Below are 48,018 nucleotides of genomic sequence, written 5' to 3'. Positions count from 1 at the left end.
CTACCAACTGAGCTACGCCCACCATATCGCGTTACTTGTGCCAAAGCTGCCTAATGGCGCACCCGGCAGGACTCGAACCTGCGACCATCCGCTTAGAAGGCGGATGCTCTATCCAGCTGAGCTACGGGCGCCTTGTTAGCTGTACCCTTGGAGGACTACAAACTAAGTGCTTTCCAGTCTTGCAGAATCGTAATCCCGCTCAACCTTCCTAACCAGTGCTAGGCTGTGCCCGACAAGTGCGACGAATAGTATAGAGCCACCCGAAAGTCGTCAAATCCTTTTTAAAAAAAATTCATTTAATTAAAGGAGTTAGGGGAATTTGCAGACCAAGCGCCTTTGCCCTCACCGCATGACATGCGAGAATGCGTTCTCTTTTTTTCCCCTCTCGATGGTTAATCACGCGCAATGACTGCACAACTAATCGACGGCAAATCGATCGCCGCCAGCCTGCGCCAGCAGATCGCCCAACGTGTCACCGAGCGTCGCCAGCAAGGCCTGCGCACGCCCGGCCTCGCGGTGATCCTGGTCGGTAGCGATCCTGCCTCTCAGGTTTATGTCTCGCACAAGCGTAAAGACTGTGAAGAGGTCGGCTTTCTGTCCCAAGCTTATGACCTGCCTTCCGAAACCACTCAAGAAGCGCTGACCGAGCTGATCGATCGCCTGAACGACGATCCCGCGATCGACGGCGTTCTGCTCCAGCTTCCGCTTCCCGAACACCTGGACGCCTCCAGACTGCTGGAGCGTATTCGTCCGGACAAAGACGTCGACGGTTTCCATCCTTATAACGTCGGTCGCCTGGCCCAGCGCATCCCGCTGCTGCGCCCATGCACCCCCAAAGGCATCATGACCCTGCTGGAAAGCACCGGGGTCGATCTTTACGGGATGAATGCCGTGGTCGTCGGTGCGTCCAACATCGTTGGCCGCCCGATGGCGATGGAGTTGCTGCTGGCCGGTTGCACCGTGACGGTCACCCACCGCTTTACCAAGGACCTGGCCGGTCATGTCGGCCGTGCGGACCTGGTCGTCGTCGCCGCCGGCAAGCCGGGCCTGGTCAAGGGCGAATGGATCAAGGAAGGCGCAATCGTGATCGATGTCGGCATCAACCGTCAGGACGACGGCAAGCTGGTCGGTGACGTGATCTATGAAACCGCCCTGCCCCGCGCCGGCTGGATCACTCCGGTACCGGGTGGCGTTGGCCCGATGACCCGTGCCTGCCTGCTGGAAAACACCCTGTACGCCGCCGAAACGCTGCACAGCTGAGTTTCACCGCAGACGCTGACAGCGAATCGAAGAACCCCGCCCTTGGCGGGGTTTTTTCTGCCTGCGAAACACACTCGACCACCCGACGGAAAATGACATTTTTTTCATGTTTCTCAGGACTTTCGCCTGTTGTTTGAACAACCATCGACAGTTATTCAGCCATACTCCAGAATGTCGCGCTTTTTACGAAATAGCCCGTTACAGAACGGCTTATCAACACTTTGCGAGTCTGCCAGCGTGAAAATCCGTCTTTCCATCCTGAGCCTATTTTTTGCAGTTACAGGGACTTTCCTCACGCCAATCGCCAGTGCTGACGAGACCACCGCAGCGCCGCGAGATACGAAGACACTCAAGCTCGCTTCCGGCAGCTCCCTGCTGCTGGACATGCAGACCAACAAAGTCATCTATGCCAGCAATCCTGACGTCGTCGTCCCCATCGCGTCCGTCAGCAAACTGATGACCGGCCTGGTCGTGGTCGAAGCCCGCCAGAACATGGATGAATACATCAACATCAACATCAGCGACACACCGGAAATGAAAGGCGTGTACTCCCGGGTCAAGCTCAAGAGCGAACTGCCGCGCCGGGAAATGCTGCTGATTGCCCTGATGTCATCCGAAAACCGAGCCGCTGCAAGCCTGGCCCACCACTATCCGGGCGGCTATGCCGCGTTCATCGCAGCCATGAACGCCAAGGCCCGGGCCTTGGGCATGACCAGCACGCATTTCGTCGAGCCGACCGGTCTCTCCCCGCGTAACGTGTCGACCGCTCGCGATTTGAGCAAACTGCTGATCGCCGCGCACAAGTACCCGTTGCTGACCGAGCTGAGCACGACCAAGGAAAAAACCGTCTCGTTCCGCAAACCCAACTACAGCCTGGGTTTCCGCAACACCGACCATTTGGTCCGCAAGCCGGACTGGGACATCCAGCTGACAAAAACCGGTTTCACCAACGAAGCAGGCCACTGCCTGGTGTTGGTGACCCGAATGAGTAACCGCCCGGTGGCCCTGGTGATCCTTGACGCCTATGGCAAGTACACCCATTTTGCCGATGCCACGCGCATGCGTAATTGGGTTGAGAGCGGAAAGAGCGCGGACGTGCCTTCCGTAGCCCTGCAGTACAAGGCAGACAAGAACCTCAAGCAGCGGCAGAGCGGCGTGGTTGAAGCGTCGCAGTAACCTTGCTGCAAACACATGAAAAAGCCCCGATCACTCGGGGCTTTTTTTTGGTACTTCGGAGCACAGATTACGAAATACCTGTAGGAGCTGCCGAAGGCTGCGATCTTTTGATCTTTTAAAAGCAAGATCAAAAGATCGCAGCCTTCGGCAGCTCCTACAGGTGAACCCGGTTGTTCAGTCGTTGGGCAGCGGCATCTGGTCGTCGTCCGGGATGCCGTCGCCGGTACTTGGATCCCTCCAACCCTTGGGCTTTTCAGTGGGTACCACCGTTGGCCGCGCCAGGGGATCCCTCAATGGGCTGTCTGGATCCATCACCGGGTCGGTGCTTTGCTCGAGGGTCGTGGGGACGGTTTCGGGACGTTTGTCGTCGAAACTGGAATCGGTAGACATACACACCTCCATTGGACCTAGGGTTTCAGGTCACCCAGTGGATCGTAGGGCTTGGCCGGAGCCTTGGGGTTGTCACCCGGCTTCACGTCCCTCGGTGCCTTGGCGGGCCCGATCGGGTCGACCTGAGGATCGGCAAGGTCCGGGGAATCGGGATCGAAACCCAGCTCATCACCAGAGGAATGTTCAGACGAGTGCGGACCGACGGGCGTTGTGGAATGAGCCATGGGTGCCTCCTGATCTCGGCCCGGAACAATGATCCGGACCCTTGAAGATCAGAGGCTGGCGGCGAGCGATGGTGCCCGCCGGGTGACCAACGGACTCAGTGTGCGGCCAAGGCCTTTTTCGCCTTGGCGGCAGCCTGCTCCTGACCGGCCTGAGCCAGATCGTTGGCAGCCTTGAGCCAGCGCTGCTGATCGACCTGCGACGGGATCTGCGTCGGATTCTGGATCAGCACGGCCCAGCCACCGGCGTCCTTGAATGCCGACTCGAAGGAACTGAAGCTCATCAATTCGCGGCGATCCATCCCCGCGCGCAACAGGACCGTCTGCTTCTGGCGGTTGTAGCCGGCCAGAATGGCGTAACGCGGTTCGGCCCACATCGCCGAGCCCTCGGTGAAGCGCACCATCACCGGATAACCGGCGGCGACCTGCGTCAACAAGGCCGCAAGATTGCTGTCGAGGGGATAAACCACCATCCCGTACTCGCGGGCCAGGTTCTGCATGTTCTGTTGCAACTGCGCTTCGCCCCCCGGCAAATGCAAGGGCTTTTCGAGCAAGCCTGGAGTAATCACGATGCCCTGCTGGGACAGCATGCTGGCCAGCACCTGCGGCCCGCTTTGATACGCATCGCCCCGGTAGAATCGGCCGCTGAGTTCGACTCGCTCCGGCAAACGCTTGATCTCGGGCGCAACACTCCCGGCGCATCCCGCCAGACTTGCCACGCAACCGGCCATCAGCATGGCCGACAAAATTCGAGAAAATACCCGCACCATCAGCTCTCTCTTGTTCAGGTTCAGACGCCAGGCAACCCCATTCCCGGCTCGGTCGTCGATCATAGGTCGCCGCGCTGCCAGGGTATAGCTTTAAACGGCAGACGAGTGCATTCGATAGAGCGAACTGGTTGGTGACTGCCGACTTTCGGTCAATAGTCTGAAATGCAGTAACGGCTAGACTGTGTTCTAAAGAGACGACAGCGAAGCGTGTGTGCCCGCAGCAGGGCAAAGAGGAGGCACAGATGAGCCTGACCATGATCATTGCGATGTTGATTTGCAGCTGGCTGGCGGTAGCGGCCGCCATGCTGTGGGGCGTGCTGCGCATCACTCGCCGCCACCATCACCCTCCCGTTCAACCTGAAAAACCCGCCAAGGCAACCCGCCATCACGCCAGCGCCCACTGACCTGCATTACAAACAAAAACGCCTGAACACATCACTGTAGGAGCTGCCGCAGGCTGCGATCTTTTGACTTTCATTTCCAGAAGATCAAAAGATCGCAGCCTGCGGCAGCTCCTACGGGGTGTTCAGGCGTTTCTTTTTAGCGGCGGTCAGGCTTCAGTGGCTACCCGCTTCTGCCGGGCCCGGCGGGACATCATGTTCAACACCTCGATCGAAGCCGAGAATGCCATGGCCGCATAGACGTAGCCTTTCGGTACATGGGCGCCAAAGCCTTCGGCAATCAGCGTCATGCCGATCATGATCAGGAAGCCCAGGGCCAGCATCACCACCGTCGGGTTGTCGTTGATGAACTTGGCCAACGGATCAGCGGCAAACAACATCACCAGCACCGACACCACCACCGCGATGATCATGATCGGCAAATGCTCGGTCATGCCGACAGCGGTAATGATGCTGTCGATGGAAAACACCATGTCCAGCATCAGGATCTGGCCGATCGCCGCGGCAAAGCCCAGGGTTACGGTGGATGTCTTCGACGTCGGATCATCCGGGGCAGGGTCCATGCTGTGATGGATCTCGGTGGTCGCCTTCCACAACAGGAACAGGCCACCGGCAATCAGGATCATGTCTTTCCAGGAAAACGCGTGGCCGAGAATCTCGATCACTGGAGCGGTCAACTGGACGATGAACGCGATGGTGCTCAGCAGGCCCAAACGCAGGATCAGCGCCATGCCGATACCGATGCGCCGCGCCTTCTGTCGGTGTTGCTCGGGCAGCTTGTTGGTCAGGATCGAAATGAAGATCAGGTTATCGATGCCGAGCACGATTTCCATCACCACCAGGGTGGCCAGGGCAACCCAGGCAGTGGGGCTGGCGGCAAGTTGTAAAAGATAGTCCATGGGTCAGTCCTGACTCGTTGTAATACGGTTTAGATTTCCTGGGAGGAAGATTCGGTTTTTTCCGATTCTTTTTCCGATGATTCTTTTTTGCTGATCAACCCGCCGGTGGCATCGCTGAGCGCCTGTTCGGCGGCCTTGTGGGTATCGTCAATTGCCTGTTTGGCGCTTTCGGCGGCCTTGCCCATCAACTGTTGCGCGCTTTTCTCGGCCTGGTCGCAACCGGCCAATACCAGTAAAGATGTGATCAACAGCGCCGTGGCTTTAATTTTCATGATGCTCCCTCGATAGAACGAACGGGACCGAAACGATGGCCCGTTGATAGCGATGCATTCTAGGGAAGCAAACACTTCAGGAAAATTCGTATTTTTGCGGTATATACTTCGATTTTTACGAATCCAGACTTCCTTGCCTTTATGTAGGAGCTGCCGAAGGCTGCGATCTTTTAAATCAAAAGATCGCAGCCTTCGGCAGCTCCTACAGGGACCGTACCTATGTTGAATTATCGACAACTGCATTATTTCTGGGTGGTGGCCAAGACCGGCAGCATCGTGCGCGCCTGCGAGCAGCTGAACCTCACGCCGCAAACCATCAGCGGGCAGATTTCATTGCTGGAACAGACTTTTGGCATCGAGTTGTTTCGGCGCGTCGGACGACAACTCGAACTGACCGAGGCCGGACGCCAGGCACTGCCCTACGCCGAACAAATGTTCCAGCTGGGTGGCGAACTGGAACTGATGCTGCGGGCACAACCCAATGAGCAGCAGATTCTGTTTCGTGTCGGCGTGGCCGACGTGGTGCCCAAGTCCATCGTCTATCGCCTGATCGCACCGACCATGGAGCTGAGCGAACCGCTGCGCATCACCTGCCGCGAAGACAAGCTTGAACGTTTGTTGGCCGACCTGGCGATCCAGCGCCTGGACCTGGTGATTTCCGACAGCCCGATGCCGTCGCACCTGGACATCAAAGGCTACAGCCAGAAACTCGGTGAGTGCGGGATCAGCTTCTTCGCCACCCCTGAGTTGGCGGCACGTTTCGGTCAGGACTTCCCGCGCAACCTGCACGGTGCGCCGCTGCTGATTCCTGGCCCGGAAACCGTGGTGCGCAGCCGTTTGCAGCGCTGGTTCGCCGAGCAGCAGATCCAGCCGCAGATTGTCGGCGAGTTCGACGACAGTGCCCTGATGCAGGCCTTCGGCCAATCTGGCAGCGGGATCTTCATCGGCCCGAGCGTGATTGCCGATGAAGTGCAACGCCAGTGTGGCGTGCAAGTGATCGGCCAGACCGACGCGGTGAGCGAGTCGTTCTATGCCATCTCGGTGGAGCGCAAGGTCAAGCACCCCGGCATTGTCGCCATTACCGAAGGTGCCCGACGCGAGCTGTTTACTGCGCTGTAACCGCCTCGCGCGGCTTGAACGTCATCAGGGCGATGGCCAGCAGGATCGAAGCCAGAATGAAAGCGGCGGCGGCAAAGCCAAGGCCTTGCAGGCCGACGCTGTCGATCACCCGGCCACCGATCATTGCGCCCAGGCCGATACCGAGGTTGGCCCCGGCGATGTTCAGCGACGCGGCAAATGCCGGCGCTTCGGGCGCGGCTTTCATCAGGCGCACATGGCTGACCAGGAACAACGCCGCCTGAGTCACGCCCCAGATGCCCATCGCCGCCGCCAGACCGAGCGGCGAATGGATGTTAGGTACCAGCGCCACCAGGCCGGCAATCATGAACGCGCAGAACATCATCGACGCCATCAGCGGATGTCGATCCACTGCCCGGCCGCCCAGGGAGTTGCCGATCAACCCGACCGCGCCGAAGCCCATCAGGCACCAGCCGACCACGGTGCCGTTGAAGCCGGCGAGACGCTCGAGGATGTCGGCCAGATAGGTATAGGCCGTGAACATGCCGCTGAACACGATCACCGACAACAACACATGACCGAGCATCAGCGGGCTGCGCAGGATCTTGAACTGCGACCGAAAGCTCACCTGATGCTGGTGCAGGTTGGTCCTGGGCAGATAGATAAACAGCAGCAACGCCTTGGCAAAGGCGATGACCGCCAGAATCGCAAAGGCACTGCGCCAGCCGAACGCATCGGAAATCAGCGTGCCCACCGGAATGCCGAACACCGTGGCGCAGACGATGCCGAAGCCGATCTTGGCAATGGCGCGACCGGCGTAATCCGGCCCGACGATGTCCACCGCCGTCTCGCTGGCCAGCGCCCAGAACACCGGCAGCCCCAGCGCCGGGATCAACCGGGCAAACGCCATCACCCAGATGTTCGGCGCCAGTGCCGCCAGGGTATTGGCCAGGCCAAACAGGATCAGTACCGAGATGAACAGCTTGCGCCGCTCGAAGCGAGCGAACCAGGCCGTCAGGAACGGACCGAACGCGGCCACGGTGAACGCGAACAAGGTCACCAGCAAACCGGCCTGCGGGATGCTGACCTCCAGGTCCCTGGCGATCGCCGGCAACAGGCCAACGATGATGAATTCCGTGGTCAGCACCGTGAAACCGGCGGCAGACAACAGAAGAATGGGCAACAACCGCATGCACAACTCCAGAAAACGACGACACCAGCGATAGCCCGAAGGCCCACTGGCAGACATGAAAATGAGGATGGCGAATCTTAACAGAGTGTTTTCAATCAGGGTTGCACGAACCTGCCGATCTCGTTGATTACCCGAGTGGCGGATCGTCACAGGTCTGAAGGATCGTACCTGCGCTGTGATAAAGTCCGCGCCCTGAAAAAGTACACCCTGTGGTCAATGCCGATTATTTAAGGGCAAAACCTGTGGGAGCGAGCTTGCTCGCGATAGCGATGGGTCAGTCAACATCAATGTTGAAGGTTATACCGTCATCGCGAGCAAGCTCGCTCCCACAAGAAAAGCGACGTTCAACACCTTAAAAGACATTGATCCCTGTGTTTCCTTCTCGGTTTCCTGCCTGCGGCCTGCCCTGTTTGTTGCCGCAAACCTGCGAAACCATGCATTAATAAAAAATCAGAGATGCTGTTTTATGACTGCTTCATCCCCTTCTCTATTGCACCGCCTTAAACGCTTGAGCCTGGTCACGCAGATCGTGATCGGCCTGATCGCCGGTATTGCCCTGGCCCTGTTTGCCCCCGACGTGGCGAAATCCACGGCGTTCATCGGCAAAGTGTTTGTCTCGGCGCTGAAAGCCGTCGCGCCGATTCTGGTGTTCGTGCTGGTCATGGCGTCGATTGCCAACCACAAGCACGGCCAGGAAACCCATATCCGGCCGATTCTGTTCCTGTATCTGCTGGGCACTTTCGCCGCCGCCGTGGTCGCGGTGGTTGCCAGCATGACGTTCCCGTCGAGCCTGGTGCTGTCGACCCAGGACGTCGCGGTCACAGCGCCTGGCGGGATTGGCGAAGTGCTGCAAAGCCTGTTGCTGAGCGTGGTCGACAATCCGGTCAGCGCGCTGATGAACGCCAATTTCATCGGCATTCTGGCGTGGGCCATCGGCATGGGCATCGCCATTCGTCATGCCGGCGACACCACCCGCGAAGTGCTGGGCGACCTGTCCAACGGCGTGACCGTGATCGTGCGCCTGGTGATCAGCTTCGCCCCGCTGGGGATCTTTGGCCTGGTGGCCTCGACCCTGGCCACCTCCGGTTTCGGCGCCTTGATCGGCTATGCGCACCTGCTGGCCGTGCTGCTGGGCTGCATGCTGTTCGTGGCCCTGGTGATGAACCCGATCATTGTCTTCTGGAAACTGCGCCGCAATCCGTACCCACTGGTGCTGACCTGCCTGCGTGAAAGCGGCATCACCGCATTCTTCACCCGCAGTTCGGCGGCGAACATTCCGGTCAACCTGGAACTGAGCAAGCGCCTGGGCCTGCACGAAGACACCTACTCGGTATCGATCCCGCTGGGCGCGACCATCAACATGGCGGGTGCCGCGATCACCATCACCGTGCTGACCCTGGCGGCGGTGCACACCCTCGGTATCACCGTGGACATTCCGACCGCGATCCTGCTGAGCGTGGTCGCGGCGATCTGCGCCTGTGGCGCTTCGGGTGTGGCCGGTGGTTCGCTGTTGCTGATTCCGCTGGCGTGCAGCCTGTTCGGCATCCCGAGCGAAATCGCCATGCAGGTGGTGGCGGTCGGTTTCATCATCGGCGTGTTGCAGGACTCGGCGGAAACCGCACTGAACTCGTCTACCGATGTGCTGTTCACGGCGGCGGCTTGCCTGGGTGAAGAGCGCCTGGCCTGAAAATCAAAAGATCGCAGCCTGCGGCAGCTCCTACATCGGAACGGTGTACGCTCTGTAGGAGCTGCCGCAGGCTGCGATCTTTTGACGTAAAACAAAGCCCGCCAAGGCGCAAACCCTGGCGGGCTTTTTTGTACCCGGGCGGTTTAGAACGCGCCCATGTAGTCGCGCTTGCCCACTTCCACGCCGTTGTGGCGCAGCAGTGCGTAAGTGGTGGTGACGTGGAAGAAGAACTGCGGCAGGCCGTAGGTCAGCAGGTAGGCTTGGCCACTGAAGCGCTTCTCTTTAGGCGTGCCCGGACGGGTGACGATCTCGATGCCTTCCTTGCCGTTGATCTGCTCCGGCGTGAACTCGCCGATGTAGGCCAAAACCTTGGCGATCAGTGCCTGCAGTTCGGCGAAAGTGGTTTCGGTGTCGTCGTACTTCGGCACTTCAACTTCAGCCAGACGAGAAGAAACGCCCTTGGCGAAATCAACGGCGATCTGCACCTGGCGCACCAGCGGGAACATGTCCGGGAACAGACGCGCTTGCAGGAAGGCGTTAGGGTCGATGTTTTTTTCGGTGGCGTGAGCCTCGGCCTTTTTCAGTACATCGCTCAGGGCGTTGAGCATTTGCTGGAAAACAGGCACGGAAGCGTCGTACAGGGAAATGGTCATGGCAGGTCTCGTATGGAGGAACGTGGGTCATGTGCATCTGTAGGAGCGAGCCTGCTCGCGATGGACGTTAACGAAAACGCGTCCTGTCTGGATGAACGCGTTGCGCCGAAGTCCATCGCGAGCAGGCTCGCTCCTACAGGTGATCAGCATCAGGGGCCGATTATAGCCGCGTGCCGCCCTCCCGAGACCGGTCTTTTTCAGCTGCCGTACACTTTGGCCGCCGGGACCGCTTGTGTCAGCAGTTGCGCGACGGCATCGCCCATCTCGCCAACCGCCCAGCGGCCCTGGCGATCCAGTTGCGGGCCACGGCGCCAGCCATCGGCGATCGACAACTTGCCGCCCTCGACTTCAAACATCTGCCCGGTCACCTCGGCGGACGCCTCGGAACCCAGCCACACCACCAACGGCGCGACGTTTTCCGGGGCGAAGTAATCGAAGCCCTCTTCAGGCTTTTTCATGGTGTCGGCGAACACCTGCTCGGTCATCCCGGTCCGCGCAGCCGGTGCCAGGGCGTTGGCGGTGATCCCGTAGCGGCGCAGTTCAGCCGCCTGCACCAGCGTCAACGAGGCAATACCGCCCTTGGCCGCCGCGTAGTTGGACTGGCCAATGGCCCCCTGCAAACCGGCGCCGGAACTGGTGTTGATGATCCGCGCATCGACCCTGGCACCGCCCTTGGCCTGCTCACGCCAGTACTTAACGGCGTGGCTGGAAATGCAGAAGTGGCCCTTGAGGTGCACGGCCACCACGGCGTCCCAGTCGGATTCGCTGAGGCTGGCGAACATGCGGTCGCGGCAGATGCCGGCGTTGTTGACCACCACGTTCAGGTCGCCAAAGGTTTCGATGGCCTGGCGCACGATCAGCCCTGCCGAATCGTAGCGGGTGATGTCGTCGCTGTTGGCCACGGCACTGCCGCCCTGGCCGAGGATTTCGCCGACCACGGCCAGGGCCGCTTCGCGGTTGATGTCGTTGACCACCACTTTCGCGCCTTCGGCAGCGAACGCCATCGCGTACGCCCGGCCCAGACCACCGCCGGCACCGGTGATGATCACGACGCGGTTTTCACAGATTTTCATGTTGCTGCTCCACTCAAATTCTTTACTGGTCGACACATATCCCTGTGGGAGCGAGCCTGCTCGCGAAGAGGCCATCAGCTTCAACATCAATGTTGACTGACACACCGCTTTCGCGAGCAGGCTCGCTCCCACAGGATCGGTGTACATCCTGGTTTTACAAACGTTCGATGATGGTCACATTGGCCTGCCCACCGCCTTCGCACATGGTCTGCATACCAAAGCGTCCTCCGCTGCGCTCCAGCTCATGCAGCAGGCTGCACATCAAACGGGTGCCGGTGGCGCCCAGCGGATGGCCGAGGGCAATCGCACCACCGTTGACGTTGGTCTGTTCGTGCGGATAACCGGTCTCTTTCAACCAGGCCATGGCCACCGACGCGAAAGCCTCGTTGATCTCCACCCGGTCGATGTCTTCCAGTTTCATCCCCGCACGCTTGAGCGCGTAGGCGGTGGCCGGGATCGGCGCGGTGAGCATCCAGATCGGATCTTCGGCGCGCACGCTCAAGTGATGGATGCGTGCCCGTGGCGTCAGGCCGTAACGCTTGAGCGCCGCTTCGGAGACGATCAGCATCGCGCTGGCCGCGTCGCAGGTCTGGCTCGACACTGCGGCGGTGACCCGGTCGCAGCCGAACAGGAATTCCAGCTCGGCCATTTTTTCCAGGCTGGTCTGGCGCGGCGTTTCGTCGTGCAGCACGCCGGCCAACGGCACGATCTCGCGATTGAAGCGCCCTTGCTCGATGGCCTGCAGGGCCCGTCGATGGGACTCCAGCGAATAGGCTTCGAGCTGCGCCCGGGACAGGTCCCATTTTTCCGCGATCATCTGCGCCGAACGGAACTGCGTCGGTGGTTGCGCGCCGTAGCGCCGCACCCAGCCTTCGGAGCCGCTGAACGGATCGGTGAAGCCCAAGGGCTCGGCAGCGATCATCGCCGAGGAAATCGGGATCTGGGTCATGGTCTGCACGCCACCGGCGATGACCACGTCCTGGGTGCCGCTCATCACCGCCTGGGCGGCAAAGTGCACCGCTTGCTGGGACGAACCGCACTGGCGATCGATGGTGGTGCCCGGCACCGATTGCGACAGGCCGGCCGCCAGCCAACTGGTGCGGGCGATGTCCCCGGCCAGCGGGCCGATGGTGTCGACACAGCCGAAGATCACGTCGTCGTAATCCTCATCGGGAATGTCATTGCGCTCGACCAGTGCGCGCAATACATGCGCGCCCAGGTCGGCGGCGTGAATCTGGCTCAGACCACCCTTGCGCCGCCCGGTGGGGGTGCGCAGGGCGTCGACGATATAGGCTTCAGGCATGATCTACCTCGGTGAAAAAATTGAATTCAGGCGCCGATAACCTGTGGGAGCGAGCCTGCTCGCGAATGCGTCAGTTCAGTCGACAAAAATGTTGAATGTGCTGCCGCCTTCGCGAGCAGGCTCGCTCCCACAGGGGGGGGGGGCGTCACCCTTACTGACTGGTTAAAACGTACTGCCCGCACCCAGCGCCGGGTTGCCTTCGAACAACGCCGCGCGAATCCGCCCTTTGTGACGGCCGCGATCGCCCCAGACCTTGTCCAGCGCCCAGGCGCGTTTCATGAACAGATGCAGGTCGACTTCCCAGGTGTAACCCATGGCGCCGTGGGCCTGGATGGTGTTCTTCGCCGCGAGCATGGCCGCTTCCGCCGTTGCCAGCTTGGCGTGGGAAACCAGCACGTCCTGCCCCGGTTGCTGCTCGGCCAGCGCATAAGCGGCGCGGTACAACGGGCCTTTGGCGAACTCGATCTGCACCGCGACGTTGGCCATCAAATGCTTGACCGCCTGGAACGAGCCGACCGGCTTGCCGAACTGCTTGCGCTCGAAGGTATAGTCCACCGCCAGGTCGACCATGCGTTTGGCCAGCCCCAGCAATTGCGCGGCGCTGGCGAGGGCGCCACGGTTGAAGGCAGATGCCCACAAGCGCCGTCCTTGTTCGCCGCTGGCCACGCAAGTAGCGGGAGTCGGCGTCCATTCGACCTGGAACAGTTGACGGCTCGGGTCGACCGACTCGTTGCGGGTCAGGCACACGGCATCGCGCTCCAGCGCATGCACTTCATCGCCATGGGCCAGCAACAGCAGGTCGGCAACATGGGCATCGCTGACCAGCGGGTTACCCGGTTCGGAAACGGCCAGGCGTGCACTGCCCTCGGCGACCCGCGCCAACCAGTATTGCTTGAGTGCCGCCTGTTGCTCATCGAGGGCGGCGAGCATCGGCACGCCGACCAGCATGGTGTCCACCAGTGGTTCTGGCAGACCGGCGTAACCGCATTCCTGGGCAATCAGCACGAAATCCAATTCATTCATGCCCATGCCGTCCTGCGCCTCGGGCACGGTCAGCGCGGTCAGGCCCAGCTCCACCAGTTGCGCCCAGAGTCGCTCACTGCGCCCGCTGTCGCTCTGCCAAAGTTCGCGAATGCGCTCCGGGGTGACTTCGTTGATCAGGAAGCTGCGGACGTTGTCCTGAAACAGCAATTGGTCGCGGCTGAAACTAAAGTCCATGGTCTATTCCTCAGGCACGCGGCATGCCGAGCATGCGTTCGGCAATGATGTTGCGCTGGATCTCGTTGGTGCCGGCGTAGATCGGCCCGGCCTGGGCAAACAGGAAACCTTCCAGCCAATGGCCGACGTCACCGGCGGCCGGGGCTTGCGGCAGCAGCTCGCCACGCAGGCCAAGAATGCTCATGGCGGTGTCGTGCATGCGCTGGTCGAGTTCGGACCAGAAAATCTTGTTGGTCGACGACTCCGGCCCGATCTTGCCGCCCTGCACCAGTTGCGAGGCGGTCATGTAGGTGCTCAGGGTGTAGGCCTCGGCATCGAGCCAGGCGCGCATCACCGCCTCACCGATGGCCGGGTCGCGGTCGGCCTGCTCGCGGTTGGCCAGGTACAGCTGCACCAGACGCTTGGCGGTTTCCTGGAAACGCGCCGGCGAACGCAAAAGCAAACCGCGCTCGAAACCGGCGGTGGACATCGCCACGTGCCAGCCCATGCCTTCGCCGCCGAGGGCGTTTTCCACCGGTACCTTGACGTCGTCGAAGAAGATCTCGGCAAAGCCCGGCAAGCCATTGAGCTGCGGAATCGGCCGCACGGTGATGCCCGGCGTATTCAGCGGAAGCAGGATGAAGGTCAGGCCGTGATGGCGTTGGGACTGTGGATCGGTACGGAAAATACCGAACACCCAATCGGCCCACACGGCGCGGGTCGACCAGGTCTTCTGGCCATTGATCACATAATGGTCGCCCACCCGTTCCGCCTTGGAGCGGATCGCCGCCATGTCGGAACCGGCACCCGGCTCGGACCAGGCCTGGGCCCAGATGTCCTCGCCGGTGGCCATGCGCGGCAGGAACCGCGCTTTCTGCTCTTCGCTGCCGTACTCCATCAGGGTCGGGCCAAGCAGGAAGATACCGTTCTGGTTGACCCGTGCCGGCGCCCCGGAACGGTAGTATTCCTCTTCGAAAATCAGCCACTCGATCAAGTCGCAGCCGCGCCCGCCGAGCTCGGTCGGCCAGGTGACCATGCCCCAACGGCCTTCGTTGAGTTTGGCTTCCCACGCGCGGTGCTCGGCAAAGCCCTGTTCGGTGTCGAACGATTGCAGCGGTTCACTCGGTACATTGGCCGCCAGCCAGGTTCGCGCCTCGGCACGAAAGGCCTGCTGGGCCGGGGTATAGGTCAGGTCCATGGATATGCCTTCAGCCGTTGAATCGGGCATCGCGTTTCTCGACGAACGAGTCGCGTGCTTCCTGAGAGTCCAGTGAGCGATAGGCTTCGAGGGTGAAGCCCTGCTCCCAGCGGTATTTGTCTTCCAGATTGCCGTCTTCGATGCCGGTCAGCGCTTCCTTGGCCAGGCTGATCATGCCCGGGCTCTTGGCGGCGATGGTGCGGGCGATCTGCAACGCGGCTTCGCGCAAGTCTTCGCGCTTGACCACCTGCTCCACGGCGCCCAGACGGTAAGCCTCGGCGGCGTCGATCGGCTCGCCGGTGAAGTACATGTGGCGGACTTTCTGCACCGGAAACAGCCGCTGCAAATGCGCGCCACCGCCCATGGCCCCGCGATCCACTTCCGGCACGCCGAAGGTGGCACACTCGGACGCGACGATGATGTCGGCGGCGCCGCAGATACCGATGCCGCCGCCCAGCACAAAGCCGTGCACGGCAACGATCACCGGTTTCGGGTTGCGGTGAATGGCCTTGAAGCTGTCGTAGTTGCCTTTGTTCACCGCGACGATCAGGTTGCCGTCGGCCGCCAGTTCCTTGATATCGACCCCGGCACAGAAGCCGCGACCTTCGGCGCGAATCACGATCACCCGCACGTCGTTGTTGCGGCCCAGGCCCTCGATCTCGCTGGCGATGTCGACCCAACCCTGGTTGTTGAAGGCGTTGACCGGCGGCCGGTTGAACACCAGTTCGGCAATGCCGTTATCGATGCTGACACTAAATGGTTTCATGTCTTTTCCCCTTACGACACACGGCGGCACAGTTCGCCCAGGCGCGCGTCGGCGTCGCGGACGATCTGTTCAATCAATTGGGCGCAGCTGGGCAAGCTGTCGATGGATGCGGCGATCTGTCCGGCAGGCAACACACCCGCAGCCGGCTGCCCGTCGACCATGGCTTTCTGGATCACCATCGGCGCGTTGGCGGCCATGATGCTTTGCGCGGCGGTCAGCTCTCCGGCACCGCGCATTTTCAGGGCACTGCCGAGCAGTTGCGTCAGGCTCATACCCGTGTGGCGGCGGTAGGCCAGACCACTCTGAAAGGCCAGCAACAGGCGCTTGAGACCGCCGCTGTTTTCCAGCTGGTTGAGCAATTCGTTGCGGATCATCCGTTGCGGCATGCCGTCGATGGCGCGGCTGATGATGATCGCCGCCGGGTCCTTGACCGCCAGGTAACGGGCCAACGTTGCTTGCGGCACCGGGCTATCGGCGCACATCAGAAAACGCGTGCCCATGGCGATGCCTTCGGCACCGTAGGCCAATGCAGAAACCAGCCCCTTACCGTCCTTGAAGCCGCCCGCCGCCACCACCGGCACTGAGACTGCGTTGACCACTTGATCGAGCAGCATCAAGGTCGGCACGGAACCGGTGTGCCCACCGCCCTCGCCGCCCTGTACCGTCACCGCATCGGCGCCCATTTCTACGGCTTTCTGCGCATGCTTGAGCGCGCCGACCGTGGGAATGCACACCACGCCGGCATCTTTCAGGCGGCTGATCATTTGCTTGCCCGGCGAACGGCTGTAGCTGACCGCACGGACTTTGTGGCGCAACACCAGCTCGACGATCTCGCCGGCATTGGCCTGGTACATGTGGAAGTTCACGCCGAACGGCTGATCGGTCAGGCGTCGGGTTTCGAGGATCGCCGCTTCCATCTGCTGCGGTTCGATGGTGGCCCCGGCGAGAAAACCGAAACCACCGGCATTGCCCGTGGCCGCCACCAGCTTCGGATCGGCAACCCAGCCCATGGCCGTCTGGATGATCGGGTAGCGGCAACCGAGCAGTTCGGTCAGGCGGGTATTCAACGAAATCGCCATGCTCACGCCTCGCCCGGTTTGCGCTGGGAACTGGCCATGGCCTTGGCGTCGTAGCCGCCGAGGCGGTCACCGGACACCAGTTCGTTGTGGGCGTGGGCGAAGTGATGCAGGCCGAACACCATGTCCATGGTCGCGCGCTTGCCCATCAGGTCTTCGGCGTTGTTCACCGCTTGCTTGCTCAGTTGCAGGCCCAGGCGCGGCATCTGGGCAATGCGCCCGGCGATGTCGAGGGTCTGTTGTTCCAGCTCGTCGCGAGCAACCACCCGATTGAGCATGCCCATCTGAAAGGCACGCGGTGCCGGCATGCGCTCGCCGAGGAACAGGAATTCCTTGGCGATGCGCGGGTTCAATTCATGCACATGGGCGAAATACTCGACCCCGGGAATGCCCATGCGCACCACCGGATCGGCAAAATAGGCATCCTCGCTGGCGACGATCAGGTCGCAGACCCAGGCCAGCATCAGCCCACCGGCAATGCACGCGCCCTGGACCATGGCGATGGTCGGCTTGGGCATCTCGCGCCAGCGCCGGCACATGCCCAGATAGACTTCCTGCTCCCGGGCATAGAGAAACTCGCCGCCCGGTTTGTTGGTGTGGTCGTACCAAAGGCTCGCCCGATCGAACGTCTTGTCGACGTCGCGCCCCGGCGTGCCGATGTCATGCCCGGCGGAGAAATGCTTGCCGGCGCCGCGCAACACGATGACCTTCACTTCATCGTCATCGCAGGCCCGGCGAAACGCCGCGTCCAGCGCATAAGTCATCTGCGAGTTCTGTGCGTTGTGGTACTCGGGGCGGTTCATGGTGACGATTGCCACCGCCTCGCGCACTTCGTACAGGACCACGTCGGCCTCGTTCTTGTCGTTATGTTCAGCCATCACTTGTCTCCGAAAACGCGGGCGCTCAGCGCTGGCCTGGCGGGTTGTCTTTAAGCTGCAGGGCGCGCAGGTTGTGCGGGTCCAGACGCTGGATCAGTTGCAATTGCTCGACGGTCGGGGCCACGGTGGTCGGGCAATCGTCCGGCACGTGCAACTCGAACCCGGTGTTGTCCTGGACCTGCGCCGCCGTCACGCCGGGGTGCAGCGAACGGATGCGCATCTGCCGTTGCGGGCCCAGGAAATCCAGGACGCAGAGGTCGGTGATGATCAGGCGGATGTCGATGTCGTCCAGCTTCCAGCCCCGCGCCAAGCGGGCCGGGTTGTAGCCGACCGAGGCGACCATATCGACCTCGCCTTCGACGAACACCCGACGGTTGTGGCTCGGCACGCAAAACGAATTGGCGTGGCTGATCGAGTTGCCGGGGAAACCGCGCACACCGAGCATCTGCGCCTTGGGCTTGGCGTAGTCGCCGATGCAGGAAATGTTCGCCTGGCCAAAGCGGTCGATCTGGGTCGGGCCGACCAGTGCATGGCGCTTGCCGCCCCAGACGTTGTCGAAAATCCGCGCGAAACCCATCCAGCTGTCGCGCTTGGGCTCATAGCCCTTGCGTGCGCCCAAAGGCACCGGTTCGGCGACCATGTAGGCTTCGGAGTCGGTCATCAGCAGTTGCGGGTTGCTGCTGAGCATGGCCAAGGATGCCGCCAGGCGCGGGATCACGCCGATGCCGGTGGCCAACACTTCGCCGTCTTCGCGCCAGGCTTCGGAGGCGGCGCAGATCATCAGCTCGGCGAGGCTGTAAGTGGTAGTGCTCATCGGAAGGCTCCCTTAGAAAATCGGCAACGGCAGTTCACGGATCGCAGCCAGGCCGCCAACCTTGTCCAGGTACTGTTCGTGGGTGCAGTCGACGTAGTCGCGCACGTAACCTTCCCAGCCATCGGCGGCCTGCACCGTGGCGTTGTAGGCCTTGAAGTGCGCGACGTCGAAACCGTACAGCGGAGCGCAAGACGACGGGTGCGCCCCGCCCGGCACGTGGGCCACGGCGGTGGTCAGGTTGCGCTCCCAGAACACTTGATGGGCGTGGGCGCTGTCCTGGTGGAAATAGTCGCTGTCGACCAGTTCATCGCAAGTCACATAGCTGTGGGTCGCGGCCCGCACGAACAGGTCGTCCATGTAGTGATCCGGGCCGCTGATCTGGCACACACCGCGTTTGTCGGCACGGTCGACATGCAGCAGCGCCGCGTCGAGCTTGAGCGCCGGCATCGCCACCCAGTCCTTGCCATCGGCGTAGGGCGAGGCGATCAACTTGATCTGGCGGTTGTGGCGCAGGACGTCGGTGCCCAGGCCCACGGCGGTCGGAATGAACGGCACATTCATCGCCGCCGCCCGCAAGCCGAGCAGCAGCATGCCTTCGTCGATCTCCATCACTTCCAGCGCCGCTTCCTGGCGCGCCTTGCGGAAGTACGGCTCCAGCGGAATGAAATCCAGGGAAACGAAGGCGAACACCAGTTTCCTGATCTTGCCGGCCGCGCAGAGCATGCCGACATCGGCCCCGCCGTAGGCAACCACCGTCAGGTCCTTGAGGTCCGAGCGCAGAATTTCGCGCACCAGCGCCATCGGCTTGCGGCGCGGGCCCCAGCCACCGATACCGATGGTCATGCCGTCACGCAGTTGGCCGACAATCTCGGCGGTGGTCATTTGCTTGTCCATCGTCTTGTTCCTCATTGGCGACCGACACTGAAGTCGTGGCCCCAGTGGCTGACCACGGTGCTTTCGAACGGCGTGTGGCGGTCCCAGTCGACCACCAGGCCGTCGCAGCCGTACTCCAGGTCAAACCCGGACGGGGTCTTGATGTAGAAAGAAATCATCTGGTCGTTGGTGTGCTGGCCGAGGGTGGCCGACAGCTTCACGCCGTTGGCGTGGACGCGATCGAGGGCACGACCGACTTCGTCCAGCGCGTTGACCTCGACCATCATGTGCACGCAGCCATGGGGCATCGGGCACTCGAAAATCGCCAGCGAGTGGTGGCGGCCGTTGTTGCAGTGCAGGAAGTGGATGCGCTTTTGCGGCTCGGCCGGGTCCGGGGTGAAGCGGACTTTCATCAGGTCCGACAGGCCAAAGCCCATCACCTGTTCGTAGAAGTCGCGGCAGCGTTCGAAGGCCGGCGCCGGCAATACCACGTGGCCCATGCCGAGGTCGTTGGTGACAAAACCTTTGACGCCCACCGGCGAAACGAAGCGAGCGAAGTCCTGCAGCGGGCCCCAGAAAATTTCGTGGCGATTGCCATCCGGATCGCTGAAGTGCACCAGTTCCTGAACTTTACGCAGCTCGGCCTCTGCCGCTGTGCCGCGGGTCACTTGCACGTCAGCCTGCTGCAGTTCGCAGACCGCCTGCTCCAGCGCCGCCTTGCCGGCCACTTCCCAGCCGCAGGCACCGAAGCCGTTCTCGGCACTGTTCTGCACCAGCACGCGGTAATGACGCTCGTCCATTTTCAGGTACAACAGCTCATCGTCGCCGCTGACCATCATGCCCAGCACCTGGCTTGCGTAGTGGCGCCATTGCGCCAGGTCGCTGGATAACAGGGTGACGTAACCCAGACCGCGGATATCCATGGATGCACTCCTCGTTTTACTCAGGCGGTGCCGCCCTTCGGCTGGTGCCGGGGGAGACTTTATGTACGGCCTATTCAAACGGGTTCGGAGAGGGGCAACATCGTCCAATGGGACTAGCGGATTTGATGGCGCGGAACATGAAAAACCTGTGGGAGCGAGCTTGCTCCGGGCGGCGTTCCGACGATGGCGGCGTGACAGTCAACAGAGCTGTTGGATGACAGGGCCTCATCGCGAGCAAGCTCGCTCCCACAGGGGTAAGTGATGTTGCGGGTTTATGTAGGCGGATCGATTTGATCCAGCACACGGTTCGCGGTGATCTCGGCGAGCATCACGCTATTGGAAATGCCAAGCAGTGCATTACGGTCTCCGCCCTCCAGATGATCCACCAGTTGATGCACCATCACATCCACCGAGGCCAACGTCTCGACCAGATAGACCACCAGGGTTTCGGTCGTGGCCTCGGGGTCGACGCTGAACAGCGTGCTGATGGTTCGAGGGGTGGCTTTGATGTCGGCGGTCGAGGGGAAGTGGTAAGCGAGGGCTCGCTCGGCGGCTTCGTTGAGTTTTTTTGAATCGGGTTCGGATGGGGATGCCGGATCGGTGTCCGGGGGATTTGGTGAAGGTTTGATCATGATTCGGTCTCCAGAAATTGGAGCCGTCACCCAATTGCGACCAAACAAGGGGGTGGCAGCTGTACGCAGGTTAGTCGACCGGGGAGACACGAAACCGGCGCGCCCGAGAGCGCCCTGCGCACAGCTACCATCAAGTGCAGACATGAAATGACCTGACTTTTTGGAACGCATGCACGCTTCGTGTAACCGCGGGCGACTAAACCCGATCACTGATGGGCAGTGACGCGAATCAAGTTACCGAGCGGCCCCAAGGCGCACAAGCCGGCGGATTCTGGCGTACCTGTAGGCAACGACGCAAGGCGATGTAGCTTTCAAGAAGTGATTCCGACAGGCATTAAACACCCCTCAGAAACACCCTGTAGGAGCTGCCGCAGGCTGCGATCTTTTGGCGGAGTTGGAGTGGCTGAAGATCAAGATCAAAAGATCGCAGCCTGCGGCAGCTCCTACAGAGGTGTGGTGGCTGTGGGATGAGTGCAGGCTAAAAAAACGGGCCAGAAATGGCCCGTTTGAGGAAAATGCGATTGCGTTCGCTGTCGAGGTAAATCCTACGCGCTAAAGACGCTGCGCATTTGCGCTGTGGTTACTGGGTAGATTTGGCTTCTCGCACTTTCTTTTGTTCTGCCAGGGCTATTTCCTTGAAATCATAGGTCGGAAAGAATTCTGTCCGGTAACTTCCCCACGCGGTGTTTTCGAGTGCGAGGTTGACCGCGGCGAGACGCGAGGCAGGCAGGCGTAGAACAATGACCTGTCCTATCCCCATGGTTATATTCCAGCTGACAACCTCCACCCCAGCCGGAGGGAACACCTTGTAAAAATCCTGTTTGGCGAGTTGCTCTTTCAACTCTCCCAATGGGCGCGATTGATCGTGCTTCAAGAAAACAGTCAGCATGAGTGCATTATCTGGCGTGGCGATAGCGTCTTTTGCGGCCGAAGGCGGTGTCGGCTGTGCATGGGCGCCAGCCGAGTATATTCCGGCCAGTAGTAACGTAGACATCAATAGCGTTCTGAATCTCATACTCATGTTGCACCTTTTATTTTCGGGTTTTTATGGATGCTACTTTAGAGTGGCGTCTTTTAACGCGGACGCCTTGAAGTATCGAAATAACTACTTAATAAATGACTGCCGAAAGGCATTTAGTGCGACATCGAGGTCTTTAAAGGTCCTCTGTAGGGCGCATGGACCACATAGATCCGGACAGGCGCGTTGGTTTCTACCATGTCGCGAGGGACCTCTCGTGAATAGGTGAACTCTTCGTCATTCAACTTTTCCAGTCTTCTGACCACCGTTCTGACCGTTCCTTTATCGGGCACCAGGATATGCGTTGTTTTGTCACCGGTGACTAGGAAGTAACCGCCGCCGCCATTGTCATATTTTGATTGACCGGTGTCGGTATAAAAAAATTCATAGCGATTACGTCCGGGATCCCACATGGATATTCCAACAACACCCGGATATTTTTCCTTGACGTCTACCTCCGGGGCTCCCTCTATATAAACCTTGGTTGTCAACCATTGAGGAGATGTGGCCAATGCCTGAATATCAGTCTTATCCTCCATCTGCTTTCCTTGGCTGACAAGTGGACTGAGTAGTCCAGCGAGGAGCAGGCCTTTAAACATTGCGTGGTATTTTCGCATGGAATAATTCCTTGCCGAGTTTAGTGGTGACGTTTGTTTGTTGTTTTTGCTCTCGCAAAAAAAACCACTACGACCAGCTGATGAAATATAGGAGCGATATCAGCCATTCACAATACCAGGTATATATTTGCAACAATTGCAGCAGTAATGACATTCAATAAATGCCAACAAAATAATGGACGCTTGAACCTCTTCGTCAAGACTCGGAAATCCCTGTAGGAATTATCGCTGGTCGCGATTTTTTAATCTTGATCTTCTCGGAATCGATGGAAAATAAAGATTAAAAGATCGCAAACCGCGGCAGCTCCTGGCGTTGCGTTGTGCAGGTGGTGATATTTGGTCCAGCACCCGGTTCGCCGTGATCTCCGCCAGCATCACGCCATTTGAAATACCCAGCAAAACATTGCGTGAACTGCCCTCCAAATGGTCCACCCCCTGTAGGAGCTGCCGAAGGCTGCGATCTTTTGGCAAAGTTGGAGTGGCCGAAGATCAAAAGATCGCAGCCTGCGGCAGCTCCTACAGAGGTGTGGTGGCTGTGGGATTGGTGCAGGCATAAAAAAACGGGCCTTGGGGACCCGTTGGAAAGGTGACCTGACGTCCGTGCCAGGCCTGTAACACAAGCGATCAATTTCCTTGTGCTACTTCCTGTGGCGAGGGGGCTTGCCCCCGTTGGACTACGAAGTAGTCCCACGACCGGGCGACTCGGAATGTCTGAAATACCGTGCAGCCACGTTTTGCGACCGCTTCGCGGCCGAACGGGGGCAAGCCCCCTCGCCACAGGTTCGGTCCGAATGGAGAACATTCGTTAACCGGCTAGCTTCGTCCGGACATCAGCCCTTACGAAAATGGGGGATCACCTTCTCGCCAATATTCTTCAAGGTTTCCAGCTGCGCCCACTGCGGCACGGTGCCCATCTGGCAGATGAACAAAATTTCGTCGGCGCCGGCGTCGATCAGGCGCTGCACGTAGCCGATGCAATCCTCGACGGTGCCGTAGGCGTGGTTCGGGTTCATCATCGCCATGGTCGGGTCGGAGAAGTCAACGCTGACTTCTTCGGAGGCGAAGCGCGACTTGATCACGCTCTGGCCGTTGCCGTCGACGAAGGTGTCGTCCTTCCACTTCTCCGGATCCGGACGCTCGCCACCGCCGTACCAGTAACCCAGGGATTCCATGAAGTAACGCTGGCCACGGATACCGATGCGGCGCGCTTCTTCGTTGTCGTCCAGCACGATGGCCGGGCACAGCGCGGCGATGTGCCGGTTAGGACGGAAGCCCACTTGCTTCTTCTCATCGCGGTTGTCGTAGGCCGTGTGATACACCTCGACCTTCTTGGCGATTTCTTCCGGGCCACCGAAGCCCAGCACCAGCGCGCCCATGCCACGACCACCGGCATTCTTCAGCGACTCGGTGTTGGTGCACGCCAGGTACATCGGCGGGTGCGGATCCTGATAAGGCTTTGGATGGATCGGACGCTTGGGGATCTGCACGAAGTCGCCGTTGTGCTCGATCTCGTCCTGCACGAACATTTTCGGGATCAGGTACATCATCTCGTCGATCTGCGGCTGCAAGGTCGCCAGGTCGTAGCCGAAGGTGCCGGCTTCCTGCTGGGTGCCGCCCTTGCCGACGCCGAAGTGCACACGCCCCTTGGACAACAGGTCGAGGGTAGCGATGCGCTCGGCGACCTTCACCGGGTGGTTCATCGCCGGAGGCAGGCAGACCACGCCGTGGCCGATGCCGATGCGCTCGGTTTTACCGGCCACGAAAGCCAGCATGGTTTCCGGCGCGGACATGTGAGAGTAGTTGCTCAGCGCGGTGTGCTCTACGCACCAGAAGGTGTCGAAGCCGAGCTTGTCGGCGAGCACAGCCTGCTCGACCGTGTCTTCGAAAATCTTGCGGTCGCCTTCGCGGCTGGAGTCCACCGTCTGGGCTTCGTAAATCAGGGAAAATTTCATGGTTGATCCTTGTGCTTATTTGGATGCGCAGTCGGCGCCGTAGACCTTCGCCTTACCGCCAATGCTCGTGCATCGACGGGGCGCTCGAATCACGCAAACGGACTAGCCCGTTTCATAGAAAAAGAGCTGTAGGGAAGCGTCAGAGGAAAAAGTCGCTGCTGTCCTGCCCCATGCTCACGCCGCCAAGGTTCCAGGCGTACTTGGCCGGGCTGTTGGCGACGTGGGCGCGACCGGTGTGAATGTCGCGGAAGGCACGGTTGATCGCATGACTGCGGAAGATCGTCGAAGCACCGCTGTTGAACATCAGGTCGCCAACGGCCTTGGCGCACTTGTCGGCCACGAGCGCCGAGTCGTAACGCATCTTCACCCGCTCGGGCATGCTCAACGGCTCACCCTTCTGCGCGCGCTCCAGCATCAAGGCAAAGTTGCGATGCAGCACGGTCTTGCATTCATCAACGCAGACCATGGCATTGGCCAGCGACGATTGCGCAGCCGGGTCCTGGACCATCTTGCGACCGTCATTAACCCCGATCCGGGCGCGGTTGTGCTCGACAAACTGATCCACCGCACCTTGCAGGGCGCCGATAGCGGACGACGACACCGCACGCACGAAAATCTGCCCGAACGGCAGGCGGAACAAGGGCGCACTGTTCACCGCATTGCCCGGGCTGTTCTGCATGAAACCGTCTAACGCGCGATGGGTGCGGTACTCGGGAACGAAGGCGTTTTCCACCAGAATGTCGTGGGAGCCGGTGGCTTCCAGACCCATGACGTTCCAGTTGTCGAGAATCTGGTAGTCGCTGCGCGGCACCAGGAACGTCCGATAATCCGGCGCCCCGCCCGCCTCTTCCGGCGGCACCAGCGCACCCAGGAACGCCCAGTCACAGTGCTTGCTGCCGGAAGAAAAGCCCCAGCGCCCGCTCAACTTGAAACCACCGTCGACCCGCTCAACCTTGCCCACCGGCATATAGGAAGACGAGATCAGCACGCTGGAATCGCTACCCCAGACATCCTGCGCGGCGCGGTCGTCGAACAGCGCCAGCTGCCAGTTATGGATCGCCACCACCCCCAGCACCCACGCCGAGGACATGCAGCCCTCGGCCAGGGTCATCTGCACGTCGAAGAAATCCTTGGGCTCCAGCTCATAGCCTTCCCAGCGGGACGGTTGCAGGATGCGAAAGAACCCGGCGTCATGGAAATCCTTCAGGGTTTCTTCAGGCAACTGCCCGGCTTGCGCGGCGTTCAGGGCGCGTTCACGCAGGATCGGCACCAACTCACGGGCACGTTGGCTCAGACGCTGGCGAATCAGGTCTTGGTTGAGCATTTTTATTGTTCTCCTTTGTTCACCCCATCCGCCGGGGCGCGCGTGCAACGGGGCGGGTGTAGTGCCCCTACGCTGGCATTCAAGCAATGCGCAAAGCGGCGGGCATCCCTCAAACGGACCATGTGGGATTGCGGAACTGGTCTCTGGGGGTGTATCTGAAAGGGATGTGCTTGCTGGCAGGCCGTCTTCGCGGGCAGACCCACATTGAGCTCCCTGTTTTACTCGAGACTTGTGGCCACTGAAGATCACTGTGGGAGCGAGCTTGCTCGCGATGGAGGTCAACGATGATGCGGGAAGCCTGGCACCCCGCGGTGCTCTCAGGTTTTTCGCGAGCAAGCTCGCTCCTACAGAGCCCGAGGCGGCCTACCGGCCGGCCTGGTTCTGATGCATGCGCATTCCCCTGTAGGAGCTGTCGAGTGCAACGAGGCTGCGATCTTTTGGAGGTGATACAGCCACAAAATTCCAGTCGGCTGTCGGGCCGCCTTCGCGAGCAGGCTCGCTCCCACAGGAACTGAGTACATCAGCAAGGTTTCTGCCGGCCGGTAGTCCGCCATCGCAGGCAAGCCAGCTCCCACAGGGATTGGGGACATCTGCAAAAACCAGGTCGGCTGTCAGGCCGCCTTCGCGAGCAAGCCCGCTCCCACAGAAGAGCAAAGGCAGAGCAGCCCACACCGCGCCGCTTCTCACCACTCATCAGGCCGAGCGTTAGCTCGCCTGCCGCTTTTGATCTTGACCCACCCGCCCCCTCGGCAGGCTGAGTGGAGGTGTTCATCCGGGGACTGGCGCGTAGCGCCGTTCGACGCAGTCGAACTCATTGCATGTAGGTCGAAGCGAAGCCGACCGGAGGGCAATGCCCCCGGATGAATACCGGAGCGAAGGAACCCCGAGCCTCAGCGAGGGGCCGTACGTTCGGGGCGAGCGTTTTTTTGGTTACTTTTTTTAGGCGCTTGTAAAAAAAGTGACTCGCCGTAAGGGCGAAACCATAGGCCGCCGTTACCGCAGCAACGGATATGTACACAACACAATAGCAGCCTGGTCGGCCCAGAGGCCGCCAAGGCCTAGTCCCCTCGGACGATGTTGAGTCTGTACACCAGAGCAAGAATCCATCGCACTCCACCCCCAACAAAAAAGGCCCAGTGCGATGAACGACGCCAATCTCAAAGCCGACATGCTCCAGGCCATGCGCCGCCTGGCCAAGTCCGTCACCATTATCAGCACCAGCAACGGCTCCGAACGCTTCGCCATGGCCGCCACCGCGGTCGACTCCCTGAGCACCGAGCCGCCATCGCTGCTGATCTGCGTCAACAAGACCGCCTCGCCCCACGCTGCACTGGCGACCGGCGCGGACTTCTGCGTGAATATCCTCGGCGTCGACCAACAAGACCTGGCCAACCTGTGCAGCGGCGCGATCAAGGGCGAAGCACGCTTCGACCGTGGCAACTGGCTCACCAGCCCGGGCGGCATTCCTTACCTGGGTGACGCACAGTCGGCGATCCTCTGCCGCCAGGACGGCCACTTCAGCTACGGCACCCACACCGTGTTCATCGGACGCATCCTGCAGATCCACACCACTGACGCCATCACCCCGCTGGTCTACCTCGACGGCAGCTACACCACCACCGCCAAACCCGCACCTTCTCTCGCAGCCGCTGGCTGAGGCCCGAACATGGACAGCCTGAACCGGTTGACGGCGTTGCGAGTGAACAGCGCCGACCCGTTGCCATGGGATGACCGCTGCGACTTGCTGATCGTCGGGTTTGGCGGAGCCGGCGCCTGTGCCGCCATCGAAGCCAGCACTCGCGGCCTGTCGGTGCTCGCCCTGGATCGCTTCGAAGGCGGTGGCGCCACGGCACTCAGCGGTGGCGTGGTCTATGCCGGTGGTGGCACGCCGTATCAGCGCCAGGCGGGCTATGAAGACACCAGCGACGCCATGTTCAACTACCTGCGCCAGGAAGTCGGCGAGGCCGTCAGCCTCGAGACGCTACGGGATTTCTGCGAAGGCAGCCGTGAGCAACTGGCCTGGCTGGAGCGACAAGGCGCGGCCTTCGAAGCCAGCGTGCCGCCGCACAAGACCTCGTACCCGAGCGATCAGTACTACCTCTATTACTCCGGCAACGAAGGCGTACCCGCCTATGCCGCCAATGCCAAACCAGCGCCACGCGGTCACCGCACCAAAGGTCCGGGCATGTCCGGTGCCAGTCTGTTCTCCCCGCTCAAGGCCAGCGCCTTGCGCCATGGCGCACGCTTGCGCAGCCAGTGCGAAGTGCGCAGGCTGGTGCTCGACCTTGACGACAAGGTCCTCGGCGTCGAAGCCTGGCAGTTGCCGTCGGGCAGCCGCGCGGCCAAACAACATGCGCGTCTGTCGCGCTGGGCCGCGGCCATTCATATGTACGCTCCGGCCTTGGCCGACCGCCTGCGCGCCCGTCAGCGTCGCATCGAACAGAGCAGCGCCGTCCGCCAATTGATTCGCGCCGAACAGGCAGTGCTGTTGAGCAGCGGCGGTTTCATCTTCAATCGCGATCTGGTGCGCCAACACGCGCCGCAGTACCTGGCCGGTCTGCCGCTGGGCGCCACCGGGTGCAATGGCAGCGGCATCGCCCTGGGCCAGAGCGCCGGTGGCAGCGTGGCGCGGATGGACAAGGTCAGCGCCTGGCGTTTCATCAATCCGCCACTGGCCTGGGCCCGGGGGCTGATCGTCAATGCCCGCGGACAGCGTTATGCCAACGAAGAAATCTACGGCGCAACCCTCGGCCACGCCATGGTCGAAGAACAGGATGGTCGCGCCATTCTGGTGCTCAACCGCGCGCTGGTCGGCGAAGCGTTGCGTCAGGTCGGCCCGGGCAAAGTGTGGAATTTCCAGCGCTTGCCAGTGCTGCTCAACCTGCTGTTCAACGCCAAACGCAGCACCAGCCTGGCCGGGTTGGCCAAGCGTTGCCATCTGCCGCCGGAACTGCTGCGCCAGAGTGTCGAACGCTATAGCCGCGCGGCACGCGGTGAACTCGCCGACGAGTTCGGCAAGTCTGCAGCGATGCTCGCCAACCTCGACCAGGGCCCGTGGTACGCCCTCGATCTTTCATTCGCCAGCAAACTGTTCCCCTGCCCGGTCATCACCCTGGGCGGGTTGAAAGTCTGCGAGGCCAGCGGTCGGGTGCTGGACCCTGCCGGCCAGCCAATAAACGGCCTGTACAGCGCCGGCCGCAATGCGGTCGGGGTCGCCTCCAACCTGTATGTCTCCGGCCTGTCACTGGCCGATTGCATCTATTCCGGTCGCCGGGCTGCCGCCCACGTGGCCGACCAATTCGCACTTCAAACCGCACGATCAGGAGAACAACAATGCAACGTGTAGAAGGCAAAGTCTGCATCATCACCGGCGCCGCCAGCGGCATTGGTCGCGAAGACGCCCTGCTACTGGCCCGCGAAGGCGCCAAAGTGGTACTGACCGACCTCAACGAAGAAGCCGGTCGCCAGGCGGCTGCGGAGATCGGTGCCAACGCGCTGTTCATCCGCCACGACATCGCCAGCGAAAGCGATTGGCAACACGTGGTCAAGACCACCGTCGAACACTTCGGCCGCCTCGACGTACTGGTCAACAACGCCGCGATCCTCGCCCTGGGCAGCATCGAAGACACCAGCCTGGAGCTGTGGCAGAAGGTGCAGAAGATCAACGGCGACGGCTACTTCCTCGGCTGCAAGTACGCTATCCAGGCGATGAAGGAAAGCGGTGGCGGCTCGATCATCAACATGTCGTCGGTCGCCGCCCTGGGCGCCATGCCGATGTTCTGCGCCTACTCGGCGTCCAAAGGCGCAGTGGCGGCGATGACCCGTTCCATCGCCCTGCACTGCAAGCAGCAGGGCTACCGCATTCGCTGCAACAGCGTGCACCCCGATGGTGTGAACACGCCGATGACCCAGGCGCTGGCCGGCGGTCAGCCGATCCCGCAGGAAGCGCTGGACCAGGACCCGATGAACCGCATGGCCGCGCCACGGGACATTGCCAACGTGGTGCTGTTCCTCGCCACCGACGAGTCGCGGTTCGTCAACGGTGCCGAGATCCGCGTCGACAACGCCCAACTGATCAGCGGGCTCTGAGGTCGAGGTGAACATGGGCACGCAACAACAGAACCTGACCCCGGCCGAATCGACGACGGCAAGCGTCTCATTGCAAGTGTGCGCGGTGATCGACGAGACCGCTGACGCGCGCTCGCTGGTGCTGGACGTACCGCCAACCCTGCGTGAGCGCTTTCGCTACAAACCGGGCCAGTTCCTGAGTTTTCGCGTGCCTTTCGCCGGCAAACTGTTGACCCGCTGCTACTCCATGGCCAGTTCGCCCTTCGCGGACGCACTGCCCAAGGTCACGGTGAAACGGGTTGACGGCGGCCGGGTGTCGAACTGGATGAACGAAGTCCAGGTCGGCGACTGGCTGGAAGTATTGCCACCGGCCGGGCATTTCTGCCTGGACCCGCAGGTGGACACCGAAAAGCCCCTGGTCCTGTTCGGGGGCGGTTCGGGCATCACCCCGGTGTTTTCCATTCTCAAGTCAGTGCTCCATGGCAGCCGGCGGCCGATCAAGTTGATCTACGCCAACCGCGATGAAGCGTCGGTGATTTTCAAGGACGAGCTGTGCCAGTTGATCAAGGCGCATCCTGATCAACTGCACGTGGTGCACGTCCTCGATTCGGTGCAGGGCTTCCTGACGGACCATCAGGTCCGTCATCTGCTGCGCGGATCGGCCGGCGGCGACTACTTCATCTGCGGGCCGGGTCCCTTCATGGACACCGTGGAGCGCACGCTGCTGGCACTGGGCGAAGCGGCCGAACGCATTCATGTCGAACGTTTCGTCTCGCCCCCGGACCCCGACGAGCTGTTGGCCGAAGAGGCCGTGGCGCGAGCCGCAGCCATGCAGTCGCAATGCGAAGCGCTGATCATCGAGCTCGACGGCCAGCAACACGAAATTGCCTGCCAACCCGGTGACACCTTGCTGCAAAGTTGCAAAACGGCCGGCCTCGACGTGCCGTCGTCCTGTGAAGAAGGTTTTTGCGGGGCCTGCATGTGCGTGGTCAAGGAAGGTGAAGTCCAGTTGGCGCGCAACGACGTGCTGACCCCCAAGGAACTCGCCGACGGCTGGACACTGGCCTGCCAGAGCCGCCCGACGGGTGCCCGGGTACGCCTGAAATTCCCGGATTGAAGATACGCACCCCCTGTAGGAGCGAGCCTGCTCGCGATGGACGTCAACGATAACGCGCCCTGTCTGAATGAACGCGGTGCCCAGACGTTTTTCGCGAGCAGGCTCGCTCCTACAGTTGAAATGTGCCGGACGGGAGAACTGTTGTTTAGTCTCAATGGACGATCACTCAGGCCCGGTCTGCAGTTAGACTCGGCCACAGCATTAGCCCACAACAATAAAGAGGTGCAGTTATGGCTCGTTTGCAGAACAAGGTCGCGGTGGTCACCGGCGGCGCTTCGGGGATCGGTCTGGCCTGCGTGCGCCGTTTCGCTGCCGAAGGCGCGCAAGTGGTCGGGCTGGACATCGGTAGCGCCCCGGCGGATTTCCCCGGCCTGTTCATGACCCTCGACGTGCGCGACGAAGCGCAGGTCCAGCAGGTCATGCAAGACGTCATCAGCCGCTTCGGGCGCATCGACATTCTGGTCAATGCCGCCGGCGTCGCCGACCAGGGCAGCGTGACCCAGACCACCACCGCCAACTGGCAACGGGTGATGGACATCAACCTGACCGGCAGCATGCTCACCAGCAAGTACGCGCTGGCGTCGATGGTGGAGCAGCGCGGTGGTTCGATCATCAACGTCGGTTCGATCTTTGGCCTGCAAAGCTGCGACGGCAACGTGGCCTACAACGTGTCCAAGGGCGGCATCAACCAGCTGACCCGCTCGATGGCCATCGATTACGGCTACGCCAACATTCGCGTCAACGGCCTGTGCCCGGGCCTGATCGAAACGCCGATGACCAGCATGGTCCGAGACAACGATGCGTTCCACGCCTTCTTCGCCTCGCAGCACATGCTCAGCCGCTCCGGGCAACCGGAAGAAGTGGCCAATGTCGCGCTGTTCCTGGCCTCGGACGAAGCGTCCTTTGTCAGCGGCCAGATGATCGCCGTGGACGGTGGTTTCTCCGCCGGTCGCCGTTTCGCCCCGCCCGCCCAGTAATTCGCAATCCGGCCGGGCGCCCCGCCCGGCCTACTCCCTTTTTCGCAACTGTCTTCTAACCGGGGAGGCCCCATGCCGCCTGTCGCCACCGCACTGACCATCGCTCAACTGTTCGCCAACGCTGCCCAGGCGTACGGCGACCGCCCGGCCATCGAGGACGCGGGCCACTGCATCAGCTATCGCCAACTCGACCAGTTGCGTCGCCAGGCTGCCCGCGCACTGCTGGCCCTCGACGTACAGGTCGGGGACCGCGTGGCGATCTGGGCGCCCAACGTATGGGAATGGATCGTCGCCGCCGGCGCCCTGCAAAGTGTCGGCGCCGCCCTGGTACCGCTCAATACCCGGATGAAGGGCAGCGAGGCAGGCTACATCCTGCGCGAAAGCGGCACCTGCGTGCTGTTTGCCATCGGCGAATTCCTCGGCGCGGACTACCCCGGCATGCTGGTGTCGGAAGACCTGCCTGAGCTGCGCCACATCGTCAGCCTGCGCGGCGCCAATCCGGGCACCCTGGCCTGGGAACGGTTTATGGATCTGGCGGCCGACGTGCCGCAACTGGCCCTGCGCACCCGCGAGCAAAGCGTTGGCCCGCAGGCCTTGTCCGACGTGCTGTTCACCTCGGGCACCACCGGCAAGCCCAAGGGCGTGATGACCAGTCACGGCCAGAACCTGCGCATCGTGCGCGACTGGAGCGACATCGTCGGGCTGCGCGAAAGCGATCGCTACCTGATCGTCAATCCGTTCTTCCATTCCTTCGGCTACAAGGCCGGCTGGCTGGCTGCCTTGATGCGTGGCTGCACCCTCCTGCCGCAGCAAGTGTTCGACGTACAGACCGTACTCGAATGCGTGCAGCGCGAACGCATCACCGTGTTGCCCGGGCCGCCGACGCTGTATCAATCGTTGCTGGCCCATCCGCAACGCAATGAGTTCGACCTGAGCTCATTGCGGGTAGCCGTAACCGGCGCGGCGGCGATCCCGGTGGAGATGATCCACCGCATGCGCGACGAACTGGGGTTCGCCACCATCGTCACCGCGTATGGCCTGACGGAAGTTTGCGGTTTCGCCACGATCTGCCGCTCCGGTGATTCCGCAGAGATCGTCGCCAACACCAGTGGCCGGGCGATGCCGGGAGTCGAAGTGCGTTGTGTCGGCAACACTGGCCGCAGCCAACCGGCGAACATTCCCGGTGAAGTGCAGATCCGCGGTTACAACCTGATGCAGGGTTATCTCAACAACCCCGAAGCCAGCCAGGAGATTCTCGACGCCGACGGCTGGCTGCACACCGGCGACATCGGCATGCTCGACGAACAGGGTTACCTGCGCATCACCGACCGCCTCAAGGACATGTTCATCACCGGTGGCTTCAACGTGTACCCGGCGGAGATTGAACAGTGCCTGCTGACCTATCCGGGCGTGGCCCAGGCCGCGGTGATCGGTATCCCCGATGAGCGCATGGGTGAGGTGGCTATGGCGTTCCTGTTGCCTGCGCCAGGAATGGAAATCGAACAGGCGCAGTTCCTCGCCTGGTGCCGTGAGCAGATGGCCAACTACAAGGTGCCGCGCCGGGTGCAGGTGTTGCAGAGCATGCCGATCAATGCGGCGGGCAAAGTGACGAAGAATGTGTTGCGGGAGTGGGCATTGCAGCCAGTCAACTAGCTCAAAAAGATCGCAGCCTTCGGCAGCGCCTACATGAATCGGTGTACACCTGTAGGAGCTGCCGAAGGCTGCGATCTTTTGCCTGTTTCAGACCACCCGCGCCGGGTGCTGTTGGCGCGGGTCGCCGAGCATGGCACGGTGCGACGGCGGCTGGCGGCCTTCGGCTTCGCTGATGCCGTAGCCGGGAGCGACTTCGGCGGTGATCAGGGTCTGCCCGGACAGCGCCATCAACTGCGGATCATTGAGCAAGGCATGGATCACCCTCCCGTTGAACTGCGGGGTTTCGGCATGGGCGAGAAACGCCTGGTACTGCTCACCGTGCTGTTCGCCGGCAATCCGGGTGCGCTCGGTCAGTTGCGGGCCGAGCCACAGCGACAACGCCGCCACGCCCTGCCCCTCGAAATCGATCGCCATGTCCGCCGCCAGCTTGTCGACGCCGGCCTTTTGCGCACCGTACGCCGGACCGTGCATGTAGCACCCGGCCCCGAACGATGAAGTGAAGCAGATCAGTCCTTGGGCACTTTTCAGCAATAGCGGCGCGGCGTAGTAGCTGGCGATGTAGGCCGAGCGCAGGCCGACGTCGAGTATCCGTACCAGCTCCAGCGGTTTGGCCCAGAACGGCCCCGGTTCGATCAACTGGTCATGGATGAACGCGGCGTTGTTCACCAGCAAATCCAGGTGCCCGCACTCCTGCTCAACCCTCTCGAACAGCGCCCGAACCTGCGCATCATCGGCGTGGTCACAGACCACCGCGATACCGCGCCCACCGGCGGCGGTGATCGCGGTGGCGGTGTCCTCCAGCGAGCCGTGCAAGGCATGTCCGTACAGATTCGATCCACCCTGCGCCGGGGCGCGGCCAGTGATGTACACGGTCATGCCGGCCGCCCCGAGGGCCAAGGCGATGCCCTGGCCCACTCCGCGACTGGCACCGGTAACGACAGCAATCTGTTGACGTGGCTGATTCATTCAACGCTCCCGAACAAGGTTTTGGCCGAAGCGGTTTCGCTCTGGCGCTTGATGTGATTGGCGGCCAGGTAACCGAAGGTCATGGCCGGGCCGATGGTCGAGCCGGCGCCTGGATAAGTGCGGCCCATCATCGAGGCGGCGCTGTTGCCGATGGCGTACAGGCCGTTAATTGGTTGCCCGTCTTCGTGCAACACGCGGGCGTGCACGTCGGTCAGCAGGCCACCCTTGGTGCCGATGTCGCCGGCGTCGATGCGTACGGCGTAGAACGGCCCCTTGAGCAACGGCGCCAGGCACGGATTGGGTTGCACGTTCGGATCGCCGTAGTAGCGGTCGAACAATGAGTCGCCCTTGTGGAAATCCTCGTCGATGCCCTGTACGGCCATGCCGTTGAAGCGCTGCACGGTACGCAGCAGTCCGGCAGCGTCGACGCCGATTTTCGTCGCCAGCTCTTCCAGGCTCGACGCCTTGTGGAAGTAGTCACGCAGATGCTCGGGCAATTGCCAGTCGCGCTGGGCATAGCCCGGCAGCAAGGCACCGCACGGATATTTGCGGCGGAACTCGGCGTCAAACACCATCCAGCACGGCACGCTCGCGGCGCCTTCGCGGTTGTTGGCGTACATCGCATAAACGATGTCGGTATAGGGCGCGGCTTCGTTGACGAAACGTTCGCCTGCGGCGTTGACCATCACGCACCCCGGCAAGGTTCGTTCGACGAACAACGCACGCTGTTTTTCTTCGCCCTTGACGTAAGTGGTAGGCGCCCACCAGCTGTGTTCCATCAGTGCGGTACGCGCGCCGATGGCCTGGCCGGCGCGAATGCCATCGCCGGTATTGTTCGGCGGCGTGGCACTCCAGTTGGCCCGGGATGGCTGCGGCAGGTACTGCTCGCGCATCGCCTGGTTACGTTCGAAACCACCGGCGGCAACGATCACCCCATAGCGCGCCTTGACGTTGAGCAACTGACCGTTGCGATTGACCCGCGCACCGCCGACCCGGTCGCCGACCAACAGCAGTTCTTCGAGTGCACAGTTGAGCCACAGGGATTTGCCGCGATCCTGCAACGAACAGCGCAAGGCACCGACCAAGGCATTACCCAGGGTCAGGTAGCGGTCACGCCGGGACAAACGCCGACCCTCGCGGTCACGCCAGTAGCGCCACATCACCCGCAGAGTCAGGCGCAACCAGCCGGGGCCACGGCACAGCAGCACTTGCGCCTCTTTCATGGTCATCGCCATGCGTCCCATCATCAGGGTGCCGGGGGAAGGTGCGCGCATGCGCAGGAATTCTTCGCCGAGTTCGGCGGCATCGAAGGGTTGCGGATCCATCGAGCGATAGCCCGGTTTGCCGCCCGCGACTTCCGGGTAGTAATCGGCGTAGCGCGGTTGCGCCTCGAAGCGCACCCGGGTGTGTTTTTCCAGGTACTCGACCATCTCCCGGCCGTGTTCGACATAGGCTTCGATGCGCCCGTCGTCGATCTCGCCATGGGTCACGGCGCGGATGTAGGCAATCGCTTCGGCTGCCGAATCACTGCCGCCGAGCGCATTGATCCGGTGGTTGTTGGGGATCCAGATGCCGCCGCCGGACACCGCCGAGGTGCCGCCGTACTCGCCGCTCTTCTCGATCAGCAGCGCATTCAGGCCCAGGTCATGGGCGCGCAGCGCAGCGGTCATGCCCCCGGCTCCCGAGCCAATCACCAACACATCACAACACTCATCCCATTTGATCCCGGCAGCGTTCATGCGATCACCCTTGTTCAGCGCCCATCAGGCAGAAACCGCCACCGCCGGATCTTCGCCCGGTGCAGTCGGTCTCGGGATTGTTCGCCGCACGCGCCGGGTGTTCATCGTCCGATAAGACTACGGCAAAGACCGCAGCTCCCTCTGTAGGAGCTGTCGAGTGCAACGAGGCTGCGATCTTTCAAAGGCCAGATCAAAAGATCGCAGCCTTCGGCAGCTCCTACAGAGAAGGCCGCAGCCCCCTAAACCCCTGTAGGAGCTGTCGAGTGAAACGAGGCTGCGATCTTTCAAAGGCCAGATCAAAAGATCGCAGCCTTCGGCAGCTCCTACAGAGAAGGCCGCACCCCCCACCCCCCTGTAGGAGCTGTCGAGTGCAACGAGGCTGCGATCTCTTAAAGGCCAGATCAAAAGATCGCAGCCTGCGGCAGCTCCTACGAGATCCGGTGTAGTTGTTCCCGTACAAATCGCTTAGTCCGCTTGGACGATGTTGCGCGCAAGTCGTGACTCCATAGTCGCCCACAGCACCAATCACCCCCCTGAAATGCAGGTCGGGCAGGTCTGACCTGGGCCATGAGGACGACATGATAAAAACAATAATCGCCCCACCAACACAGCACCCTCGCGTACAGCTGGCATTGCTGTTGCTGGCTGGCGGATTAAGCGCTCACGTTAACGCCATGAGCTTTCAGCCGAGCGAAGACTTGAGCATCGACTGGGACACCACACTGACGTACAGCCTCGCCTGGCGGACCGAGTCTCGCGATCACAAACTGACTGCCGATGCCAACGCCAACGACGGCGACAACGCGTTCGACAAAGGCAGCCTGATCAACAACCGCAGCGGCTTTCTCACCGAAGCCAACATCAAGTGGCAGGACAACTACGGCGTGTTCGTCCGCGCGACGGGCTTCTACGACAACGTCTACGATCAGGGCAACGACAACACCACCGGCACCTCGAACTGCTTCGCCGGTGGCCATTGCAGCCAGCCCGACCGTTTCTCCCAGGACACCATCGACCAGCACCGCAATGAATTGCGCATGCTCGATTACTACGCCTACGGCACCTGGGACGTGAGCGGCCACGCCCTCAACGCACGCCTGGGTAATCAGGTGGTGAGCTGGGGTGAAAGCCTGTTCTACCCGGGTATTTCCGCAGCGCAGAGCCCGGTCGACGCGACCAAGGCGACCACCCCGGGCGTCGAGGTCAAGGAAATCCTGCTGCCGGTCGGCCAACTGTTCACCCAGTTCGCCCTGACCGAAAGCCTGGGTGTCCAGGCGTACTACCAATACAAGTGGGAAAAGACCGAGCTGTTCGGCGTGGGTAGCTACTTCTCCACCACCGACTTCATCGATGAGGGCGGCTTCAACGACGCCTCCGGCTTCGTCACCCGCCTCAAGGACGACAAGCCGAGCGACAGCGGCCAGTACGGTCTGGCCTTCACCTACGCTGCCGAGTCGTTGAACAACACCGAGTTCGGCATCTACTACTCGCGTTACCACGACAAGACCCCGTCCCTGGACTTCGCCTCGACCCTGGGCCGCTACCAGGTGCGCTACTTCGACAACATCGACCTGTTCGGCGCGAGCTTCGCCACCGTACTGGGCGACGTCAGCTGGGCCGGTGAGGTCAGCTACCGCGACGGCACGCCTGTGATGGTCGACAACGGTTTCTCCAGCCCCGTGCGTGGCAAGACCGTGCAGGCGCAAACGTCGATGATCTACGTGCTCGGCCCGACCTCCTTCGCCGACAACACCACCCTGACCGGCGAGGTGGTCTACAACACCGTGGTCAGCAACGACAAGTCGCAACCAGTGACCCTGGCGCCGGGCTTCACGCTGCCGGGAACCGACAGCCTGGTCTATGACCGCGATGCCTGGGGCTACACGGTGCAGGCGAACTTTGACTACAACGACGTGTTCAGCGGATGGGACATGTCGGTGCCCGTCACCTTCAGCGCCGCCGCCCACGGCGACAGCTCGATGGTCGGCTCGATCAACGCCGGCCAGAACGATAACCGCGCCAGCATCGGCAGTTCGTGGCGCTACCTGGGCAACTTCACCGTCGAGGCCCGCTACAACGCTTACCTCGGCAACGCCAACAACAGCCCGTTGGCCGACCGCGACAACGTCGCGCTCAACTTCAAGTACCGGTTCTGATTCCCCTGTCGGAGGAGCACAGCATGTCCAGATTCACCCAAACATTATTGAGCACGGCACTGACCGTCGGCCTGCTCGGCAGTGGCCTGGCCTACGCCAAGGTCAGCCCCGAAGAAGCCGCCCACCTGGGCCAGGACCTGACCCCGATGGGCGCCGAAAAAGCCGGCAACGCCGACGGCAGCATCCCGGCCTGGACCGGCAAATGGCGCGGTCTGCCACCAGGACTCAAATACGCCGGTCCGGGCACGCCGTACCCGGACCCGTACGCCGCGGAAAAACCGTTGTTCGTGATCGACTCGAAAAACATGGACAAGTACGCCGACAACCTGACCGACGGCCAGAAAGCGCTGCTCAAGCGTTACCCTGATACGTTCAAGATCCCGGTGTACCCGAGCCACCGCGACTTCCGCCTCGATCAGCGCCTGGAAGACCTGGTCAAGAAAAACGCCGTCACTGCCGAACTCGACAATGACAACAACGACACGAAAAACGCCTGGGGAGCCTCGCCGTTTCCGATCCCGAAGAACGGCAGCGAGTTGATGTTCAACCATACCCTGCAGGGGCGCGCCAGCACTGAAGAGGCCACCTACGGCCAGGCAGTGGTGTACTCCAACAAGGAAAAGGTGCTGGAAGAGGTCGACTACAAGATCTTCTCGATCTGGTCGAGCCCGGACAAGACCCTGGAAGCCGCGAACGGTGTATTCACCCACTTCCTGATCACCACCCTGGAACCGGTGCGCAAGAAAGGCGAGATCGTGGTCGGCCACGAGTTCATCAACCCGACCGCTTCGCCGCGCCAGGCCTGGCAGTACAGCCCGGGCCAACGCCGGGTACGTCGCGCACCGACCGTGGGCTACGACTCGCCGACCGGTGCGGGAGGTTTTCGCGTGTACGACGAAGACCGTTTGTTCAACGGTGCGCCGGACCGCTACAACTGGACCATCGTCGGCAAGAAAGAGATCTACATTCCGTACCACAACTACAAGATCGACGACCCGAGCGTAACGGCCGACCAGATCCTGGACACCACCGGTCACGTCGATCCGCAGTACATGCGCTACGAGAAACACCGCGTCTGGGTGTTGCAGGCCAACCTCAAGGAAGGCGCCCGCCACGTGTACGCCAAGCGCGTGCTGTACCTCGACGAAGACACCTGGTCGGCTACCATGGCCGACAACTACGACAGCCGTGGCCAGTTGTGGCGCACCAACATGCAGACCTCGATCTACGCCTACGAGATGCAGCGCTACCACGCTCGCCTCGGCATCTACCACGACCTGATCGCCGGCTCCTACCTGGTTGACCGCATGCTGGTCGATCAGAAACCGGCCAAGCTCAACGCCACTGCCTTCACCGAAGACGAATTCACCCCTGGCAACCTGCGCAAACTCGGCACCCGCTAAACTCACCGCGCCCCGACCGATTTCTTCGGTCGGGGCGTTGTGCTTTGTAAAATCCGCGCCTCCCACGGAAGACTCCCCATGAACAAACGCCTCACCGGCGTCATCGCCATGGCCAGCGTTGGCCTGTCGATGCAGGCCAACGCCCTGAACATCCTGCTGACCAACGACGATGGCTGCCGCGCCCCCGGCATCGATGCGATGTACCGCGCCCTGACCGCGGCCGGGCACAAGGTCACCCTGGTCGGCCCGTTGAACGACAGCAGCGGCATCAGCGCCGCCAGCGTGGTCGTACCCGGCCAGGCCCTGGCAGTGACCGAACTGGCGCCGGGCAAGTTTTGCGTCGGACCGCCGCAAGGCTATACGCCACCCGCCGGCAAGACTTCCGCCATTGGCACGCCGGTGGATGCGGTCAACGTCGGCCTCGACGTGATCCTCAAGGATTCCCCGCCGGACCTGGTGGTCTCGGGCAGCAACTTTGGCGAAAACGTCGGCCCGCTGACACAGATGTCCGGCACCCTCAACGCGGCAGTGCGGGCGATGTTCAAAGGGGTTCCGGCGGTGGCGGTGTCCACGGCCATCGACATGGATCTGATCATCCGCGACCAGCAGGCCGGGTACCGCAAGACCCTCGGCGCGATGGATGACACGGCGCGCTTTGCCGTGAAGGTGATCGAGCAGGCGAGCCTGGCCGGTACAGACGCCAAACAGGCCTGTGCCAGGAGCAAACACCAGTGTGATTTGAACGTGCTGGGCCTGCCGGGCGTCAGCGGCCTGAACCTCAACTACCCGCCGCTGAAACCCGATCAGGTCAAGGGCGTGAGCTTTGCCCCGATCGGCAACTGGGACCGGGTGAACTTCACCTCCCAGCGCGGCGCCGATGGCGTGGTCCACGTCAACCTGGCCGCCCCGCAGTCACCGACCGAAACCCAGCAAAAAGCCGATGCCTATCAACTGTGGCAAGGCCATGCAGTGATCACCGTGATCGACGGCAACATGACGGCACCGCAGGCGCTGCAGGATCAGGCGAAGAAGATGTTGCAAGGCATCAAGCCTTAAGCCAATGCAGATGGGGTGTACGCAACTCCTGTGAACCACCCAAATCACTGTGGGAGCGAGCCTGCTCGCGAAGAGGCCGGCACATTCAAAATAGATGTCGACCGACACTCCGCCATCGCGAGCAAGCTCGCTCCCACAGAGCTAGCGGGTGTACCCAATCTCTGCGGGTATCCAACAATCATTGTGGGAGCGAGCTTGCTCGCGATGGTGGCAACGCGGTTAGGGATCAAACCCATATCGCGTCCCACAGCGGATAATCGCCCAGCTTCCCCACCAATCCCGCGCGCAGCGGGTTGGCGACGACATATCGAGCAAGCCTTACCAGGTCGTCATCCCGCCTCAACGCACGATCGTGATAGCCCTGCTGCCAAAGACTGCCTTTACGTCCGACGGACATGTTCACGGCTCGCGTACTCAATGATTTGGTTTTTTGCATCAGTTGACTGAGTGAGCACTGCTGCAGTTCGATCAACCAATGAAAATGATCGGGCATGACGACCCAGGCTAAAGAGTTCGCCCAGTATTGTTCCTGTGCATATTGAAATTGCTTGACGACCAGCCTGCCCAAACCGAAATCCTTGAAAACCGGTTCTCGGCCCAGCGTGTTGCTCGTCAGCAGGTAAATCCTGTTGGGTTCAGGATAGCGGCCTGTGCGCAGGCGATGTGAGGCGGGTAAATCCGGCATTCCTTTGCCCTCTACATGGTGAGTTCAGGAGAAAGGCTAGACCGGTGGATGCTTGAGAGTTGGGTCAGCTTTTGACTGGATGTGTCTGATAGATCGTCATCGCGAGCAAGCTCGCTCCCACAGGGTTCGTGGGTGTACAAAAAACATGCAACCAACCGAAATCACTGTGGGAGCGAGCTTGCTCGCGATGAGGCCGGCACATTCAAAATAGATGTCGACCGACACTCCGCCATCGCGAGCAAGCTCACTCCCACAGGGTTCGTGGGTGTACACAAAATATGCAACTAACCGAAATTACTGTGGGAGCGAGCTTGCTCGCGATGAGGCCGGCACATTCAACATTGATGTTGACTGACCGACCGCCTTCGCGAGCAGGCTCGCTCCCACAGGTTCAGGTGTTGCCTTCAGACTACCGGCTGGAACGGCACAAACTCCGTAACCTCCAGATCAAACCCGGACACGGCCTTGTAGGGCACCGGCGAGCTCATCAGGCGCATTTTGCGCACGTTCTGATCGCGCAGGATCTGGGCGCCGATGCCCAGGGTCCGTTGCGGAAACTGCGGTGCGCGCGGCTTGCCGCCGCTGCGCTGGCGCAGTTGTTCGAGCACGCCGTCGGCGGTTTCCTTCTGTGCCAGCAACACCAGTACGCCGTTACCGGCGGCGGCGATGCTCGCCAGCGAGCGTTCGAGGGTCCACTGCTGTGTCCCGCCTTCGCTTTCACAGCCCAGAACGTCGCGCAACGTCTCGATGCTTTGCACCCGCACCAGCACCGGTTGCGTGCTGTCGATCCGGCCCTTGAGCAGCGCCAGGTGCAACGCGCCCTGGTAGGTGTCCTGATAGGTCGTCACCTGGAACTCGCCATGGCGAGTCTGTAACGGATACTCACCGCCGCGCTCGATCGTGCCCTCATGCAGGATGCGGTAGTGAATCAAGTCGGCGATGGTGCCGATCCGCAGGCCATGACGTTGGGCGAATTCATGCAACTCGGCGCCACGGGCCAGTTCGCCGTCCTCGTTGAGAATGCCCACCAGGGTGGCCGCCGGTTGCCGCCCCGCCAGCCGGGTCAGGTCGCAAGCGGCCTCGACATGACCGGCGCGCTGCATCACGCCACCGGGCAAGGCCTGAACCGGGAAGATATGCCCCGGTTGCACCAAGTCCGCCGGTACGCTGGCCGGGTCGACCGCCACCTGGATCGACCGCGCCCGGTCTGCCGCCGAGATGCCGGTGGACACCCCGGTGGCGGCTTCGATCGAGCGGGTAAAACCCACGCCATGTTGCGCCCGGGAGTTGGGCACCATCAGGTCCAGGCCCAGCGCGCGGCAGCGCTGCTCGGTCAGGGCCAGGCAAATCAAGCCGCGTGCCTGCACCGCCATAAAGGTGACGGCCTCGGCCCCGGCCTGTTCGGCGGCCATCAGCAGCGAGCCTTCGCCGTTGTGCTCATCGTCGGTGATCACCACCATCTGACCGGCACCAATGGCCTCGATCAGTTGCGGCACCGTGTTGAAAGCCAGGCCGCTCATTGGAGTGCTCCACGCAAATCGGCGCAAGCGTCCGTCAACGCTTGTGCTGCGGCTTCAACAAACGGCGCCATGCTGATAAAACCGTGGATCATGCCTTCGTAACGCTGCACGCGCACCGCCACACCGGCTTCGCGCAGGCACTCGGCCAACGCTTCACCCTCGTCCCGCAGCGGATCGAACCCGGCGGTGAACAAGGTGGTCGGCGGCAAGCCTGCCAGGCTTTCGGCTCGCAATGGCGAGGCCAACGGATCGTCCGCTTGTCCATCCTCTTGCAGGTATTGCTGCCAGAACCAGCGCATCGCCTTGGCGGAAAGCAAGTAACTTTCGGCGAATTCCTCGAAGGACTGACTGTCGCATCCCGCATCGGTGACCGGGTAGAACAGGCACTGATAGCTGATCTTCGGTCCCTTGCCTTGCGCCGCCAGTCGGCTGACCGCCAGCGCCAGATTGCCACCCGCACTGTCGCCGGCCACGGCCAGTCGGCTGCCATCGACGCGCAGTTCAGCCGCGTGCTCAACCAGCCAGCAGGTGGCCGCATAGCAATCGAGGGGTGCCGCCGGGAACGGGTGTTCCGGGGCCAATCGATAAGCCACGGACACCACCACCGCCTCGGTCTGGCGCGCCAGCGAACGGCAAAGATTATCGTGGGTATCGAGATTGCCCATGACAAATCCGCCGCCATGGAAATACACCAGCAACGGCAGGTCGGGCGCTTCCGATGGCCGGTACAGCCGTGCATCCAGATCACCGTCCGCGCCGGCCACTTTCAGATCGCGCACCTCGCTCATCGGATCGCCAGGAATGGCCGGCAGCAGGTTATCGGAGAACTGCCGGTACTGAGCGGCATCGACCTGGCTGAAATCGGGTTCCGGGAGGTCGCGAAATTGCTGGAGAACCCCGGCGATCTGCTTATCGAGCGACATGGGCATCGTCCTCTACGTCGGTCATTTGAAATTGCGGATTGGTCTCGCCCAGGATGCTTTGTACCCGGCGCTCAAGGGCCGGTTTGAACCCCTTGTGGGGCAGGATCCAGAAGCGTTTTTGCGCGACCGCGGCGAACACTTGCGCAGCCAGTTCCGCCGGGGTCATGCCCTGGCGAATGGTGCTGTCGAGCAGTTGACTGAAGTCGGATCCGGCGCTGTCCACCACCTGGTTCGACGCCATGATTTCACTGGCCACCGGCCCCGGGCACAGCACCGAAACCGACACCGGCGCTCCGAGCATGGCGAGTTCGTAATGCAGGGTTTCCGAGAGCGCGACCACCGCCTGCTTGGTCACGTTGTACGGTGCCATCAACGGACTGCTGACCAGCCCGGCAAGGGACGCAGTGTTGATCACATGGGCTGCCCGGCCCTGGCTGAGCAACAGCGGCACAAAACTTCGAATGCCGTTGATCACGCCGTTGAGGTTGACGTCGAGCATGCGCTGCCATTGCGCTTCGGTGATTTCCCAGCTGAAGCCGGTCTGCATGACGCCGGCGTTGTTGAACAGCAGGTCGACCCCGCCAAAGTGCTCGACAGCCCGGTCACGCAAGCGCTCGACCTGCTTCACCTCACCGACATCGGTGACGCAGGCAATCGCTTGCGCACCACCGGCCTTCAATTCATCGCACAGGGCCTGCAGGCCCGCCGCATCCCGATCCGCCAGCACCAGGCGCATGCCCAGTGTCGCCGCGTGCTCGGCCAGGCCTCGGCCAATACCACTGGCGGCCCCGGTAATCACCGCCACCGCCCCTTGTTCATTACTCATCGCCAACTCCTGCCATGGGTCCAATGGCGCCAGTAGAGCGGGCCTACTTAATGCAGCCATCGTCCATTCAGACGATGCCCGCTTTTACAGGGGCGGCAGAATCCCTTACATGCGCCAACCCCGTGATCCCTTGGGAGAATAATAAGATGAGTACCCTGCACCGCATCGAAGCCAAACTGCTGGAAGACCGCTACGCCCGTGGCTGGCATTGCCTGGGCCTGGCCGCGCAATACCGCGACGGCAAGGCCCATCGCCTGGAGGTGTTCGGCACCCGCTTGGTGGCGTTCCAGGGTGAAGACGGCGAACTGCATATTCTTGATGGCTACTGCCCGCACATGGGCGCCGACCTGAGCACCGGTTGCGTGGAGGGCAACTCGATCCGTTGCCCGTTCCACGCCTGGCGCTGGGGCGCCGATGGCGTGTGCGACGACATCCCCTATGCCAAGCGCATCCCGCCACGGGCCAAGATCAAAAGCTGGCCGATCATGGAAGAGAACCAGCTGCTGTTCGTCTGGAATGACCCCGAAGGCAACCCGCCGCTGCCGGAACAACGCATTCCGCGCATCGACGCCTGCTACAGCGACGAATGGGCCGAGTGGGAAGTCGCCGAATTGCAGATTGGCACCAACTGCCGCGAACTGATCGACAACATCGCCGACATGGCGCACTTTGGCACCGTGCACGGCGCACCGGTCGATGAGTTCATCAACATTTTCGAAGGCCACCTGGCCACCCAGATCATGCGCGCCCGCAGCGAACGCCTGTCCGGCGACAGCGTGTTGACCACCGAAGCCACCTACTTCGGCCCGGCCTATCAGATCACCGAAATGAACGGCGCCATGAACGGCCAGCCGATCCATTCGATCCTGCTCAACTGCCACGTGCCGATCGATCTGGACAGCTTCACCCTGCGCTACGGCGTGCTGGTGAAAAAAATCCCGGGGCTCAGCGAAGAGCAGAACCAGGCGATGGCCAAGGCCTACGTGGCACAGGCCCAGGCAGCCTTCTACGAAGACGTGGCCATCTGGCACAGCAAGACCCGCGTCGACAACCCGCTGCTGTGCGACGGCGACGGTCCGGTCTATCAGTTGCGCCGCTGGTACGAGCAGTTCTACACCGACGTCGAGGCGCTGCCGGCGGACGTTGCCGAACACAAGAAGTATGTCGTGCGCGCCAGCGAACGGGTCTGACGCCAGCGGCTTTTCGCCCGCCCCGGGCCTGATCGGCAGCCGCCTGTCAGGCCCTGAGCCCGAGCGTTGCAAGGAGTCGATACCGGCGCTTATTCTCGGCCACCGCCAACGCTAATAATAAAAACGGTTTTTCCCTATGCAGCAGAGCCTCAGCCTCGATACGTTCAGTGATTTGATCGGCAACCTCTATCAGGGTCCGCTGGAAAACATTCCCTGGGCGACGTTCCTCAATCAGCTCAATGTGCATCTGAACAGCAAGTACGTGACCTTCATCCTGCGTCCGCCCAGCGCCCACGTAGACGGTTTGATGGTCAACACCACCGGCACTTCGACCGAGGCGACCGCGTCGTACAACAAACACTTTTTCAGCCTCGATCCCTTTGTCGACCTGCCCAACCGCCAGGTCGTGACACTCGCCGAGTTTGTCTCCAACGACGACTGGCAGAATTCCGAGTTCTACAAGAACTTCCTTGAACCGGTGGACGTGTTCCACATCCTCGGTGCCGACATCAACACCGTCGACGGCGCCCAGTGCCGCATTCGCATCAGCCGCGGACGTGACGACAAGCCTTTCGGCAACGAAGAAAAGGCCATGCTCACGCATTTCATTCCGCACCTGGAGCGCTCGATCAAGATCCACATGCAGCTCAACCGCATCGAAGCCGAGCGCAACCTGTACGCCGGCGCGGTGAACCAGATGGCGGTCGGCACGATCATCCTCGACGAGTCCGGCAAGGTGCTGCAGACCAACCAGGTGGCCGACCGGCTGATCCAGGAAAAGGACGGCATCAAACTGGTCAACGATGGCCTGCAGGTGGGAACGGCCCGGGACACCCAGGAATTCCGTCGCCTGGTCAAGCAGTCGCTGCTGTCGCAAAAGAGCAGCAACCCGTCGGTGGTCGAAGCCCTGCGCGTGCAGCGGCCGTCCGGCAAAGCGGACCTGGGGATCATCGTGCGCTCAGTGCCATTGACCGACTGGAGCGAAGGCAAGCAGTGCCCGACCGTGGTGATTTTCATCAGCGACCCGGAACAACAGTCCACCGCACCGCAGGAAATCGTGCGTGCGCTGTTCGACTTCACCCCGGCGGAAACCCAGCTGGCGATGCTGCTGGCCAACGGTCTGACCCTGGACGAAGCCTCGGAAGAGCTGGGCATCAGCCGCAACACCTCGCGGGCCCACCTGCGCTCGACCTTTTCCAAGACCGGCGTGACCCGCCAGACCATGCTGGTGCGCCTGATCCTGCGCAGCGTGGCGACCCTCGGCTGACCCTCATTGCCGCCCTCGTCCGCTCGGACGATGGCGGCCCCCGTCGTACAGCGCACAGTGTCCTCATCCCAAACAGGGGACTGCCCCATGCGCAACTGCCCAACCATCCTCAAGACCGAACTGCTGGCGCAAAGCGGCCACTTTCAGATCGAAGCCCTGCACCTGCAATTCAGCAACGGCCAGCAGCGAGTCTACGAACGCCTGCGCGGCACCGGTTATCGCTCGGTGATGCTGGTGGCGATGCCTGATCCGGAGCATGTGCTGCTGGTGCGCGAATACGCGGTCGGTGTCGAAAAAACCATACTCGGCCTGCCCAAGGGCGGCGCCGAGCCCGATGAAGACTACTTGCAGGCAGCGCAGCGCGAGTTGAGCGAAGAAGTCGGCCTGCGCGCCGCACGCCTCACCGAGCTAGGGGAGCTGACCTTGGCACCGGGACATTTGTGCCATCGCTACCGGGTGGTACTGGCCGAACAACTGAGCCCCTGCCAACTCGAAGGCGACGAACCCGAACCCCTTGAATGCCTGCGAGTCCCCCTGGCACAGATCCCCGAACTGGTGGCCCGCGGCGAACTGCACGAGGCCCGGGCGATTGCCGCGCTGTTCATGGCCATGGGCGCCCTCGCCCGAAGACCCTGACACCAAACAGAAACTGTGGGAGCGGGCTTGCTCGCGAAGGGGCCAGCACATTTAACATCCACGTCGCCTGACACTCCGCTTTCGCGAGCAAGCCCGCTCCCACAGGGGATTGCAGCCAGACGCAAATCCCGGAAACGCTAAGTAACCTGTGGGAGCGGGCTTGCCCGCGAAGAGGCCGGCACAGCCAACATCCT

At 61.6% G+C, this 48,018-nt stretch carries 45 protein-coding genes, 2 tRNA genes and 1 pseudogene (1 of these 48 only partly in view); 17 read left to right on the top strand and 31 right to left on the bottom strand.

Translation table 11 applies throughout. The features are described from left to right. A tRNA-His gene (locus AC3WJW_RS03485) sits at positions 1 to 22 on the bottom strand (it extends 154 nt beyond the left edge of the window). A gap of 32 nt (positions 23 to 54) precedes the next feature. Continuing rightward, a tRNA-Arg gene (locus AC3WJW_RS03480) sits at positions 55 to 131 on the bottom strand. A gap of 274 nt (positions 132 to 405) precedes the next feature. Between AC3WJW_RS03480 and folD the strand changes: the two genes are divergently transcribed. Further along, positions 406 to 1,260, top strand: a complete 855-nt coding sequence (folD, locus tag AC3WJW_RS03475) for a bifunctional methylenetetrahydrofolate dehydrogenase/methenyltetrahydrofolate cyclohydrolase FolD (protein WP_008001570.1) — start codon at positions 406 to 408, stop codon at positions 1,258 to 1,260. A 237-nt stretch (positions 1,261 to 1,497) separates the two neighbouring features. Continuing rightward, positions 1,498 to 2,436, top strand: a complete 939-nt coding sequence (gene pbpG / locus AC3WJW_RS03470; RefSeq protein ID WP_493725127.1) for a D-alanyl-D-alanine endopeptidase — start codon at positions 1,498 to 1,500, stop codon at positions 2,434 to 2,436. Positions 2,437 to 2,610: 174 nt separating this feature from the next. On the opposite strand, the gene AC3WJW_RS03465 is transcribed toward pbpG, so the two are convergent. From AC3WJW_RS03465 to AC3WJW_RS03455, 3 genes are all read right to left on the bottom strand, one after another. After that, a complete protein-coding gene (locus tag AC3WJW_RS03465; protein WP_493725126.1) occupies positions 2,611 to 2,826 on the bottom strand; it encodes a hypothetical protein in 216 nt (71 codons plus the stop codon). A gap of 17 nt (positions 2,827 to 2,843) precedes the next feature. Next, positions 2,844 to 3,050, bottom strand: coding sequence for a DUF6021 family protein (locus tag AC3WJW_RS03460; protein ID WP_015094297.1), 207 nt, complete (start codon positions 3,048 to 3,050; stop codon positions 2,844 to 2,846). A gap of 95 nt (positions 3,051 to 3,145) precedes the next feature. Further along, positions 3,146 to 3,880, bottom strand: coding sequence for a C39 family peptidase (locus AC3WJW_RS03455; RefSeq protein ID WP_493725125.1), 735 nt, complete (start codon positions 3,878 to 3,880; stop codon positions 3,146 to 3,148). A 179-nt stretch (positions 3,881 to 4,059) separates the two neighbouring features. On the opposite strand from AC3WJW_RS03455, the gene AC3WJW_RS03450 reads away from it, so the two are divergent. Continuing rightward, entirely contained in the window at positions 4,060 to 4,221 is a 162-nt protein-coding gene (locus AC3WJW_RS03450; protein WP_493725124.1) for a hypothetical protein, read from the top strand. A 146-nt stretch (positions 4,222 to 4,367) separates the two neighbouring features. On the opposite strand, the gene AC3WJW_RS03445 is transcribed toward AC3WJW_RS03450, so the two are convergent. Both AC3WJW_RS03445 and AC3WJW_RS03440 read right to left on the bottom strand, forming a co-directional pair. Then, positions 4,368 to 5,117: a TerC family protein gene (locus AC3WJW_RS03445; RefSeq protein ID WP_493725123.1), complete on the bottom strand. Its 750-nt coding sequence runs from the start codon at positions 5,115 to 5,117 to the stop codon at positions 4,368 to 4,370. Positions 5,118 to 5,146: 29 nt separating this feature from the next. Next, positions 5,147 to 5,389, bottom strand: coding sequence for a hypothetical protein (locus tag AC3WJW_RS03440; protein WP_102702184.1), 243 nt, complete (start codon positions 5,387 to 5,389; stop codon positions 5,147 to 5,149). A 219-nt stretch (positions 5,390 to 5,608) separates the two neighbouring features. Here AC3WJW_RS03440 and nhaR point away from each other — a divergent pair, with 219 nt between their 5' ends. Then, complete coding sequence (gene nhaR / locus AC3WJW_RS03435; protein WP_493725122.1) at positions 5,609 to 6,508, top strand: transcriptional activator NhaR; 900 nt, start codon at positions 5,609 to 5,611, stop codon at positions 6,506 to 6,508. Here the strand turns inward: nhaR and AC3WJW_RS03430 are convergent. Next, positions 6,495 to 7,658 (bottom strand): MFS transporter, encoded by a 1,164-nt coding sequence (locus AC3WJW_RS03430; RefSeq protein ID WP_493725121.1) that lies wholly within the window; start codon positions 7,656 to 7,658, stop codon positions 6,495 to 6,497. The two genes, nhaR and AC3WJW_RS03430, sit on opposite strands and share 14 nt — an antisense overlap. 466 nt (positions 7,659 to 8,124) lie before the next feature. Here AC3WJW_RS03430 and sstT point away from each other — a divergent pair, with 466 nt between their 5' ends. Further along, positions 8,125 to 9,345: a serine/threonine transporter SstT gene (gene sstT / locus AC3WJW_RS03425; protein ID WP_493725120.1), complete on the top strand. Its 1,221-nt coding sequence runs from the start codon at positions 8,125 to 8,127 to the stop codon at positions 9,343 to 9,345. 143 nt (positions 9,346 to 9,488) lie between these two features. Here sstT and AC3WJW_RS03420 read toward each other — a convergent pair whose 3' ends face one another. From AC3WJW_RS03420 to AC3WJW_RS03340, 17 genes and pseudogenes are all read right to left on the bottom strand, one after another. Next, the gene (locus tag AC3WJW_RS03420; RefSeq protein ID WP_116581274.1) at positions 9,489 to 9,998 is read right to left on the bottom strand and encodes a DUF1993 domain-containing protein; all 510 of its coding nucleotides are present in this window, start codon (positions 9,996 to 9,998) and stop codon (positions 9,489 to 9,491) included. A gap of 197 nt (positions 9,999 to 10,195) precedes the next feature. Beyond that, positions 10,196 to 11,071 (bottom strand): SDR family oxidoreductase, encoded by an 876-nt coding sequence (locus AC3WJW_RS03415; protein WP_493725119.1) that lies wholly within the window; start codon positions 11,069 to 11,071, stop codon positions 10,196 to 10,198. A gap of 154 nt (positions 11,072 to 11,225) precedes the next feature. Then, positions 11,226 to 12,374, bottom strand: a complete 1,149-nt coding sequence (locus tag AC3WJW_RS03410) for an acetyl-CoA C-acetyltransferase (protein ID WP_103395398.1) — start codon at positions 12,372 to 12,374, stop codon at positions 11,226 to 11,228. Between the two features lie 162 nt (positions 12,375 to 12,536). Continuing rightward, on the bottom strand, positions 12,537 to 13,592 hold the full coding sequence (locus AC3WJW_RS03405; protein WP_493725118.1) for an acyl-CoA dehydrogenase family protein: 1,056 nt from the start codon (positions 13,590 to 13,592) through the stop codon (positions 12,537 to 12,539). A gap of 10 nt (positions 13,593 to 13,602) precedes the next feature. After that, positions 13,603 to 14,769, bottom strand: coding sequence for an acyl-CoA dehydrogenase family protein (locus AC3WJW_RS03400; protein ID WP_493725146.1), 1,167 nt, complete (start codon positions 14,767 to 14,769; stop codon positions 13,603 to 13,605). 10 nt (positions 14,770 to 14,779) lie between these two features. Beyond that, the gene (locus AC3WJW_RS03395; RefSeq protein WP_493725117.1) at positions 14,780 to 15,535 is read right to left on the bottom strand and encodes an enoyl-CoA hydratase family protein; all 756 of its coding nucleotides are present in this window, start codon (positions 15,533 to 15,535) and stop codon (positions 14,780 to 14,782) included. 11 nt (positions 15,536 to 15,546) lie between these two features. Then, positions 15,547 to 16,614 carry an NAD(P)H-dependent flavin oxidoreductase gene (locus AC3WJW_RS03390; protein WP_493725116.1) on the bottom strand — a complete coding sequence of 356 codons (1,068 nt, stop codon included), beginning with the start codon at positions 16,612 to 16,614 and terminating at the stop codon, positions 15,547 to 15,549. A gap of 2 nt (positions 16,615 to 16,616) precedes the next feature. Beyond that, positions 16,617 to 17,489 carry an enoyl-CoA hydratase gene (locus AC3WJW_RS03385; protein ID WP_493725115.1) on the bottom strand — a complete coding sequence of 291 codons (873 nt, stop codon included), beginning with the start codon at positions 17,487 to 17,489 and terminating at the stop codon, positions 16,617 to 16,619. A gap of 25 nt (positions 17,490 to 17,514) precedes the next feature. Beyond that, positions 17,515 to 18,303, bottom strand: a complete 789-nt coding sequence (locus tag AC3WJW_RS03380; RefSeq protein WP_493725114.1) for a CoA-transferase subunit beta — start codon at positions 18,301 to 18,303, stop codon at positions 17,515 to 17,517. A gap of 12 nt (positions 18,304 to 18,315) precedes the next feature. After that, positions 18,316 to 19,197 (bottom strand): CoA transferase subunit A, encoded by an 882-nt coding sequence (locus tag AC3WJW_RS03375; protein ID WP_493725113.1) that lies wholly within the window; start codon positions 19,195 to 19,197, stop codon positions 18,316 to 18,318. 11 nt (positions 19,198 to 19,208) lie between these two features. Further along, positions 19,209 to 20,099: a VOC family protein gene (locus AC3WJW_RS03370; protein WP_493725112.1), complete on the bottom strand. Its 891-nt coding sequence runs from the start codon at positions 20,097 to 20,099 to the stop codon at positions 19,209 to 19,211. A 272-nt stretch (positions 20,100 to 20,371) separates the two neighbouring features. Next, the gene (locus tag AC3WJW_RS03365; RefSeq protein WP_493725111.1) at positions 20,372 to 20,731 is read right to left on the bottom strand and encodes a DUF6124 family protein; all 360 of its coding nucleotides are present in this window, start codon (positions 20,729 to 20,731) and stop codon (positions 20,372 to 20,374) included. A gap of 580 nt (positions 20,732 to 21,311) precedes the next feature. Further along, complete coding sequence (locus tag AC3WJW_RS03360) at positions 21,312 to 21,752, bottom strand: hypothetical protein (RefSeq protein WP_493725110.1); 441 nt, start codon at positions 21,750 to 21,752, stop codon at positions 21,312 to 21,314. Between the two features lie 113 nt (positions 21,753 to 21,865). Beyond that, the gene (locus AC3WJW_RS03355; RefSeq protein ID WP_493725109.1) at positions 21,866 to 22,366 is read right to left on the bottom strand and encodes a DUF4822 domain-containing protein; all 501 of its coding nucleotides are present in this window, start codon (positions 22,364 to 22,366) and stop codon (positions 21,866 to 21,868) included. A gap of 324 nt (positions 22,367 to 22,690) precedes the next feature. Then, positions 22,691 to 22,804 (bottom strand): annotated as a pseudogene (locus tag AC3WJW_RS03350) (DUF6124 family protein); the annotation flags it as partial. 392 nt (positions 22,805 to 23,196) lie between these two features. Beyond that, positions 23,197 to 24,318: an LLM class flavin-dependent oxidoreductase gene (locus AC3WJW_RS03345; RefSeq protein WP_116581264.1), complete on the bottom strand. Its 1,122-nt coding sequence runs from the start codon at positions 24,316 to 24,318 to the stop codon at positions 23,197 to 23,199. A 139-nt stretch (positions 24,319 to 24,457) separates the two neighbouring features. Then, positions 24,458 to 25,642, bottom strand: coding sequence for an acyl-CoA dehydrogenase family protein (locus tag AC3WJW_RS03340; protein ID WP_493725108.1), 1,185 nt, complete (start codon positions 25,640 to 25,642; stop codon positions 24,458 to 24,460). Between the two features lie 1,141 nt (positions 25,643 to 26,783). Here AC3WJW_RS03340 and AC3WJW_RS03335 point away from each other — a divergent pair. From AC3WJW_RS03335 to AC3WJW_RS03310, 6 genes are all read left to right on the top strand, one after another. Beyond that, entirely contained in the window at positions 26,784 to 27,299 is a 516-nt protein-coding gene (locus tag AC3WJW_RS03335) for a flavin reductase family protein (protein ID WP_015094274.1), read from the top strand. A gap of 9 nt (positions 27,300 to 27,308) precedes the next feature. Next, positions 27,309 to 28,988 (top strand): FAD-binding protein, encoded by a 1,680-nt coding sequence (locus AC3WJW_RS03330; RefSeq protein WP_493725107.1) that lies wholly within the window; start codon positions 27,309 to 27,311, stop codon positions 28,986 to 28,988. Next, the gene (locus AC3WJW_RS03325) at positions 28,976 to 29,731 is read left to right on the top strand and encodes a glucose 1-dehydrogenase (protein ID WP_493725106.1); all 756 of its coding nucleotides are present in this window, start codon (positions 28,976 to 28,978) and stop codon (positions 29,729 to 29,731) included. The genes AC3WJW_RS03330 and AC3WJW_RS03325 overlap by 13 nt, the downstream gene beginning before the upstream one ends. A gap of 13 nt (positions 29,732 to 29,744) precedes the next feature. Next, on the top strand, positions 29,745 to 30,827 hold the full coding sequence (locus tag AC3WJW_RS03320) for a 2Fe-2S iron-sulfur cluster-binding protein (RefSeq protein WP_493725105.1): 1,083 nt from the start codon (positions 29,745 to 29,747) through the stop codon (positions 30,825 to 30,827). Positions 30,828 to 31,057: 230 nt separating this feature from the next. Then, positions 31,058 to 31,804: an SDR family NAD(P)-dependent oxidoreductase gene (locus AC3WJW_RS03315; RefSeq protein ID WP_493725104.1), complete on the top strand. Its 747-nt coding sequence runs from the start codon at positions 31,058 to 31,060 to the stop codon at positions 31,802 to 31,804. Positions 31,805 to 31,876: 72 nt separating this feature from the next. After that, entirely contained in the window at positions 31,877 to 33,457 is a 1,581-nt protein-coding gene (locus tag AC3WJW_RS03310; protein WP_493725103.1) for a FadD3 family acyl-CoA ligase, read from the top strand. A gap of 87 nt (positions 33,458 to 33,544) precedes the next feature. Here AC3WJW_RS03310 and AC3WJW_RS03305 read toward each other — a convergent pair whose 3' ends face one another. Both AC3WJW_RS03305 and AC3WJW_RS03300 read right to left on the bottom strand, forming a co-directional pair. After that, positions 33,545 to 34,423 (bottom strand): SDR family NAD(P)-dependent oxidoreductase, encoded by an 879-nt coding sequence (locus AC3WJW_RS03305; RefSeq protein WP_493725102.1) that lies wholly within the window; start codon positions 34,421 to 34,423, stop codon positions 33,545 to 33,547. Then, on the bottom strand, positions 34,420 to 36,162 hold the full coding sequence (locus tag AC3WJW_RS03300; protein WP_493725101.1) for an FAD-binding protein: 1,743 nt from the start codon (positions 36,160 to 36,162) through the stop codon (positions 34,420 to 34,422). Before AC3WJW_RS03300 ends, AC3WJW_RS03305 begins: the two co-directional genes overlap by 4 nt. A 578-nt stretch (positions 36,163 to 36,740) precedes the next feature. Between AC3WJW_RS03300 and AC3WJW_RS03295 the strand changes: the two genes are divergently transcribed. The 3 genes from AC3WJW_RS03295 (at position 36,741) to surE (ending at position 40,777) form a co-directional block, all read left to right on the top strand. Next, positions 36,741 to 38,318: a DUF1302 domain-containing protein gene (locus AC3WJW_RS03295; protein ID WP_493725100.1), complete on the top strand. Its 1,578-nt coding sequence runs from the start codon at positions 36,741 to 36,743 to the stop codon at positions 38,316 to 38,318. Between the two features lie 23 nt (positions 38,319 to 38,341). Then, positions 38,342 to 39,721: a DUF1329 domain-containing protein gene (locus tag AC3WJW_RS03290; RefSeq protein WP_493725099.1), complete on the top strand. Its 1,380-nt coding sequence runs from the start codon at positions 38,342 to 38,344 to the stop codon at positions 39,719 to 39,721. Between the two features lie 78 nt (positions 39,722 to 39,799). Beyond that, positions 39,800 to 40,777: a 5'/3'-nucleotidase SurE gene (gene surE, locus AC3WJW_RS03285; RefSeq protein ID WP_493725098.1), complete on the top strand. Its 978-nt coding sequence runs from the start codon at positions 39,800 to 39,802 to the stop codon at positions 40,775 to 40,777. A 226-nt stretch (positions 40,778 to 41,003) separates the two neighbouring features. On the opposite strand, the gene AC3WJW_RS03280 is transcribed toward surE, so the two are convergent. The 4 genes from AC3WJW_RS03280 to AC3WJW_RS03265 form a co-directional block, all read right to left on the bottom strand. Then, positions 41,004 to 41,462: an REP-associated tyrosine transposase gene (locus AC3WJW_RS03280; protein ID WP_493725097.1), complete on the bottom strand. Its 459-nt coding sequence runs from the start codon at positions 41,460 to 41,462 to the stop codon at positions 41,004 to 41,006. A gap of 404 nt (positions 41,463 to 41,866) precedes the next feature. Continuing rightward, positions 41,867 to 42,982 carry a 3,4-dihydroxy-2-butanone-4-phosphate synthase gene (locus AC3WJW_RS03275; protein WP_493725096.1) on the bottom strand — a complete coding sequence of 372 codons (1,116 nt, stop codon included), beginning with the start codon at positions 42,980 to 42,982 and terminating at the stop codon, positions 41,867 to 41,869. Then, positions 42,979 to 43,905, bottom strand: coding sequence for a LipP1 family hormone-sensitive lipase (lipP1, locus tag AC3WJW_RS03270; protein WP_493725095.1), 927 nt, complete (start codon positions 43,903 to 43,905; stop codon positions 42,979 to 42,981). The genes AC3WJW_RS03275 and lipP1 overlap by 4 nt, the downstream gene beginning before the upstream one ends. Further along, positions 43,892 to 44,731, bottom strand: a complete 840-nt coding sequence (locus tag AC3WJW_RS03265; RefSeq protein ID WP_493725094.1) for an SDR family NAD(P)-dependent oxidoreductase — start codon at positions 44,729 to 44,731, stop codon at positions 43,892 to 43,894. Before AC3WJW_RS03265 ends, lipP1 begins: the two co-directional genes overlap by 14 nt. 146 nt (positions 44,732 to 44,877) lie before the next feature. Here AC3WJW_RS03265 and AC3WJW_RS03260 point away from each other — a divergent pair, with 146 nt between their 5' ends. The 3 genes from AC3WJW_RS03260 to nudE all read left to right on the top strand — a co-directional run bounded on the left by AC3WJW_RS03260 (position 44,878) and on the right by nudE (position 47,824). Further along, positions 44,878 to 45,921 carry a 3-ketosteroid-9-alpha-monooxygenase, oxygenase component gene (locus AC3WJW_RS03260; RefSeq protein WP_493725093.1) on the top strand — a complete coding sequence of 348 codons (1,044 nt, stop codon included), beginning with the start codon at positions 44,878 to 44,880 and terminating at the stop codon, positions 45,919 to 45,921. A 136-nt stretch (positions 45,922 to 46,057) separates the two neighbouring features. After that, complete coding sequence (locus AC3WJW_RS03255; RefSeq protein ID WP_007986294.1) at positions 46,058 to 47,188, top strand: helix-turn-helix transcriptional regulator; 1,131 nt, start codon at positions 46,058 to 46,060, stop codon at positions 47,186 to 47,188. 87 nt (positions 47,189 to 47,275) lie between these two features. Next, entirely contained in the window at positions 47,276 to 47,824 is a 549-nt protein-coding gene (gene nudE / locus AC3WJW_RS03250; RefSeq protein ID WP_493725092.1) for an ADP compounds hydrolase NudE, read from the top strand. Positions 47,825 to 48,018: the final 194 nt, after the last annotated feature.

The organism is Pseudomonas sp. GW821-FHT07G06 (assembly GCF_058986625.1).
This window is presented reverse-complemented; position numbering and strand designations above follow the sequence as displayed.

What these genes read in the sequence shown, in the direction of transcription:
- AC3WJW_RS03340 (WP_493725108.1), bottom strand. Translation starts at nt 25,642, where the DNA reads ATGCTCAACCAAGACCTGATTCGCCAGCGTCTGAGCCAACGTGCCCGT.
- AC3WJW_RS03325 (WP_493725106.1), top strand. Translation starts at nt 28,976, where the DNA reads ATGCAACGTGTAGAAGGCAAAGTCTGCATCATCACCGGCGCCGCCAGC.
- AC3WJW_RS03315 (WP_493725104.1), top strand. Translation starts at nt 31,058, where the DNA reads ATGGCTCGTTTGCAGAACAAGGTCGCGGTGGTCACCGGCGGCGCTTCG.
- AC3WJW_RS03335 (WP_015094274.1), top strand. Translation starts at nt 26,784, where the DNA reads ATGAACGACGCCAATCTCAAAGCCGACATGCTCCAGGCCATGCGCCGC.
- AC3WJW_RS03370 (WP_493725112.1), bottom strand. Translation starts at nt 20,099, where the DNA reads ATGGATATCCGCGGTCTGGGTTACGTCACCCTGTTATCCAGCGACCTG.
- AC3WJW_RS03460 (WP_015094297.1), bottom strand. Translation starts at nt 3,050, where the DNA reads ATGGCTCATTCCACAACGCCCGTCGGTCCGCACTCGTCTGAACATTCC.
- AC3WJW_RS03365 (WP_493725111.1), bottom strand. Translation starts at nt 20,731, where the DNA reads ATGATCAAACCTTCACCAAATCCCCCGGACACCGATCCGGCATCCCCA.
- AC3WJW_RS03290 (WP_493725099.1), top strand. Translation starts at nt 38,342, where the DNA reads ATGTCCAGATTCACCCAAACATTATTGAGCACGGCACTGACCGTCGGC.
- AC3WJW_RS03255 (WP_007986294.1), top strand. Translation starts at nt 46,058, where the DNA reads ATGCAGCAGAGCCTCAGCCTCGATACGTTCAGTGATTTGATCGGCAAC.
- folD (WP_008001570.1), top strand. Translation starts at nt 406, where the DNA reads ATGACTGCACAACTAATCGACGGCAAATCGATCGCCGCCAGCCTGCGC.
- AC3WJW_RS03345 (WP_116581264.1), bottom strand. Translation starts at nt 24,318, where the DNA reads ATGAAATTTTCCCTGATTTACGAAGCCCAGACGGTGGACTCCAGCCGC.
- AC3WJW_RS03320 (WP_493725105.1), top strand. Translation starts at nt 29,745, where the DNA reads ATGGGCACGCAACAACAGAACCTGACCCCGGCCGAATCGACGACGGCA.
- nudE (WP_493725092.1), top strand. Translation starts at nt 47,276, where the DNA reads ATGCGCAACTGCCCAACCATCCTCAAGACCGAACTGCTGGCGCAAAGC.
- AC3WJW_RS03295 (WP_493725100.1), top strand. Translation starts at nt 36,741, where the DNA reads ATGATAAAAACAATAATCGCCCCACCAACACAGCACCCTCGCGTACAG.
- AC3WJW_RS03430 (WP_493725121.1), bottom strand. Translation starts at nt 7,658, where the DNA reads ATGCGGTTGTTGCCCATTCTTCTGTTGTCTGCCGCCGGTTTCACGGTG.
- AC3WJW_RS03450 (WP_493725124.1), top strand. Translation starts at nt 4,060, where the DNA reads ATGAGCCTGACCATGATCATTGCGATGTTGATTTGCAGCTGGCTGGCG.
- AC3WJW_RS03410 (WP_103395398.1), bottom strand. Translation starts at nt 12,374, where the DNA reads ATGCCTGAAGCCTATATCGTCGACGCCCTGCGCACCCCCACCGGGCGG.
- sstT (WP_493725120.1), top strand. Translation starts at nt 8,125, where the DNA reads ATGACTGCTTCATCCCCTTCTCTATTGCACCGCCTTAAACGCTTGAGC.
- AC3WJW_RS03405 (WP_493725118.1), bottom strand. Translation starts at nt 13,592, where the DNA reads ATGGACTTTAGTTTCAGCCGCGACCAATTGCTGTTTCAGGACAACGTC.
- AC3WJW_RS03465 (WP_493725126.1), bottom strand. Translation starts at nt 2,826, where the DNA reads ATGTCTACCGATTCCAGTTTCGACGACAAACGTCCCGAAACCGTCCCC.
- AC3WJW_RS03305 (WP_493725102.1), bottom strand. Translation starts at nt 34,423, where the DNA reads ATGAATCAGCCACGTCAACAGATTGCTGTCGTTACCGGTGCCAGTCGC.
- AC3WJW_RS03260 (WP_493725093.1), top strand. Translation starts at nt 44,878, where the DNA reads ATGAGTACCCTGCACCGCATCGAAGCCAAACTGCTGGAAGACCGCTAC.
- AC3WJW_RS03385 (WP_493725115.1), bottom strand. Translation starts at nt 17,489, where the DNA reads ATGGCTGAACATAACGACAAGAACGAGGCCGACGTGGTCCTGTACGAA.
- AC3WJW_RS03420 (WP_116581274.1), bottom strand. Translation starts at nt 9,998, where the DNA reads ATGACCATTTCCCTGTACGACGCTTCCGTGCCTGTTTTCCAGCAAATG.
- surE (WP_493725098.1), top strand. Translation starts at nt 39,800, where the DNA reads ATGAACAAACGCCTCACCGGCGTCATCGCCATGGCCAGCGTTGGCCTG.
- AC3WJW_RS03355 (WP_493725109.1), bottom strand. Translation starts at nt 22,366, where the DNA reads ATGCGAAAATACCACGCAATGTTTAAAGGCCTGCTCCTCGCTGGACTA.
- AC3WJW_RS03330 (WP_493725107.1), top strand. Translation starts at nt 27,309, where the DNA reads ATGGACAGCCTGAACCGGTTGACGGCGTTGCGAGTGAACAGCGCCGAC.
- AC3WJW_RS03415 (WP_493725119.1), bottom strand. Translation starts at nt 11,071, where the DNA reads ATGAAAATCTGTGAAAACCGCGTCGTGATCATCACCGGTGCCGGCGGT.
- AC3WJW_RS03395 (WP_493725117.1), bottom strand. Translation starts at nt 15,535, where the DNA reads ATGAAACCATTTAGTGTCAGCATCGATAACGGCATTGCCGAACTGGTG.
- AC3WJW_RS03390 (WP_493725116.1), bottom strand. Translation starts at nt 16,614, where the DNA reads ATGGCGATTTCGTTGAATACCCGCCTGACCGAACTGCTCGGTTGCCGC.
- AC3WJW_RS03375 (WP_493725113.1), bottom strand. Translation starts at nt 19,197, where the DNA reads ATGGACAAGCAAATGACCACCGCCGAGATTGTCGGCCAACTGCGTGAC.
- AC3WJW_RS03440 (WP_102702184.1), bottom strand. Translation starts at nt 5,389, where the DNA reads ATGAAAATTAAAGCCACGGCGCTGTTGATCACATCTTTACTGGTATTG.
- AC3WJW_RS03380 (WP_493725114.1), bottom strand. Translation starts at nt 18,303, where the DNA reads ATGAGCACTACCACTTACAGCCTCGCCGAGCTGATGATCTGCGCCGCC.
- AC3WJW_RS03400 (WP_493725146.1), bottom strand. Translation starts at nt 14,769, where the DNA reads ATGGACCTGACCTATACCCCGGCCCAGCAGGCCTTTCGTGCCGAGGCG.
- AC3WJW_RS03310 (WP_493725103.1), top strand. Translation starts at nt 31,877, where the DNA reads ATGCCGCCTGTCGCCACCGCACTGACCATCGCTCAACTGTTCGCCAAC.
- AC3WJW_RS03275 (WP_493725096.1), bottom strand. Translation starts at nt 42,982, where the DNA reads ATGAGCGGCCTGGCTTTCAACACGGTGCCGCAACTGATCGAGGCCATT.
- AC3WJW_RS03265 (WP_493725094.1), bottom strand. Translation starts at nt 44,731, where the DNA reads ATGAGTAATGAACAAGGGGCGGTGGCGGTGATTACCGGGGCCGCCAGT.
- AC3WJW_RS03455 (WP_493725125.1), bottom strand. Translation starts at nt 3,880, where the DNA reads ATGATCGACGACCGAGCCGGGAATGGGGTTGCCTGGCGTCTGAACCTG.
- AC3WJW_RS03445 (WP_493725123.1), bottom strand. Translation starts at nt 5,117, where the DNA reads ATGGACTATCTTTTACAACTTGCCGCCAGCCCCACTGCCTGGGTTGCC.
- lipP1 (WP_493725095.1), bottom strand. Translation starts at nt 43,905, where the DNA reads ATGTCGCTCGATAAGCAGATCGCCGGGGTTCTCCAGCAATTTCGCGAC.
- nhaR (WP_493725122.1), top strand. Translation starts at nt 5,609, where the DNA reads ATGTTGAATTATCGACAACTGCATTATTTCTGGGTGGTGGCCAAGACC.
- AC3WJW_RS03360 (WP_493725110.1), bottom strand. Translation starts at nt 21,752, where the DNA reads ATGAGTATGAGATTCAGAACGCTATTGATGTCTACGTTACTACTGGCC.
- AC3WJW_RS03280 (WP_493725097.1), bottom strand. Translation starts at nt 41,462, where the DNA reads ATGCCGGATTTACCCGCCTCACATCGCCTGCGCACAGGCCGCTATCCT.
- AC3WJW_RS03300 (WP_493725101.1), bottom strand. Translation starts at nt 36,162, where the DNA reads ATGAACGCTGCCGGGATCAAATGGGATGAGTGTTGTGATGTGTTGGTG.